The sequence below is a fragment of the Mycobacterium sp. 1274756.6 genome, assembly GCF_001668625.1.
Taxonomy (GTDB): domain Bacteria; phylum Actinomycetota; class Actinomycetes; order Mycobacteriales; family Mycobacteriaceae; genus Mycobacterium.
Genome location: NZ_LZLJ01000026.1, coordinates 1 through 45,598, shown reverse-complemented (window position 1 = coordinate 45,598; position 45,598 = coordinate 1). Strand labels below are relative to the sequence as shown.

45 protein-coding genes and 2 pseudogenes are annotated in these 45,598 nt (G+C 70.5%); 32 read left to right on the top strand and 15 right to left on the bottom strand.

From position 1 onward, the window contains the following. The first annotated feature begins 102 nt into the window (after positions 1 to 102). Positions 103 to 921 (top strand): MBL fold metallo-hydrolase, encoded by an 819-nt coding sequence (locus A5643_RS03725; protein WP_066852085.1) that lies wholly within the window; start codon positions 103 to 105, stop codon positions 919 to 921. Here the strand turns inward: A5643_RS03725 and A5643_RS03720 are convergent. After that, on the bottom strand, positions 906 to 1,298 hold the full coding sequence (locus A5643_RS03720; RefSeq protein WP_066852083.1) for a hypothetical protein: 393 nt from the start codon (positions 1,296 to 1,298) through the stop codon (positions 906 to 908). The two genes, A5643_RS03725 and A5643_RS03720, sit on opposite strands and share 16 nt — an antisense overlap. A 38-nt stretch (positions 1,299 to 1,336) precedes the next feature. Here A5643_RS03720 and A5643_RS03715 point away from each other — a divergent pair, with 38 nt between their 5' ends. After that, positions 1,337 to 2,353 (top strand): aldo/keto reductase family protein, encoded by a 1,017-nt coding sequence (locus A5643_RS03715; RefSeq protein WP_066852081.1) that lies wholly within the window; start codon positions 1,337 to 1,339, stop codon positions 2,351 to 2,353. Between the two features lie 9 nt (positions 2,354 to 2,362). Here the strand turns inward: A5643_RS03715 and A5643_RS03710 are convergent, their stop codons facing one another. Further along, positions 2,363 to 3,409, bottom strand: a complete 1,047-nt coding sequence (locus A5643_RS03710) for a DUF8017 domain-containing protein (RefSeq protein ID WP_082948707.1) — start codon at positions 3,407 to 3,409, stop codon at positions 2,363 to 2,365. Positions 3,410 to 3,459: 50 nt separating this feature from the next. Next, a complete protein-coding gene (locus tag A5643_RS03705) occupies positions 3,460 to 5,196 on the bottom strand; it encodes an N-acyl-D-amino-acid deacylase family protein (RefSeq protein WP_066852080.1) in 1,737 nt (578 codons plus the stop codon). Positions 5,197 to 5,329: 133 nt separating this feature from the next. Here A5643_RS03705 and A5643_RS03700 point away from each other — a divergent pair, with 133 nt between their 5' ends. The 4 genes from A5643_RS03700 to A5643_RS03685 all read left to right on the top strand — a co-directional run bounded on the left by A5643_RS03700 (position 5,330) and on the right by A5643_RS03685 (position 9,912). After that, on the top strand, positions 5,330 to 6,508 hold the full coding sequence (locus A5643_RS03700; protein WP_066852078.1) for an MSMEG_1130 family ribosome hibernation factor: 1,179 nt from the start codon (positions 5,330 to 5,332) through the stop codon (positions 6,506 to 6,508). Positions 6,509 to 6,560: 52 nt separating this feature from the next. Next, positions 6,561 to 7,748, top strand: a complete 1,188-nt coding sequence (locus A5643_RS03695) for an RtcB family protein (protein WP_066852076.1) — start codon at positions 6,561 to 6,563, stop codon at positions 7,746 to 7,748. Positions 7,749 to 7,777: 29 nt separating this feature from the next. Then, entirely contained in the window at positions 7,778 to 8,911 is a 1,134-nt protein-coding gene (locus tag A5643_RS03690; protein ID WP_066852074.1) for a site-2 protease family protein, read from the top strand. Between the two features lie 302 nt (positions 8,912 to 9,213). Next, positions 9,214 to 9,912 carry a GAF and ANTAR domain-containing protein gene (locus A5643_RS03685; protein ID WP_066852072.1) on the top strand — a complete coding sequence of 233 codons (699 nt, stop codon included), beginning with the start codon at positions 9,214 to 9,216 and terminating at the stop codon, positions 9,910 to 9,912. Between the two features lie 18 nt (positions 9,913 to 9,930). On the opposite strand, the gene A5643_RS03680 is transcribed toward A5643_RS03685, so the two are convergent. Both A5643_RS03680 and A5643_RS03675 read right to left on the bottom strand, forming a co-directional pair. Next, on the bottom strand, positions 9,931 to 10,290 hold the full coding sequence (locus A5643_RS03680) for a nitroreductase/quinone reductase family protein (protein ID WP_066852067.1): 360 nt from the start codon (positions 10,288 to 10,290) through the stop codon (positions 9,931 to 9,933). Positions 10,291 to 10,303: 13 nt separating this feature from the next. Further along, positions 10,304 to 10,774: a DUF1772 domain-containing protein gene (locus A5643_RS03675; RefSeq protein WP_066852065.1), complete on the bottom strand. Its 471-nt coding sequence runs from the start codon at positions 10,772 to 10,774 to the stop codon at positions 10,304 to 10,306. Positions 10,775 to 10,880: 106 nt separating this feature from the next. On the opposite strand from A5643_RS03675, the gene A5643_RS03670 reads away from it, so the two are divergent. Next, positions 10,881 to 11,477: a TetR/AcrR family transcriptional regulator gene (locus tag A5643_RS03670; protein WP_066852063.1), complete on the top strand. Its 597-nt coding sequence runs from the start codon at positions 10,881 to 10,883 to the stop codon at positions 11,475 to 11,477. A gap of 7 nt (positions 11,478 to 11,484) precedes the next feature. Beyond that, positions 11,485 to 11,880: a tautomerase family protein gene (locus tag A5643_RS03665; protein ID WP_066852087.1), complete on the top strand. Its 396-nt coding sequence runs from the start codon at positions 11,485 to 11,487 to the stop codon at positions 11,878 to 11,880. A 52-nt stretch (positions 11,881 to 11,932) separates the two neighbouring features. Here the strand turns inward: A5643_RS03665 and A5643_RS03660 are convergent, their stop codons facing one another. After that, positions 11,933 to 12,523, bottom strand: coding sequence for a hypothetical protein (locus A5643_RS03660; RefSeq protein WP_066852061.1), 591 nt, complete (start codon positions 12,521 to 12,523; stop codon positions 11,933 to 11,935). Positions 12,524 to 12,593: 70 nt separating this feature from the next. Here A5643_RS03660 and A5643_RS03655 point away from each other — a divergent pair, with 70 nt between their 5' ends. The 3 genes from A5643_RS03655 to A5643_RS03645 are packed head-to-tail and all read left to right on the top strand — an operon-like array spanning position 12,594 to position 15,507. Then, entirely contained in the window at positions 12,594 to 13,121 is a 528-nt protein-coding gene (locus A5643_RS03655) for a mycothiol transferase (RefSeq protein ID WP_066852059.1), read from the top strand. Positions 13,122 to 13,174: 53 nt separating this feature from the next. After that, positions 13,175 to 14,692 (top strand): aldehyde dehydrogenase family protein, encoded by a 1,518-nt coding sequence (locus A5643_RS03650; protein WP_066852058.1) that lies wholly within the window; start codon positions 13,175 to 13,177, stop codon positions 14,690 to 14,692. Further along, positions 14,692 to 15,507, top strand: coding sequence for a hypothetical protein (locus A5643_RS03645; RefSeq protein ID WP_066852056.1), 816 nt, complete (start codon positions 14,692 to 14,694; stop codon positions 15,505 to 15,507). Before A5643_RS03650 ends, A5643_RS03645 begins: the two co-directional genes overlap by 1 nt. On the opposite strand, the gene A5643_RS03640 is transcribed toward A5643_RS03645, so the two are convergent. Then, positions 15,504 to 17,516, bottom strand: coding sequence for a prolyl oligopeptidase family serine peptidase (locus tag A5643_RS03640; RefSeq protein WP_231995437.1), 2,013 nt, complete (start codon positions 17,514 to 17,516; stop codon positions 15,504 to 15,506). The genes A5643_RS03645 and A5643_RS03640 overlap by 4 nt on opposite strands. A gap of 134 nt (positions 17,517 to 17,650) precedes the next feature. On the opposite strand from A5643_RS03640, the gene A5643_RS03635 reads away from it, so the two are divergent. From A5643_RS03635 to A5643_RS03615, 5 genes are all read left to right on the top strand, one after another. Continuing rightward, the gene (locus A5643_RS03635) at positions 17,651 to 19,477 is read left to right on the top strand and encodes a fatty acyl-AMP ligase (RefSeq protein ID WP_066852050.1); all 1,827 of its coding nucleotides are present in this window, start codon (positions 17,651 to 17,653) and stop codon (positions 19,475 to 19,477) included. 129 nt (positions 19,478 to 19,606) lie between these two features. Next, positions 19,607 to 21,130, top strand: coding sequence for an acetaldehyde dehydrogenase ExaC (exaC, locus tag A5643_RS03630; RefSeq protein ID WP_066852048.1), 1,524 nt, complete (start codon positions 19,607 to 19,609; stop codon positions 21,128 to 21,130). Next, on the top strand, positions 21,130 to 21,570 hold the full coding sequence (locus A5643_RS03625; RefSeq protein WP_066852046.1) for a DUF779 domain-containing protein: 441 nt from the start codon (positions 21,130 to 21,132) through the stop codon (positions 21,568 to 21,570). The genes exaC and A5643_RS03625 overlap by 1 nt, the downstream gene beginning before the upstream one ends. A 29-nt stretch (positions 21,571 to 21,599) precedes the next feature. Next, positions 21,600 to 21,878: a putative holin gene (locus tag A5643_RS03620; RefSeq protein ID WP_066852044.1), complete on the top strand. Its 279-nt coding sequence runs from the start codon at positions 21,600 to 21,602 to the stop codon at positions 21,876 to 21,878. Then, positions 21,871 to 22,692, top strand: a complete 822-nt coding sequence (locus tag A5643_RS03615; protein WP_156628498.1) for a hypothetical protein — start codon at positions 21,871 to 21,873, stop codon at positions 22,690 to 22,692. The genes A5643_RS03620 and A5643_RS03615 overlap by 8 nt, the downstream gene beginning before the upstream one ends. 12 nt (positions 22,693 to 22,704) lie before the next feature. Here A5643_RS03615 and A5643_RS03610 read toward each other — a convergent pair whose 3' ends face one another. Beyond that, the gene (locus tag A5643_RS03610) at positions 22,705 to 23,568 is read right to left on the bottom strand and encodes a cyclopropane mycolic acid synthase family methyltransferase (RefSeq protein ID WP_066852042.1); all 864 of its coding nucleotides are present in this window, start codon (positions 23,566 to 23,568) and stop codon (positions 22,705 to 22,707) included. Between the two features lie 359 nt (positions 23,569 to 23,927). Between A5643_RS03610 and lpdA the strand changes: the two genes are divergently transcribed. The 3 genes from lpdA (at position 23,928) to A5643_RS03595 (ending at position 28,150) form a co-directional block, all read left to right on the top strand. Then, the gene (lpdA, locus tag A5643_RS03605) at positions 23,928 to 25,325 is read left to right on the top strand and encodes a dihydrolipoyl dehydrogenase (protein WP_066852040.1); all 1,398 of its coding nucleotides are present in this window, start codon (positions 23,928 to 23,930) and stop codon (positions 25,323 to 25,325) included. 88 nt (positions 25,326 to 25,413) lie between these two features. Next, entirely contained in the window at positions 25,414 to 26,574 is a 1,161-nt protein-coding gene (locus tag A5643_RS03600) for a cupin domain-containing protein (protein ID WP_502686202.1), read from the top strand. Positions 26,575 to 26,719: 145 nt separating this feature from the next. Continuing rightward, on the top strand, positions 26,720 to 28,150 hold the full coding sequence (locus A5643_RS03595) for a PPE domain-containing protein (RefSeq protein ID WP_066852036.1): 1,431 nt from the start codon (positions 26,720 to 26,722) through the stop codon (positions 28,148 to 28,150). Here the strand turns inward: A5643_RS03595 and A5643_RS03590 are convergent. Next, a complete protein-coding gene (locus A5643_RS03590; RefSeq protein ID WP_066852034.1) occupies positions 28,135 to 28,581 on the bottom strand; it encodes a DUF6636 domain-containing protein in 447 nt (148 codons plus the stop codon). The two genes, A5643_RS03595 and A5643_RS03590, sit on opposite strands and share 16 nt — an antisense overlap. Positions 28,582 to 28,625: 44 nt before the next feature. Here A5643_RS03590 and A5643_RS03585 point away from each other — a divergent pair, with 44 nt between their 5' ends. Beyond that, positions 28,626 to 29,981 (top strand): TIGR01777 family oxidoreductase, encoded by a 1,356-nt coding sequence (locus A5643_RS03585; RefSeq protein WP_066852032.1) that lies wholly within the window; start codon positions 28,626 to 28,628, stop codon positions 29,979 to 29,981. A 16-nt stretch (positions 29,982 to 29,997) separates the two neighbouring features. Here A5643_RS03585 and A5643_RS03580 read toward each other — a convergent pair whose 3' ends face one another. Then, positions 29,998 to 30,537 (bottom strand): carboxymuconolactone decarboxylase family protein, encoded by a 540-nt coding sequence (locus A5643_RS03580; RefSeq protein WP_066852030.1) that lies wholly within the window; start codon positions 30,535 to 30,537, stop codon positions 29,998 to 30,000. Positions 30,538 to 30,589: 52 nt separating this feature from the next. Beyond that, positions 30,590 to 32,002 carry an acetate metabolism transcriptional regulator RamB gene (gene ramB, locus A5643_RS03575; protein WP_066852029.1) on the bottom strand — a complete coding sequence of 471 codons (1,413 nt, stop codon included), beginning with the start codon at positions 32,000 to 32,002 and terminating at the stop codon, positions 30,590 to 30,592. Positions 32,003 to 32,112: 110 nt separating this feature from the next. Between ramB and A5643_RS03570 the strand changes: the two genes are divergently transcribed. From A5643_RS03570 to A5643_RS03560, 3 genes are all read left to right on the top strand, one after another. Further along, entirely contained in the window at positions 32,113 to 32,934 is an 822-nt protein-coding gene (locus A5643_RS03570; RefSeq protein WP_066852027.1) for an acyl-[acyl-carrier-protein] thioesterase, read from the top strand. A 279-nt stretch (positions 32,935 to 33,213) separates the two neighbouring features. Further along, a complete protein-coding gene (gene aceA, locus A5643_RS03565) occupies positions 33,214 to 34,500 on the top strand; it encodes an isocitrate lyase (protein WP_066852025.1) in 1,287 nt (428 codons plus the stop codon). Between the two features lie 299 nt (positions 34,501 to 34,799). After that, positions 34,800 to 35,654, top strand: a complete 855-nt coding sequence (locus tag A5643_RS03560; protein WP_286143630.1) for a 3-hydroxybutyryl-CoA dehydrogenase — start codon at positions 34,800 to 34,802, stop codon at positions 35,652 to 35,654. Here the strand turns inward: A5643_RS03560 and A5643_RS03555 are convergent, their stop codons facing one another. After that, positions 35,655 to 36,377 (bottom strand): TetR/AcrR family transcriptional regulator, encoded by a 723-nt coding sequence (locus tag A5643_RS03555; protein WP_066852021.1) that lies wholly within the window; start codon positions 36,375 to 36,377, stop codon positions 35,655 to 35,657. 92 nt (positions 36,378 to 36,469) lie between these two features. Here A5643_RS03555 and A5643_RS03550 point away from each other — a divergent pair, with 92 nt between their 5' ends. The 6 genes from A5643_RS03550 (at position 36,470) to deoC (ending at position 40,385) form a co-directional block, all read left to right on the top strand. Beyond that, entirely contained in the window at positions 36,470 to 37,798 is a 1,329-nt protein-coding gene (locus A5643_RS03550; protein ID WP_066852019.1) for a DUF445 domain-containing protein, read from the top strand. A gap of 87 nt (positions 37,799 to 37,885) precedes the next feature. Further along, positions 37,886 to 38,275 (top strand): helix-turn-helix domain-containing protein, encoded by a 390-nt coding sequence (locus tag A5643_RS03545; protein ID WP_066852017.1) that lies wholly within the window; start codon positions 37,886 to 37,888, stop codon positions 38,273 to 38,275. 54 nt (positions 38,276 to 38,329) lie between these two features. Then, positions 38,330 to 38,956: a heparin-binding hemagglutinin gene (locus A5643_RS03540; RefSeq protein ID WP_066852015.1), complete on the top strand. Its 627-nt coding sequence runs from the start codon at positions 38,330 to 38,332 to the stop codon at positions 38,954 to 38,956. 74 nt (positions 38,957 to 39,030) lie between these two features. Then, positions 39,031 to 39,315, top strand: a complete 285-nt coding sequence (locus tag A5643_RS03535; RefSeq protein WP_066852013.1) for a DUF2516 family protein — start codon at positions 39,031 to 39,033, stop codon at positions 39,313 to 39,315. A gap of 3 nt (positions 39,316 to 39,318) precedes the next feature. Continuing rightward, the gene (locus A5643_RS03530) at positions 39,319 to 39,717 is read left to right on the top strand and encodes a DUF2599 domain-containing protein (protein ID WP_066852011.1); all 399 of its coding nucleotides are present in this window, start codon (positions 39,319 to 39,321) and stop codon (positions 39,715 to 39,717) included. Continuing rightward, entirely contained in the window at positions 39,717 to 40,385 is a 669-nt protein-coding gene (deoC, locus tag A5643_RS03525) for a deoxyribose-phosphate aldolase (protein WP_066852009.1), read from the top strand. The genes A5643_RS03530 and deoC overlap by 1 nt, the downstream gene beginning before the upstream one ends. A gap of 15 nt (positions 40,386 to 40,400) precedes the next feature. Here deoC and A5643_RS03520 read toward each other — a convergent pair whose 3' ends face one another. From A5643_RS03520 to A5643_RS03510, 3 genes are all read right to left on the bottom strand, one after another. After that, on the bottom strand, positions 40,401 to 41,564 hold the full coding sequence (locus A5643_RS03520) for an LmeA family phospholipid-binding protein (RefSeq protein ID WP_082948705.1): 1,164 nt from the start codon (positions 41,562 to 41,564) through the stop codon (positions 40,401 to 40,403). Between the two features lie 88 nt (positions 41,565 to 41,652). Continuing rightward, positions 41,653 to 42,465 (bottom strand): carbon-nitrogen hydrolase family protein, encoded by an 813-nt coding sequence (locus A5643_RS03515; protein ID WP_066852000.1) that lies wholly within the window; start codon positions 42,463 to 42,465, stop codon positions 41,653 to 41,655. Positions 42,466 to 42,627: 162 nt separating this feature from the next. Beyond that, the gene (locus tag A5643_RS03510; RefSeq protein ID WP_066851998.1) at positions 42,628 to 43,134 is read right to left on the bottom strand and encodes a DUF2505 domain-containing protein; all 507 of its coding nucleotides are present in this window, start codon (positions 43,132 to 43,134) and stop codon (positions 42,628 to 42,630) included. Between A5643_RS03510 and A5643_RS03505 the strand changes: the two genes are divergently transcribed. From A5643_RS03505 to A5643_RS18385, 3 genes and pseudogenes are all read left to right on the top strand, one after another. Then, on the top strand, positions 43,133 to 44,221 hold the full coding sequence (locus A5643_RS03505; RefSeq protein WP_066851996.1) for a UDP-N-acetylmuramate dehydrogenase: 1,089 nt from the start codon (positions 43,133 to 43,135) through the stop codon (positions 44,219 to 44,221). The genes A5643_RS03510 and A5643_RS03505 overlap by 2 nt on opposite strands. A 34-nt stretch (positions 44,222 to 44,255) precedes the next feature. Next, positions 44,256 to 45,509: pseudogene (locus tag A5643_RS03500) on the top strand (L,D-transpeptidase); the annotation flags it as partial. Next, positions 45,497 to 45,586, top strand: a pseudogene (locus tag A5643_RS18385) (SDR family oxidoreductase); the annotation flags it as partial. The pseudogenes A5643_RS03500 and A5643_RS18385, both read left to right, overlap by 13 nt. Positions 45,587 to 45,598 lie beyond the last annotated feature (12 nt).

The window sequence follows — 45,598 nt, the reverse complement described above, 5'->3', positions numbered from 1 at the left end:
GGATTTGACTCTGCGCTGAGGGCGGCGCTCACCTGCGATTCGGCGAAAATCTGCGCCCTGGATGCAGAGTCAACGCGGCGACGCCGGTACGGTGACCCGGACATGAAAATCCAGCTGCTGGGCACCGGCAGCGCCGACGGTTGGCCCAACCCGTTCTGCGCCTGCGCCTCCTGCCGAAACGCTGCGGCGGCGGGCGAGATCCGCGGCCAGACCGCCGCCCTGATCGACGACACGCTGCTGATCGACTGCGGCCCGGAGGTGCCGCGCGCCGCGGTGCGGCAGGGCGCGTCGCTGACCGGGGTGCGCCAGATCCTGTTGACCCACGCCCACTTCGACCACGTCGGGCCGGGCGCGTTGCTGATGCGGCACTGGACCCGCACGACCGCGCCGCTGGAGGTCCTCGGGCCGGAGAGCGCGCTGGCGCAGTGCCGACCCTGGGTGGAGGACAGCAACCCGATCAGCTTCTGCGTCCTCAAGCCCGGCGACGACGTCGACCTCGGGAGCTATCACGTGCGGCCGCTGCAGGCCAACCATGCGGCGGAGTTCGGCGGGGAGGCCCTGCTGTACGACGTCACCGCGCCCGCGGGCGGCCGACTGCTGTGGGCCACCGACACCGGTCCGCTCCCCGGCGAGACGATGCGCGAGTTGGCCGGCGCCGCGTTCGACGCGGTGTTCCTTGAGGAGACGTTCGGCACCTTCACCGAACACGGCAGCGCCCACCACGATCTGCCCACCTTCGCCGAGACGGTCACCGGCCTGCGGGCGTGCGGCGCAATCGTCGAACACACCGAGGTGGTGGCGATCCACCTGGGCCACCACAACCCGCCGGATCTGGACCGACGGCTGGCGGCCTGCGGCGCCCGTGCCGGCAGGGACGGGGAGACGGTGGCGATCCGGCGGCAGCGCTACCCGGCTTTGTAGAGCACCTCGCAGTCGTGCAGGCAGCCTTCGGCGGCGGCCTTCGAGCCCGGCTTGGCGCGGCGGTGCAGCACCGCGCGCACCGGCACCAGCGTCGCCGTGCCGTCGCGCACGCTGGCCCGGCCGTCGACGAACAGGGAGTAGTCGGCCGGGTCGCGCGGCGGCCACACCAGTGACACCTCCGGCTGCCGGTCGAGGTTCTTGGCGGTGGAGCCGCCCACCGGACCGATCTCGATGACGCCGTCGGGACCCGCGCCGAGCACCGGGTTGACCGCCACCGCGTGGGAGTGGTGGGTCTCGTTGACGGTGATCAGGTAGGCGAAGTCGTAGTCGGCCAGCGCGGCGGCCAACCGGTCGAGGTCGGTTCGGGTCGCAGACATGCCCCGAGAATAGCCGCGGGATGCGCGAGGATGGAGGCATGGAATTTCGCTACCTGGGCAACTCCGGCCTGCAGATCTCGGAGATCACCTACGGCAACTGGCTCACCCACGGCTCCCAGGTGGAGAACGACGTCGCCACCGCGTGCGTGCACGCCGCCCTGGACGCCGGCATCACCACCTTCGACACCGCCGATGTCTACGCCAACGGCGCCGCCGAGGAAGTGCTGGGCGCCGCCCTCAAAGGGCAGCGGCGCGAGTCGCTGGAGATCTTCACCAAGGTGTACTGGCCGACCGGCCCGGAACCGCAGGGCAAGAACGACACCGGCCTGTCCCGCAAGCACGTCATGGAGAGCATCGACGGCTCGCTGCGCCGGCTGGGCACCGACTACGTCGACCTCTACCAGGCGCACCGCTACGACATCTTCACCCCGCTCGAGGAGACCATGCAGGCCTTCGCCGACATCGTGCGCGCCGGCAAAGCGCTCTACATCGGGGTCAGCGAATGGACCGCCGAACAGATCCGGGCCGGCCACGCCCTGGCCCGTCAGTTGGGCGTGTCGCTGATCGCCAGCCAACCGCAGTACTCGACGCTGTGGCGGGTGATCGAACCGGAGGTCGTCCCCGCCTGCCGCGACCTGGGCATCAGTCAGATCGTGTGGTCGCCGATGGCCCAGGGGGTGCTGTCGGGCAAGTACCGACCCGGCCAGCCGCCACCGGCCGGGTCGCGCGCCACCGATGAGAAGGGCGGCGCCAACATGATCAAACACTTCCTCACCGACGAGACCCTCACCCGCGTGCAACACCTCGCCCCGATCGCCGACGAGCTGGGCTTGTCGACGGCGCAGCTGGCGATCGCCTGGGTGCTGCAGAACGACAATGTCGCCGCGGCGCTGGTCGGAGCGTCGCGGCCCGAGCAGGTGGCCGAGAACGTCAAGGCGGCCGGGGTCACGATCCCCGCCGAGGCCCGCACCCGCATCGACGAGGTGCTCGGCGACGCCGTCACCGCCGACCCGAAACTGGTCGCCCGCTCCACCCCGGCCAAGCGGCTGCTTTAGCGGCCGGGCTCAGCCGGCGAAGCGCAGCGTGTCGACGAGCTGATCGGCCAGCGCCGGGTCCGGGTCGCCGGGGCCGCCCTGCCGCATCGACACGACGAACATCACCGAGCCGGGCTGGCCGGGCACGGTGGTGGCCAGCATCAGGTGCAGCCCGCCCGGCGAGGAGGAGCACTCACCGGGCCCGACGTCGGAGACGGTGGCGACGATCTCCACGGCCGGGGTGTCGCCGATGCTCAGCTGCCGCGGCTCGCTGAGGCTGACGGTGGGGACGACGCCGTCGGCGGAGGTGAAGATGTCGGCGACCAGGCTGGATTCGATGCGCACCGCCTCATCGATGCTCTCGGCGTTGCTGGCGCCGGGCGCCCCCGCCACCGCGAATTGTTCGGATTGGCAACCCGGGTCCGGCCACTCGGATGCGCCGCTCATCGTCCGGATCGGGCAGTAGCCGAACGGGCCGTCGTCGCAAGGCTTTTCCCAGCCGATCAGCGTCGAGCACGATTTGATGACCCACTCCGGCGGCACGTCGTAGACCAGGCCGCGTGGGGTGTTCACCGTCGCCCACCCCTCGGGGGTCTGCGGTCCGGGGCCGGCGGCATGCTCATCGCAGGTGCTCGACAGGGGCTTCGACGGTGTCGAGGACGTGGTGGTCGGCGCGGTTGTGGTGGCGGTGGTCGTGGTGGCCGGCGAGCCGGTCACGGTCGTGGCGCTGGTGGATGCGGCGGTGGACGCGCTGTCCGAATCGGAGAACTGCCACACGGCTACCGCGGTGGCCGCCACCACGGCGACGACGGCGACGATGATGAGAACCACCCAGCGGGTGTTGTGCGGTGGCGGCGGGCCGCCGCCGGGTGGCGAGGTCGGATAGCCGCTCGGCGGGTAGGGCGGATAGCCGCCGCCATAGCCGCTGTATCCGCCGTGGTCGCCGTAGCCACCGTAGCCGCCGGCGCCGGAATACCCTGGCGAGTAAGGCGATCCGTAGCCCTGCGGGTAGCCGGAGCCGGGCCCGTACTCGGGGTACGGCATCGTCGGCTCGTTGGGCGACGGCGGATAGGTCATGGGCTCTCCCCGGGGGCCGGCGGCGGTTCGCCGCTATCCTAAGCCGCCGGTCAGCGCCGTCCGCGCACCAATCTGCCGGGCCGTGCCGCGGTGGGTGTGCCGTTCTCGGCGATCACCGCACCGGAGACGATCGTGGCCACGTACCCGTCGGCGGTCTGATCCAGCCGTCGCCCCCCGGCCGGCAGGTCGTAGGTGATCACCGGTTTGTGCAGCCGCATCGCGGCATGGTCGAGCACGTTCAGGTCGGCCTTGGCGCCCACCGCGATACGGCCGCGATCGCCCAGCCCGGCGACCCGGGCGGGCACCGAGGTCAACTGCCGGATCGCCTCGGGCACGCCGATGCGGCCCTCGGCACGGTCCCGCGCCCAGTGGGTGAGCAGGTAGGTGGGGAAGCTGGAATCGCAGATCATGCCGTAGTGGGCGCCGCCGTCACCGAGTCCCAGCACCACGTCGTCACGGCGCAGCAGCGACCCGATGGTGTCCAGCGACCCGCCTTCGAAGTTCGCCAGCGCACCGAGCAGAATGGCGTGGCCGTCGTCGTCGAGCACCCGGTCGTAGGCCTCCTCGACCGGTGAGACCCCGCGCGCTTTCGCGCGCGCGGCGATGGAATCGGCCGGGTCCGGCTCGTAGTCGGCGCCGCCGGACGTCGTCTCGGTGAGCGGGAAGATCCAGTCCCAGGCCTGCGCCATGTACAGGATCGGGTTGGCCGGGACGTTGCTCGGCGTATCCGACAAAATGCGTTGGCGCACTTCAGGTTTACGCATCTCGGCCACCCGCTGCTCCAGCGGCACCCCGGCGATCTCCTGATAGCTGGGGTAGAGCACGAACGGGTTGGCGGTCAACTCCAAACCGATCATCAACCCGATCGGGCGGGGGAACACCTGCGCGGTGACCCGCGGGGCGCCCGCCGGGGCGTCGGCGTTGGCACGTTCGATCATCTCGATCGCCTCCGGCCACACCCGTTCGCCGGCGTTGGCGGCGATCAGGGTGAACGTGACCGGCAGGTCGGCGCCCGCGGCGGCGTCGAACACCTGCTGCAGCACCGGTTGATACCCGCCGCCGGGCAGGTCGGGCACGAACTGGATCAACCCGCCACCGCCGTCGGCGACCCCGCGCGCGATCTCGGCGAGTTCGGTCTCGGCGGCCTGGAAGCTGGGGATCTGCTCACCGCTGTCGGTGCGGTGGGTGGCCAACCGCGACGAGGCGAACCCCAACGCACCGGCCTGCACCGCCTCTTTGGCCAGTGCGCGCATCCGCGCCAGATCCTCGGCGGTGGCCGGTTCCCGGTCCGCGCCGCGCCGCCCCATCACATACACCCGCAGCGGCGAATGCGGCAGATACACCGCGACGTCGATGTCGAGGCGCCGTTCCGCCAGGGCGTCCAGGTACTGCGGGAAGGTCTCCCAGCTCCAGTCCAGCCCGTCGGTCATCACCACCCCGGGGATGTCCTCCACGCCGGCCATCACATCGACCAGCACCTCGTGGTCCTCGGCGCGGCACGGCGCGAACCCCACTCCGCAGTTGCCCATCACCGCGGTGGTCACCCCGTGCGCCGAGGACGGGTTGAGCCGGTCCGACCAGATGGCCTGGCCGTCGTAATGGGTGTGCAGGTCCACGAAACCCGGGGTCACCAGCAGTCCGGTGGCATCGATCTCGCGCCTGCCGGGTTCGTCGACGCGGCCGACCGCGGCGATCATCCCGTCGCGCACCGCCACATCGCCGACATACGGCGCCCCGCCGAGGCCGTCGACGATGCTGCCGTTGCGGATCACCAGGTCATAGCTCATGACATCAATCTACGGTCGCGGCGCGGTCGGCGGCTTGATCGGCGCGGTTCGGCGTAAGCCCGCGCCCGACCGGGTATGGCATGGTCGAAGGTGAGGACCAGCAGGTTTTTCAGATGATCCGAGGTGAGCAATCGTGGTCGCGATCGAGCAACTCAACGAAGATGAGTTGCGGGAGTTGTCGAGGCGTCGCGACGAGGCCGGTGTGCTGTCGGTCTATGTCAACGCCGATCCCAGCCGGGACCCGAGCCGGCAGGCGGCCGAGATCGACCTGAGCAACCGATACCGCGAACTGCAGCGCCGCGTCGCCGAGGACGGCGCCGGACCCGGGGACCGGCGCGCGACCGGCGCGGCCCTCGAGCGGCTGTGGCCACAGATCCAGTCGCTGGCCGGACCGACGGCCTCGGGGCGCAGCCGGATGGCGTTCGCCGCGCTGGGCGACGACTGGGTGCTGCATCTGGACAGTGCGTTACCGGTGAGCAACCGCGTCGTACTCGATGACGGGCCCTTCATCCACCCGCTGCTGGAACTGCTCGACGAGGGCCGGCCCGCCGGGGTCGCCCTGGTCTCCGGCGACGAGGTCCGGATCGCCGAATGGCGGGTCGGAGCGCTGCGGGTGCTGAGCCGCATGGAGCAACCCTATTTCGAGGCGCCGCATGAGCGGGCCGGGCAGATCGGGGGCGGGCCGCAGGGCCAGTTCAACAGTCCGGTGCGCGAGCAACGCCAGACCCGCGAACGCGATCTGACGCAGCGGTTCCTCGACCAGGCGACCGGGGTGGTCGCCGCGCTGGCCGGGGAGCGGGGCTGGGAACGGGTCCTGGTCAGCGGTGGTGAGCGCTGGACCGAGCCGGCCGTCGCGAGCTTCAGTCAACCGTTGCGCGGCAAGGTGTTCGGCGATCCGCGCAACCTGAGCAGCCTCGATGAGACGGCACTGGCCGCAACGGTCAGCACCTGGGCCCGCGATCAGCACAAGGACGACGAACAGCGCCTGCTGCAACGGGTGCGCGACGCGGCGGGCGCCGGCAACGCGGCGCTCGGTCTGTCCGAGGTGGCCGCGGCGCTCAACGCCGGGCGCGTCTACCACCTGGTGTACGACCCGGAGGTGCGTTACACCGGCGCGGTGGGCGCCGACGGCGCGATCTACGGCGGTGCGGAGGTCGGCCCGGATGGCCGGCCCGGCACCGCGGAGCCGCGGCTGACCGAGCGGCTCGTCGAGCGGGCCTTCGAGACCGGGGCCCGGATCAGTCCGGTGGAAGGCGCCGCCGCGGGGACGCTGAGCGACGTCGACGGCATCGCCGCGCTGCTGCGCTGGTAGCCACGGCACGCACCGGCCGGCAGCGCCGACGCCGGGTGTGGGAGTGAGAGGAATGGACAAGACAACGGACCGGCTGGTCAATTTCGCCAGCCAGGTCGACGAGCAGACGATCCGGCAAGCCGAGCAGACGGCGAGCATGCCGTTCGTGTACCCGCACGTCGCGCTCATGCCCGACGCGCATTTCGGGATGGGCTCGGCGGTCGGCACCGTCATCCCCACCCTCGACGCGGTGATGCCCGCCGCGGTCGGGGTGGACATCGGCTGCGGGATGGCGGCGGTGCAGACCGCCTTCGGCCGCGCCGATCTGGCCGGGCGTGACCTGACCGCGCTGCGCGACTCGATCGAGTCGAGCATCCCGCTGTCGCCGGGCCGGTACAACCGGCGGGCGGACCGGTTCGCCTTCACCGCCGGGCGCATCGACACCCTGGAGCGGTTGGCCCGCGACCAGGACGTCGACTTGTCGCACAGCAAGAACTGGCGGCTGCAACTGGGCACCCTCGGCGGCGGCAACCACTTCATCGAACTGTGTATCGACGACCGGGACCGCGTCTGGCTGTTCCTGCACAGCGGCAGCCGCGGCGTCGGCTACAAGATCGCCCAACGGCACATCCGCACCGCGCAGCAGTTGATGCGTCGGCGCGGCATCGACCTGCCCAACCGCGACCTGGCCTACCTGGAGGAAGGCACCGACGAATTCGACACCTACCTGCGCGAGTTGACCTGGGCGCAGGCCTTCGCGCTGGAGAACCGTGCGGAGATGACCGACCGGTTCCGGCAGGCCTTCGCCTACTGGATGGGCGTGGCCGCCGAGGACGCCGAAGACACCGAGAAGGACCGGGTGCTGTGTCACCACAACTACACCCGCCGCGAGACCCACGGCGGCAAGGAGGTCTGGTTGACCCGCAAGGGCGCGATCGACGCGCATGAGGGCGTGCGCGGGCTGATCCCCGGCTCGATGGGCGCGCGGTCCTACATCGTGCGCGGCAAGGGCAACCCCGACGCGCTGTGCTCGGCACCGCACGGCGCCGGGCGGCGCTACTCGCGCACCCAGGCCCGCAAGCTGTTCACCGCCGACGACCTGGCCGCGGCCATGACCGGCGTCGAATACCGGCACGGGGACGCCTGGGTCGACGAGATCCCGCAGGCCTACAAGGACATCGATGTGGTCATGGCCGACGCGGCCGAACTCGTCGAGGTGACCGGGGAGCTGCGCCAGGTTCTCAACGTCAAGGGCACTTAACCGGCGATACACCGACGCAGGAGGCGACGATGAAGGCGACAGTGAAGTTCGGCCGGATCGCCGGGGTGGCGGTCGGGGCGCATTGGAGCGTGCTGGCCATCGTGGCGTTGCTGGTCGCCGGGTTGTCGGTGCAGCTGCCGCAGATCGAGCCCGGCTATCCCACGGCGGCCTACCTGGCGGCGGCCGTGCTGGCGGCCACGCTGTTCGTCGTGTCACTGCTGGGCCACGAACTGGCCCACGCGGTGGTCGCGCAGCGCAACGGGGTCGACGTCGAGGGCATCACGTTGTGGCTGCTGGGCGGAATCGCCCGGCTGCGAGGCGATGCGCCGAGCCCCGGCGCGGACTTCCGCATCTCGGCGGTCGGCCCGGCGAGCAGCCTGCTGATCGCCGCCGGCTTCTACGGGCTGATGTGGCTGGGCACTCAAGCCGAGGCGACGCCGCTACTGGTGGCAGTGGCCGCCTATCTGGCCGTGATCAACGTGGTGCTGGCGGTGTTCAACACGATTCCGGCGGCCCCGCTGGACGGCGGACGGATCCTGCGTTCGGCGATCTGGGCGTGGCGCGGCGACCGGTATACCGCGACGATGGTCGCCGCCCGCGCCGGACGCATCTTCGGGTTCGTGCTGATCGCGTTGGGCATCCTGCAGGCCCTCGGCGGCGCCGGCTTCGGCGGGCTGTGGTGGGTGCTGCTCGGGTTGTTCGTCGTCACCATGGCCAACGCCGAAGAGCAGCAACTCCGCACCACCACGGCGCTGGCGGGGGTGCGGGTGCGCGACGTGATGACCGCCGACCCCGAGACGATCGGCGGGGATGTCACCGTGGCGGACTTCATCCAGCACACGGCGCTGGGCCGCAGGCACTCCAGCTTCCCGGTGCTCGACCACGCCGGCCGGCTGAGCGGGCTGGTGACGCTCAACCGGATCCGCGCGGTGGCCCCCGACCAGCGGGCGACGACCGTGCTGCAGGAGGTGGCCTGCCCGCCGGCCGAGGCGCCCGTCGCCCACCCCGACGAGGCGCTGACCGCGCTGCTGCCGCGGCTGTCGGGGTGTACCGACGGACGCGCCCTGGTGCTGGCCGACAACGCGCTGGTGGGCATCGTCTCCCCGAGTGACATCAGCCGCGCCGCCGCGCTGCACGGCTTGGGCGCGCGCTTCGACCGGTGAGCCGCCGGCCACGATTGAAGCTCAGCGGCGAAGAAACGCGATCCTCGCCTCCCTGGAGGTTCACTCGTCGCGCCCCGGCACCGCAGCTGTGAGGTTCATGTTTTCGGGGTAAACCCATGAGCCACGGGGTATCAGCGGTGCAGGCGATGCGGCCGCCCGGGCTGTCGCGTCGCTCAGCCCCCGACCGTCAAGTAACCCGGCGGTCGGGGGCGCCCCCTTTTCTGCGACGGTGCTGCAAATTTGGCGGCAAGGCCGCCCGTTGCGGTGTTCTCCGCGGCGATCTGTGATTACCGTAATTACTTATGGGTGAGTACGCCGCGCACACCGACCTGGCGTCGGTGCTCGGTGACCTGGCCCTCGAGATGCAGGGCCAGACCGACCCGGAGGCGACGCTGAAAGTGATCGTCGAAGGAGCGGTCGCGCTGGTGCCCGGTGCGCGCTGGGCCGGGGTGTCGATCAATAGGCGGGGCCGCATCGAATCGCGGATGCCCAGCAACGCGTTGGTCGCCGAACTCGACCAGGCGCAGGCGGATCTGGGCGAAGGGCCGTGCGTCAGCGCGACCCGCGAACACCACACCGTCTTGATCGACGACATGGCCGCCGAGTCGCGCTGGCCGCGATTCGCCCGGCTGGCACTCGAACGGGGCGTGCACAGTGTGGTCGCGTTCCAACTGTTCGCCGGCGAGGAGAACCTCGGCGCGATGAACCTCTACAGCACTGAGCCGGGCGTCTTCGATCGGGAATCGATCCTGGTCGGCGAGATCCTGGCGCAACACGCCTCCGCGGCCTTCGCCGGCGCGTTGTCGCAATCCCAATTGCAGTCGGCCCTGGCCAGCCGCGATCTGATCGGCCAGGCCAAAGGCATCCTGATGCACCGCGAACAACTCACCGGGATGCAGGCGTTCCAGTTGCTGCTGCGCACCTCGCAGAACGCCAACATCAAACTCGTCGAGGTCGCCCGCTGGGTGGTCGAGAAGCACGAAGCGGGTCTGGGCGGCTGATCGACCCGGGCGCCGACGCTAACCGGTCAGCGTGATGACAACCCGCACCGCGCCCGCCTCGTCGCGCGTCGCGACCGCATGGCCGGGATGGTCCCGGCCGGCGATGCGCACCGTCAGCGGACCGCCGGCGCCGAGGAAGTTGCGCCACCAGATCTTCGCGTCGGGCAGGTTGACCCCGATGGTGACCGTGTCGCCGGTGCGGCGGTAGGCCACCGGGATGGTGAACGTGCGTCCCGAGCGTCGGCCGGTGTAGGTCACCAGCGCCACCGTGCCGGTGAGCGCGCGGCCGAACCGGGAGGTGACCAGGGCGGTCACCGGCGCGTTGACCAGCGGGGCGCTGCGCATGAGTGCTCGCGCCGCCGAGTGCCTTTTCGTCATGGCCGTCCTTTCCTCAGTGGGTCAGAGTGAGGCACAGTGCCACCAGAGCCAGGCCCTGTAGCAGCGCACGCGGGTAGATGACGCGGTCCCAATCGGCTTGCAACCGATGTGGCGCCACGGCCGGGCCACGGCCGGTGGCGGCCGCGGTCAAGGCGCGGTTGATCGGTGCGCTCACCCGCAGATACAGCAGCAGCCAGATGACCATCAGCGCCACCGCGGTTCCCGCGGCCATCGCCCGCACCGGATGGCCGGTGAACAGCCCGGTGGCCGCACTGATCGCTGCGCCGACGGCGCCCAGCGCACCGAAGAACGGCATCCGGCGATCTCCGTACAGGTGCAGGTATCCGGCGGTCGCCGTCAACGCCGGTGCGTCGAGGCGCGCCAGCGCGGGCCGCAACACCACTGCGCAGAACATGTCGGTGCCGAAGAGCACTGCCACCCCCAGCAACGCGACCAGGGCCGGAGCGTGTCCGGGTGCTGTCATCGGCGGCCGCCAATCGATCGACGCTAGATTCGCTAGCAACGCTAGACCTATCGCGCGGATGTGGCAATAGCGTCGCTCAATTTTCTAGCGGCGCTATATTCAGCCCATGGCCATCTCGGACCGACGCGCCCGCTACCGGGCGGCCCGCCGAGACGCGATCGTCGCGGCCGCGCGGCGACTCGCCGCCGCCGAAGGCTGGGAGGCGGTCACCACGCGCCGCCTCGCCGCGGCGGTCGAGTACAGCCAACCGGTGCTGTATGCGCATTTCGGCTGTATGGACGAGCTGGTGGCGGCGGTCGCGCTGGAAGGATTCGGCGAACTCGCCGAGGCGCTGCGCGCCGCCGGTTCCGGCGCGTCCAGCGGCGCGGAGGCGCTGCGCCGGCTCGCCGCCGCCTACGTCGGCTTCGCCGTCGAGCACCCCGCCCTCTACGACGCGATGTTCACCCGGTCGACCACGCTGCACTTCGGTGCCGAAGACACCCCGGCGGCGCTGACCGACGCGTTCGCCGCGCTGCGGGAAGTGGTCGCGCTGATCGCAAGCACCCCTGATGTCGAGACCTACGCCGAGGTGGTGTGGGCGGGGCTGCACGGGCTGGTCACCCTGGACCGCGATCAGCGGCTGCGCCCCGGCCACGTCGATGAACGCCTCGACCTCCTGGTCGCCGCGCTGGTCCCGGGTGATCCGCGGCCGCGTCGGGCATGATCGCGGTATGCCCAACTCCGTAATCGAGGTCCGCCGCACCTACTCCCGCGACGAGGAAACGGCGCTGCTCGAGGCGGTGCAGGCCGCCCTGGTCGCGGCGTTCGACATCCCCGCGGCCAGCCGGTGTGTGCGGCTGCTGGTCCACGAACCGCACCGGTTCACCTGCCCGGCCGACCTGACCGACCCCGAGCGGTACACGCTGGTCACCATCGACTGCTTCGCCGGCCGCTCGCTGCAGGCCAAACGCGCGCTCTACCGCGGCATCGTCGAGCGGTTCGGCGCACTGGGGATCCCCGGTGACCATGTCGCGATCGTGGTGCGGGAGAACACCAAGGAGAACTTCGGGATCCGCGGCGGCCGGGCCGCCTGCGACGTCGACCTGGGCTACACCGTCACGGTGTGAACTCACCGCCCGGCGCCCAACCGCACGCCCAGATGCCGCGGTGGACGCGGCGTCACCGGATCGAGAACGGCAACCCCACGACCAGGCCCAGCGCCAGCACCCACCCCAGCGGCGAGTTGACCAGATGCGGAACGACCAGAGCCAACCCGGCGAATCCGGCAACCAAAACGCCGGCCCGGGTCAGCACGGTCGGTCGATCGGCTTCGGTCACACCGATGAGCGCCGACCCCACCAGCGCCAGGTAGGCGGTCACCCAGCCGAGAGCGCTGAGCAGCAGCACGGTATCGCCGAATTGCGCGGCGGCCGCGGTGTCACCGAGCCAGTGGGCCAACACCCCGCCGTAGCCGGTGTGGTCGTCGAAGTCGCCGATCGCCAAGCCCGCGGTGAACAGGCAGACCCAGCAGACCACCTGTAGTCCGCCCTGCGCGGCCGCCAGCCGTGGCCGCCGGTCACCCTGGCGGGCCAGCAAGATCGTCGACAGCGTTGTCGTGAACGCCAGCACCGGGATCAGCAGCATCGGCGCGATCAGCCCCATCCAGCCCACCCCGATACCGAACAGGGCCCGGCCGAACGAGATCCATCCGATCAGTACCACCGTCGCCGGAACGTTCACCGCCACCGTCGCGGCGCGAAACTCGCTCATCCGGTGAGCGTATGGGCGCCGGCGCGGCGAAGTCCTGAGCAGTTCTACGCACGGGCGTAGCGTCGAAACCATGAGCGAGATCAGCGAAACCAGCGAGACTGATGCCCTGCAGGATCTGTTGCGCGACGCGTTCACCCGGCTCATCGAGCACGCCGACGCGCTCACCGAGGATCTGCCGGACGCGGTGGCCACCTATCGCCCCACCGAGTCGGCCAACAGCATCGCCTGGCTGCTGTGGCACTCGGCGCGGGTGCAGGATTTCCAGATCGCCGACATCGCCGAGACCGCTCAGGTCTGGGGTGAGTGGGTGGACCGCTTCGGCCTCGACCTGGACCGTGACGACACCGGCTACGGCCACACCCCCGAGCAGGTCGGCAAGGTCCGCGCCCCGGCGGAGTTGCTGGCCGGCTACTACCGCGCGGTGCACGCCGCGACGCTGGACTACCTCGGCCGGGTCGACGCCGCCGAACTCGCCCGTGTCGTCGACCGCCACTGGGATCCGCCGGTGACTGCCGGGGTGCGGCTGGTCAGCATCATCGACGACTGCGCCCAGCATCTGGGCCAGGCCGCCTACCTACGGGGCATCGCGGCGACTTGACACCCGTCGAGGGCACGGTAACGGAGATCACATCCGGCGGTTAGCATGGTGGCATGACTGCGACTTCTGACGTGCAGACCCCCAACACCGGAACCTTCCACAACCCGGCCACCGGTGAGGTCGCCGGGCAGGTGACCTGGACCGATCCGGCCGCCGTCCCGGAGATCGCCGCCGGGCTGCGCGCCGCCCAACGCGAGTGGGAACAACGCGGCGCCAAGGGCCGCGCCAAGACCCTGGCCCGGTTCGCGGTGTGGCTCGGGGAGCACCGCGACGAGATCGAGGATCTGCTGATCGCCGAGACCGGCAAGTCCAAGACCGACGCGGTGCAGGAAGTGCCGCTGTTGATCATGATCCTGTCGTATGTGATCAAGACGATGGAGAAGGCGCTGGCGCCCGAGAAGCGCCCGGCGCCGTCGAAGCTGCTCGCGATCAAGAAGATCAGCGTGCACTACCGGCCGCGCCCGGTGGTGGGCATCATCGCGCCGTGGAACTACCCGGTCGCCAACGCCATGATGGATGCGATCGGCGCCCTGGCCGCCGGCTGCGCGGTGCTGCTCAAGCCCTCCGAGCGCACCCCGCTCACCGCCGAGCTGCTGCGCCGCGGGTGGCTGGAAGCCGGTGGCCCTGAGGTGTTCGCGCTGGCCCAGGGCGCTCGGGAGGTCTCCGAGGCGGTCATCGACAACGCCGACTACGTGCAGTTCACCGGGTCGAGCGCCACCGGCGTGAAGGTGATGGAACGCGCCGCGCGCCGGCTCACCCCGGTCAGCCTGGAACTGGGCGGCAAGGACCCGATGATCGTGCTCGAGGACGCCGACATCGACCTGGCCGCGCACGCCGCGGTGTGGGGAGCGATGTTCAACGCCGGGCAGACCTGCGTCTCGGTGGAGCGGGTCTATGTGCTCGAGTCGGTCTACGACCAGTTCGTCAGTGCGGTGCTGCGCGACATCGAGGCGCTGCGGGTCGGTGCCGGCGACGGCACCCACTTCGGTGCCCTCATCAACGACGAGCAGTTGGCCGTCACCGAACGGCACGTGCGCGACGCGCTGGCCGCCGGAGCCCGCGCCCTCACCGGCGGGAAGCGCACCGAGGGCCCGGGGAGCTTCTACCCGCCGACCGTGCTGGTCGACGTCGACCACTCGATGGCGTGCATGACCGAGGAGACCTTCGGGCCGACGCTGCCGATCATGAAGGTCGCCACCGTCGAGGAGGCGGTCCGGTTGGCCAACGCCAGCCCCTACGGGCTGAGCGCCTCGGTGTTCTCCCGCGATCACGACCGCGCCCGCGACATCGCCCTGCAGTTGGACTGCGGTGCGGTCAACGTCAACGACGTGATCACCAACCTGATGTGCACCACCGCGCCGATGGGCGGCTGGAAGACCTCCGGCATCGGCGCCCGGTTCGGCGGCGCGGACGGCATCCGCAAGTTCTGCCGGCAGGAGACCGTGGTCATCCCGCGCACCAACGCCGGCGCCGGCGGTAACTACTACCACAACTCGTTCAAGGCGCTGGAGCGGATGAACAAGCTCATGACGCGCGTGTCGCTGTCGCGGCCGCGCCGCGTCGCCAAGTAGTGCGGCTGGTCGCCACCGCGCTGCTGTGGCTGGTCGCCACCGCGGCGCTGGCGGTGGCCGTCCCGGCGGTGTGGGCCCAGCGTCACCTCGTCGACACCGACGGCTACGGAACGCTGGCCGCGCAGGCCGCCCAGGACCCCGACCTGCAGGCCGCGGTGGCCGCCCAGCTGACCACCCAGGCGATGCGGCTGCCCGAGTCCGACGGCGCCGACAGTCTGCAGGTGCACGACGTGGCGGTCGCCTACACCGCAGGCCCGGAGTTCCCCACCCAGTTCGCGCGGGTCAACCGGGCCGCGCACCGGTGGCTGTTCACCGGCGCCGGACAGGGCGAGGACCTGCGCCTGGACGTGGCACCGATGCTGGAGGACAGCGCTTTTCGGCCCTTCCTCGATGAGGTTCCGGCGACCGTCACCGTCCCGGTGACCGCGACACCGGATGCGGTGCAGTCCGGGCAACTGCGCGCGCTGCGGGTGTGGGGGCCCGCGGTCAGCATCGGGGCGAGCCTGCTCGCCGCGCTCGCCGCGCTCGGCGTCGTCGTGCTGGCCCGCCGGCGCGGCAGCGCCCTGGCCTGGCTCGGGGTGTCGGCGCTGCTGGTCGGTGCGTCGGGGTGGGCCGGCATCGAGGTGGGGCGCGGCCGGCTCGACGAGGCGCTCAACTCCACCGCCGGCGACATCCGCCGGATCGCCGAGATCATGGTCGACCACGCGATCGGGAGCCTGCATCACTGGCTGAACCTGACGCTGGCCGGCGGCGGGATCCTGGTCGCGGTCGGGGTGCTGACGGGAGTGCTCGGTGGCCTGCGCCGATCGGATTAGCTTGCGCCGCCGAGCATCTGCCACAGGAACGTGAAGCTCAACGCCGACCGGAACGCCACCTGCGCGTTATCGGCGGCTCCCGCGTGCCCGCCCTCGATGTTCTCGTAGTACAGCACCTGATGGCGGGCCTCTTCGAGTGCGGCGGTCATCTTGCGGGCATGCCCCGGGTGCACCCGGTCGTCGCGGGTGGAGGTGGTGATCAGCACCGGCGGATAGTCGACGGAAGACGAAATATTGTGGTACGGCGAGTATTCGGCGATGAACTCCCAATCGGCGGGATCGTCGGGGTCGCCGTATTCGGCGACCCAGGACGCCCCGGCCAGCAGCCGGTGGTAACGGCGCATGTCCAGCAGCGGGACGCTGCACACCAGCGCGCCGAACAACTTCGGGTAGGCGGTGAGCATGATGCCCATCAGCAGACCGCCGTTGCTGCCGCCCTGCGCGCCGAGTTGCGGTGCGGTGGTGAGTCCCCGCTCGACCAGGTCGGCGGCGACGGCCGCGAAATCCTCGGCCACCAGATGCCGGCCCTCGCGCATCGCCTGAGTGTGCCAACGCGGACCGTACTCGCCGCCGCCGCGGATATTGGCCAACACGTAGGTGCCGCCGCGGGCAAGCCACAGCCGGCCCAACACCCCGTCGTAGCCGGGGGTGCGGGCCACCTCGAACCCGCCGTAGCCACCCAGCAGCGTCGGTCCGGTCGCCGAGTCGGGTCGCACCACGAAGTAGGGGATCGCGGTCCCGTCCCGGGAGGTCGCGAAATGCTGGGTGACCGTGATGTTCTCGGCATCGAAGAACGACGGGGCGGCTTTGATCTGCTGCAGCGGCCCGCCGGCGGCGCCGTGCAGCAGCCGGGAGGGGCTGGTGAAGCCGCTGTAGTCGATGAAGATCTCGTCGCCGGTGTCGTCGGCGGCGACCACCACCACGCTGGTGTTGGCCGGCACCTCCGGCACCGGGTCGCGCCGCCAGCTGCCGGGAGTGAGCAGCTCCACCCGGCTGGCCACGTCGACCAGCGTCACCAGCACCAGCTTGTCGCGGGTCCAGGCGTAGTGGTGCAGCGCGGAGTGCTCGTCGGGCTCGAACACCACCGTCAGCTCGGCGGTGCCGGCCAGGAAGTCGTCGTAGTCGGCGGCCAGCAGCGACCCCGCCCGGTAGGCGGCGGTGGGGGTGGACCAGTCGGTGCGCAGTTCGATCAGCAGCCACTGCCGGTGCGCGGAGACCGACGCGTCGGTGGGCGCGTCCAGCCGGATCAGTTCGTCGTCGTCGCCGGATGCGCGCAGCTGGTAGACCTCGTCGTTGAAGAAGTCGACGGCCCGGCTGATGAAGGTGCGCTCGAAACCGGGAGTGCGGTCGACGCGGGCGGTGACCGCGACGTCGGTGACGGCGCCTTCGAACAGGGTCTGGGCCTCGGCCAGCGGCTGGCCGCGGCGCCACCGTTTGACCACCCGCGGGTAGCCGGAGCCGGTGAGGGAGCCGGCCCCGAAATCGGTGCCGACCAGGACGGTGTCGCCATCGAGCCAGGTGATGTGGGTCTTGGCCTCCGCCAACTCGAACCCGCCGGGCACGAACTCCCGGGTGAGCAGGTCGAATTCGCGCACGATCGCCGCGTCCGAGCCGCCCGCGGACAGGCTGACCAGCGCACGGGTGTGGTCGGGCTCGATGACATCGGCGCCGGCCCACACCCAGTTGACGTCGTCCGCGCGGCCCAGCGCGTCGACGTCGATGAGCACCTCCCAGTCGGGGCGCTCGCTGCGGTAGGAGTCCAGTGTGGTGCGTCGCCACAGCCCGCGCGGGTGCTGCGCGTCGCGCCAGAAGTTGTAGAGGAACTCACCGCGCCGGCGCACATACGGGATGCGGGCGTCGGTGTCGAGCACCTCCAGTGCCGCAGCCCGCAGCGCGTCGAACTCCGCGGTGGCGAACCGTTCGACGGTCGGGGCGTTGCGGGCGCGCACCCAGTCCAGGGCGGCCTCGCCGGTGATGTCCTCCAGCCAGAGATGCGGGTCGGTGCTCACGGCCCTCATTGTGGCCGCCGTGGTGCGAGCCGCTGGTGGCGGGCGTCTCGGCCCGCCGAGAGCGGTGGGGAAAATCACCACATCGTTATGTAGGTGTAACTGGACATCACAGATAGAACTCTTATTCTGACCTTATGAATCAGAGAGTTGCCACAAGTTTCGCGGTGCGCAAGCCCGAGCTTGACGACTTCCTCGACTCCGAAGGCCACATCGTCATCCCCGACGGCGCCACCCTGGTGTCCGTCCTCGAGGCCAACGTCGCCGACCTCGGCGAGACGACCGCCTACCGCTACCTCGACTACCGCCACACCACCGACGGGCAGGCCGTCGAACTGAGCTGGGAGCGCCTCGGCGCCCGCCTGCGGGCGGTGGCCGCCCGGCTGCAGCAGGTCAGCGCCGCCGGCGACCGGGTGGCGATCCTGGCGCCGCAAGGCGTGGATTACGTGGTGGGCTTCTTCGCCGCCATCGCCGCCGGCGGCATCGCGGTCCCGTTGTTCGCCCCCGAACTGCCCGGCCAGTCCGACCGGCTGCACGCCGTCCTGGCCGACGCCGAGCCGACGGTGGTGCTGACCACCAGCGAGGTCGCCGACAGCGTGCAGCCCATCGTGCGCGCCATCCCGCGCTCCCGGCGCCCCCGCGTCATCGCGATCGACGCGCTGCCCGACGCCGTCGGCGCCGGCTACACCCCGGTGACACTGGGCACCGACGACACCGCCTACCTGCAGTACACCTCCGGCTCGACCCGCACTCCCGCCGGTGTGGAGATCACCCACCGCGGGGTGTTCACCAACCTGATCCAGATGATCGTGTCGATCGGGGTGGACTGGACCAGCCGCAGCGTGAGCTGGTTGCCGCTCTTCCACGACATGGGCCTGCTGATGATCATGTTCCCGGCCGTGTGCGGCGGGCACATCACGCTGATGTCGCCGACCGCGTTCGTGCGCCGCCCGCACCGCTGGATCCGGGAGCTCGCGGAGCAGGCCCGGCACGGGCGGACCATTGCCGCCGCCCCCAACTTCGCCTTCGAACTGGCCGCCCAGCGCGGCCGGCCCAAGCCGGGCGAGGAACTCGACCTGAGCAACGTGGTCGGGCTCATCAACGGCTCCGAACCGGTCAACATCGACTCGATCCACCGGTTCACCGAGGCGTTCGCGCCCTACGGGCTGCCGGAGACCACGGTCAAACCCTCCTACGGCATGGCCGAGGCGACCCTGTTCGTCTCCACCATCGACCCCGACGCCCGGGCGACCGCCACCTACCTCGACCGGGCGGCGCTGGGCGCCGGCCAGGCCGTCGAGGTGGCGCCGGATGCGCCCACCGCGGTCGCGCAGGTGTCCTGCGGTCGGGTGGCGCGCAGCCAATGGGCGGTCATCGTCGACCCGGACAGCGACGCCGAGCTGCCCGACGGGCGGGTCGGGGAGATCTGGCTGCACGGCGACAACCTCGGCCGCGGCTACTGGCGGCGTCCGGAGGAGACCGCGCTGACCTTCGAGAACAAGCTGCAGACCCGGCTGGAAACCGGCAGCCACGCCGACGGCGCGCCGGTGGGCGCGGCCTGGCTGCGCACCGGGGACCTGGGCATGTACCTGCACAACGAGCTCTACATCGTCGGGCGCATCAAGGACCTGGTGATCGTCGACGGCCGCAACCACTATCCGCAGGACATCGAGGCCACCGTCGGCGCCGCCTCGCCGGCGGTGCGCACCGGCTACGTGGCCGCCTTCTCGGTGCCCGGCGAGCGCGGCGGCGAGGAATTGGTGATCATCGCCGAACGCGGGGCGGGGGCCGGGCGCACCGACCCCGCGCCGGTCATCGAGGCGATCCGGGCGGCGGTCTCGCGTCATCACGCGCTGGCGGTGGCCGATATCCGGCTGGTCAGCGCCGGCCGGATCCCGCGCACCACCAGCGGCAAACTCGCCCGCCGCGAGTGCCGGGTCCGCTACCTCGCCGGCGAGCTGTAATCCCGGGTGCGGTCGGCGGGCCGCGGTCGCGTCGCAGCGGTAGTGTGAGGTGCATAACACCGCGCGGCGAGGCCGGCCCGGCTCACGGCCGGCGCTCCTTGACGCGCAGCGACGACGAGGAGTGGCGAAATGACCGTCTACGCGCGCCCCGGCAGCCCGGATGCGTTGATGAGCTACCAGTCCCGCTACGACAACTACATCGGCGGGGAGTGGGTGCCGCCGGTGGCGGGACGCTACTTCGAGAACCCCACCCCGGTGACCGGCGAGGTGTTCTGCGAGGTGGCCCGCTCCGACGCCGCCGACATCGACAAGGCCCTCGACGCCGCGCACGCCGCCGCCCCGGCCTGGGGTAAAACCGCCCCGGCCGAACGCGCGGTGATCCTCAACAAGATCGCCGACCGCATCGAGGAGAACCTGCCCGCCCTCGCCGTGGCCGAGGTGTGGGACAACGGCAAACCGATCCGTGAGGCGCTGGCCGCTGACCTGCCCGGCGCGGTCGACCACTTCCGCTACTTCGCCGGCGCGATCCGCGCCCAGGAGGGCACCCTCTCCCAGATCGACGACGACACCGTCGCCTACCACTTCCACGAACCGCTCGGGGTGGTCGGCCAGATCATCCCGTGGAACTTCCCGCTGCTGATGGCGGTCTGGAAGCTGGCCCCGGCGCTGGCCGCGGGCAACGCGGTGGTGCTCAAACCCGCCGAGCAGACCCCGGCGTCGATCATGTACCTGATGGGCCTGATCGGCGACCTGATCCCGCCCGGGGTGGTCAACGTCGTCAACGGGTTCGGCGCCGAGGCGGGCAAGCCGTTGGCGTCGTCCAACCGGATCGCCAAGATCGCCTTCACCGGCGAGACCACCACCGGCCGGCTGATCATGCAGTACGCCAGCCAGAACGTCATCCCGGTCACCCTCGAACTCGGCGGCAAAAGCCCCAACATCTACTTCTCCGACGTGCTCGCCGCCCCGGACGCCTACCAGGACAAGGCGCTGGAGGGCTTCGCCGGATTCGCGCTCAACCAGGGCGAGGTCTGCACCTGCCCGTCGCGGGCGCTGGTGCAGGCCGACATCTACGACGAGTTCCTCGAACTGGCGGCGATCCGCACCAAGGCGATCCGCCAGGGCGATCCGCTGGACCCGCAGACCATGATCGGCAGTCAGGCCTCCAACGACCAGTTCGAGAAGGTGCTGTCCTACATCGAGATCGGCAAGCAGGAGGGCGCTCGGCTGGTGACCGGCGGGGAGCGCGCCGACCTCGGCGGCGACCTCGCCGGCGGCTACTACATCCAACCGACGATCTTCGCGGGCAAGAACTCGATGCGCGTCTTCCAGGAGGAGATCTTCGGCCCGGTCGTCACCGTCACCTCGTTCACCGACTACGACGACGCCATCGCGATCGCCAACGACACCCTCTACGGGCTGGCCGCGGGGGTGTGGAGCCGCGACATCAACACCGCCTACCGCGCCGGGCGCGACATCAAGGCCGGCCGGGTCTGGACGAACTGCTACCACGTCTACCCGGCGCACGCGGCGTTCGGCGGCTACAAGCAGTCCGGTATCGGCCGGGAGAACCACAAGATGATGCTCGACCACTACCAGCAGACCAAGAACCTGCTGGTCTCCTACAGCGACCAGGCGATGGGCCTGTTCTGATGCCCGCGCGGGTGGTGATCACCGACGCCGCCGCGGATCTGCTGGCCCGGCTGCAGGACCAGCACGGTCCGGTGATGTTCCACCAGTCCGGCGGCTGCTGCGACGGCTCGGCGCCCATGTGCTACCCCGACGGGGAGTTCCTGGTCGGCGACCGCGACGTCCTGCTGGGCACCCTGGCGGTGGGGAGCCAGACCGGCGAGCACGGGGTGCGGGTGTGGATCTCCGGTCCGCAGTTCGAGGCGTGGGCGCACACCCAACTCATCATCGACGCGGTGCCCGGCCGCGGCGCCGGCTTCAGCCTGGAAGCCCCCGAGGGGCAACGGTTCCTGACTCGCAGCCGCACTTTCACCGACGAGGAGAATGCCGAACTCGCCGCGCAGCCGATCATCACCGGCGCCGACCAGGACAGCGGGGGGCACGCCGCGTCGGTACCGCGCTAGCCGCACCCACTCGCAGTAAAGTCGACGGTGTGATTCCCCTGCCGCGTCCCTGGGTCCTGGCCAGCGCCATGCTGCTGGGGGTCGCCGTGGGCATCGTCGTCGGCATCGGCGTCACCATGGTGGTGCAGACCCCGGTGCGTCCCGACGTGGTGATCGCGCTGGTGGTCGGGGTGCCCAGCGCGGCCGGGGTGCTGATGGTCGCGACCTCGGGTCGGCGATGGATGACGGCGCTGGGCGCATTCGTTTTCGCGGTGGCACCCGGCTGGTTCGGTGCGTTGGTGGCGCTCGAGGTGGTGCAGGGTGGCTGACAACGTCAACTCCGGCGTCAACCCCGAAGTCAATCCCGAAGTCGACCCCGAAACCGGGCCCGGCACCAGGCCCGAAGTCGATCCCGAATCGTTGCCGCAGACCGAGCCGACCGCCGCCCCGATCTTCGACTCCGGGCCGTTCCCCGAGCCGCTGGGCGCCGAGGCCGACGCGGAACTCGCCGAAGACGCGGACTCCGGGGAGCAGGCCGCCCAAGCCGCCCCGGAGACCTGGGCCGACGCCGACTCCGACTCCGGATCGTGGTCGCAGGGTGACGTGCAGGCCTGGTCGCAGGCCGAGGCCGACTCCGATGGCGTCGCCGACATCGAGGCCGACCTCGCCGACGAATTCGAGCCCGAGGAACCGGACGGGGTCCCAGTCGGTGTCCGGGCCGGCGTCCAGACCGACGCAGCCCCGGCGACGGAGGACGACACCGGTGAGCTCGCCGTGCCGGCGCGCTCGGTGGTGGTGCCCGGCCAATACAGCTACCTCAAGTGGTGGAAGCTGGTGCTGGTGTTCGCCGCGGTGTGGCTGCCGGCCATGGCGATCGGGGTGGGCCTGTACTACTGGTGGGTCGAGTTGATCGACAAGACCCCGGCGGTCTTCGTCACCCTGGTCTACGTCATCGCCTGCACCGTCGGCGGCCTGATCCTGGCGATGATGAGCAGCAAACCGCTGGTCGCCGCGACCGCCCTGGCGGTGACCAGCGCGGTCTGCGCCTCGGTGATCGGCGCCGCGCCGCTGTACGGGCACTACTACTGCCAGGTGCACGAACAGCTCGGCGGGCGCTGCCTGCTCGGCATCCTGCCGTATTGACCCCAGCGCGGCTTATTTCACCAACGTGAATTGGTGGACGTCGATGTAGCCGACCCGGAACCCGTCGGCGCAGCCGGTCAGGTACTTCATGTAGCGCTCGTAGACCTCCGCGGACTGCAACGCGATGGCCTCGTCCTTGTGGCTCTCCAGCGCCGCCGCCCAGCAGTCCAGCGTCCGCGCGTAGTGCGGTTGCAGGGAGTGCGTCCGCGCCACGGAGAAGCCGGCCGCCGTCGCGTGCTCGTGCACCAACTCGATCGACGGCAGCCGACCGCCGGGGAAGATCTCGGTCATCATGAACTTCGCGAAGCGGGCCAACTCGAACGTCAAGGGCATGCCGCGCTCGGCCATCTGCGGCAGCGTCAACCCGGTGATCGAGTGCAACAGCATCACCCCATCGGGCGGCAACAGCTCGTAGGCGGCCTTGAAGAACGCCGGGTAGCGCTCGTGGCCGAAGTGCTCGAACGCCCCGATCGACACGATCCGGTCGACCGGCCGGTCGAACCGCTCCCACCCCTCGAGCAGCACCTGCCGGTCCCGCGGGCTGTCCATCGTGGCGAACAGGTTCTCGACGTGGGCCGCCTGGTTCTTCGACAGGGTCAGCCCGACGACATTGACGTCGTAGCGGCCGACGGCTCGCTCCATGGTGGCGCCCCACCCGCAGCCGACATCGAGCAGCGTCATGCCGGGCTGCAGACCCAGCTTGCCCAGGGACAGGTCGATCTTGGCGAGCTGGGCTTCGGCCAAGCTCATGTCATCCCGTTCGAAGTAGGCGCAGCTGTACGTGCGGCTCGGATCGAGGAACAACTGGTAGAACTCGTCGGACAGGTCATAGTGCGCCTGCACATCATCGAAGTGCGGAGCCATTTTCTCGGTCATCCGTGCATCCCTTCGCGTGGTTCCGGTGTTGAATCACCAAACGCACTGCGCTGAACGCCGAGTGACCCCCTGGCGCCCCCGACGGCCCGATGCCGACGCGGACACCGGACGACGTGCGACCGCACCAAGTGCCCCCGCGGCCGAACACCCCGTCCGACGGCAACGGTATGCCCGTTGCCCCGGCCGCCGCCAGTACCACTTCCCGTACACACCCCGCCGGGGTGCATCAGCGGTCGTGGCGCGGCTGCCGTCGCGCATTCATACCCGCCCCGCGGCGAGGTGAAACCTTCGATCGCGCGGTCCGGCGGCCCCGCTCGGTCCCGGCTTCCGCCGCGGCTCGGACCCGTTAAGGTGAGCGGGTGACTAGCCACTATGACGTCGTTGTCCTCGGCGCCGGGCCCGGCGGGTACGTCGCCGCGATCCGCGCCGCCCAGCTCGGCCTGAAAACCGCTGTCGTCGAGCAGAAGTACTGGGGTGGAGTCTGTCTGAACGTCGGCTGTATCCCCTCCAAGGCGCTGCTGCGCAACGCCGAGCTGGCGCAGGTCTTCACCAAGGACGCCGAACTGTTCGGCATCAACGGCGAGGTCACCTTCGACTACGGAGTGGCCTTCGACCGCAGCCGCAAGGTCGCCGACGGCCGGGTCTCCGGCGTGCACTACCTGATGAAGAAGAACAACATCACCGAGTACCAGGGCCGGGGCAGCTTCACGGACCCCCGCACCCTGCGCGTGGAACTCAACGACGGTGGCACCGAGGAGCTGACCTTCGACAACGCGATCATCGCGACCGGCTCCAGCACCCGGCTGGTGCCGGGCACCTCGCTGTCGGAGAACGTCGTCACCTACGAGAAGCTGATCCTCACCCGCGACCTGCCCGACTCGATCATCATCGCCGGCGCCGGCGCGATCGGCATGGAGTTCGGCTACATCCTCGCCAGCTACGGCGTCGACGTCACGATGGTGGAGTTCCTGCCGCGCGCGCTGCCCAACGAGGACGCCGACGTCTCCAAGGAGATCGAGAAGCAGTTCCGCAAGCTCGGTGTCACCATTCGCACCGGCACCAAGGTCGAGGACATCGCCGACGACGGCGACCAGGTCACCGTCACGATCAGCAAGGACGGCAAGACCGAGACCCTCACCGCCGACAAGGTGCTGCAGGCCATCGGCTTCGCGCCCAACGTCGAAGGCTACGGACTGGACGAGGCCGGTGTGGAGTTGACCGAGCGCGGCGGCATCGGGGTCAACGAATACATGCGCACCAGCGTCGACCACATCTACGCGATCGGCGACGTGACCGGCCTGCTGCAACTGGCTCACGTCGCCGAAGCCCAGGGCGTGGTGGCCGCGGAAACCATCGGCGGCGCCGAGACGATGACGCTGGGCGACTACCGGATGATGCCGCGCGCCACGTTCTGCCAACCGCAGGTCGCCAGCTTCGGCCTCACCGAGCAGCAGGCCCGCGACGAGGGCTACGACATCAAGGTCGCGAAGTTCCCGTTCACCGCCAACGCCAAGGCGCACGGCGCGGGCGACCCGAGCGGGTTCGTCAAACTCATCGCCGACACCCGCTACGGCGAACTGCTCGGCGGGCACCTCGTCGGCCACGACGTCTCCGAGCTGCTGCCCGAACTCACCCTGGCCCAGAAGTGGGACCTGACCGCCAACGAGCTGGCCCGCAACGTGCACACCCACCCGACCATGTCCGAGGCGCTGCAGGAATGCTTCCACGGGCTGGTCGGACACATGATCAACATGTGAGCCGGCTGCCCCACAACGGCACCGGGCCCCGGCCGGCGGGGGCCACGACATCGCGGGAGGCGCCACGGTCGAGTCCGTTCTAGCCCGGCTGTTGCACCCGCTGTCGGTGCAGCGCTTCTTCGACGACGTCTGGGGGCGCCGCCACCACCACGTCAGCCGGGGGCAGCCGGGCTGCTTCGACGACCTGCTGGCCGCGTCGTCCGCGGCGGACGACCTGCTGCGCTGGGTGCGGCCCGACCCGGCCACCCTGCGATTGGTGCGCGGCGACCACAGCAACGAAGCCGACCGGTACCGATCGGCCGACGGCACCCTGGACACCGCCCGGGTGCGCGACGATTTCGCCCGCGGCTACACCATCGTGGTGAACAAGCTGGAACGCTACGAGCGCGGCATCGCCGCGTTCGCGCACGCCCTGGAAGTCGAACTGAACTTCCCCGTCCAGGTCAACGCCTACGTGACCCCGCCCGGCGCAACCGGTTTCGTCCCGCACTACGACCCGCACGACGTGCTGGTGCTGCAGATCGGCGGCAGCAAACGCTGGCACCTCTACGGGGAGCAGTCGGTGCCGCCGCACGTCATGCAACGCCACGAACAACTCGTCACCGCGGCGCTACCCGCCCCGACCGACCTGCTCCTGCGCCCCGGCGACGTGCTGTACCTGCCGCGCGGGCGCCCGCACGCCGCGGAATCCGGTGCGGAGGTCTCGGTGCATCTGACCGTGGGCCTGCACGCCCCCACGGTGCTCACCCTGCTCACCCATGTGCTGCACGCGCTGAGCGTGCACGACGACCGGGTCCACGAGCAGCTGCCGCCGCGCTACCTCGACGATTCGGCGGTGCGCACTCAACTCACCGCGCGGCTGGCCGAAACCGCGCCGGCCATCGCCGAACCCGCCGCCGTCGCCGACGGCATCGCGGCATTGGCGAACATCCTGTCCCGGCGCGCGCCCTGCCCGCCGGTGCCGCCGGCCCCGAGCGCGCTCGCCGTCGACACCGCCACCGCGGTGCGCAAGCACCAACCGTTGTACGCGCGGGTGGTGGCGCTGCCCGACGGGGTGGGCCTGCAGTTCGCGCAGACCCTGGTCAGCCGGGGCGTCGACCACGAGGCCGCGCTGCGGTTCGTGGCCCGCCGCCGGGAGTCGTTCCGGGTCGGAGACCTGCCCGGGCTGGCCGAGGCGCAGCAGATCTCGCTGGCTCGGGACTTGCTGCTGACCGGGTTCCTTGAATCCGCATTTACAGAAAATATGTAGTTAAAAATCGGTAAATGCGGATAATCGCCGGGCTAGGCTGAGTCGGCGGCACGGTCAACGGCGATCACCTTCCCCGCGGGCACGCCGGAGGCACCGACATGACGTCACTGACAGCGGCGGCAACGCGCCCGGCGCAGCCGCGCCGATGACCGCGCCGCTGTGGTTCGCCTCGCCGCCGGAGGTGCATTCCGCCGCGTTGAGCAGCGGCCCGGGCGGTGGGCCGCTGCTGGCCGCGGCCGCGGCGTGGCACGCGATGGGCGCCGATTACGCCGCCACCGCAGACGAACTCAGCGCCACCCTGGCGGCCGTACAGACTGGGGCATGGCAGGGGCCGGCCGCGGAATCCTACGTGGCGGCGCACCTGCCGTACCTGGCCTGGCTGATGCAGGCCAGCGCCGCGGCGGCGGCCACCGCCGGCGGTCACGAGGCGGCCGCCGCCGCGCACGCCGCGGCGTTGGCGGCCATGCCCACGCTGGCCGAGTTGGCAGTCAACCACGCCGTGCACGCGGTGCTGGTCGCCACCAATTTCTTCGGCGTCAACCTCATCCCGATCGCGGTCAACGAAGCCGACTACGCCCGGATGTGGGTGCAGGCGGCGGCGACGATGACCACCTATCAGGCCGCCTCGACCGCCGCGGTCGCGTCGTCGCCGCGGCTGAGCCCCGCCCCGCGGATCCTCAAGGCCGCCGCCCCGGGCAAAAGCCAAGACGACGACGGCGGGCCGACCAAGCTCAGTTGGTGGCAGACCCGCATCGGCGACATCGCCAAGGCCATCGAGACCGACCTGGCGGGCTTCCCGACCAACCCGCAAGGCGCGATCACCCAACTGCTCAGCGACCCGGTGTTGGTCACCGAGGTGCCGCACTGGGCCGGGGAGGTCGCGCTCACCTTCGCCCCGCAGATCACCCAGTTGACCGACGCCATGTTCGCGCTGGTGCCGCCGGCCGGGATTCTGCCCGGCTTCGCCGGGGTGGCGGGGCTGGCCGGGCTCGCCCAGTTGGACAACACACCGGCGCCCGCACCGGGCGCCGCCGAGCCGGCCCCGGCCCCGTCGACCACTTCCACCGCGCCGGTGACCCAGCCGGTCGCCGGGCCGGCCCCACCGGCCGGTGGGGCCGTCGTGATGCAACCGGCCGCCGCGGCGCCGGCAGCGGTGCCCTCGGCTCCCGTCCCGGGTGCTCCGCCCGCGCCGGGCGCTCCGCCGGGCGGATTCGTGCCCTACCTGGTCGGGGCCGGCCCTGCTCCACAGACCGGCGCGCCGATGCGCGGCAGGACGGCCGCGCAGCTGGTTCGGCATACCTCGCCGGACGCGATCGCCGCGGAAACCGCCCCGGCCGCTGACCGGCGCGACCGGCGCCAGCGCCCGAGCGTGGTCGACCCGGGTCGGCGCTTCGAATACCTTGAGCCCGACGGTGATTCCGCGCCCTCAGGCCACGGCGCGGGCCGACTCGGGTTCGCCGGCACGCTGGCTGCTCCGTCGGCGGTCACCGCGGCCGGCATGGCCAGCACCGCGGTGGTGATGCTGCCGCAGACCTGGGAGCCGACCGCTGAGGATGCGGATCAGAAGAACGCGTAGGAGTCCCGCGCGAGCCGGAAGCCGTTGCCGGTCGTGGTATCGGTGCAGGTGATGCCGTCGGTGCTGCTCGCGCACCGGAATCCCTCGGCACTGATCTCCTCGCCGTACTCGAGCACGACGGCGTCGTCGCTGAGCACCGAATCGGAGATGCAGCGGAACGCCGCGGGTTTGCCGCGTTCCAGGGTCACGCTTTTCGCCCACGGCCCCATGCCGCAGTCGGCGGGACGCGGCGGCGCGGTGAAGGTGCGCTCGTTGAGGTCACAGCGCACGTGGGGTGCGATGTCGTGGCCGGATTCCCAGATCGCGCAGTCGATATTGCCCGACGGGCTGGTGAAATCCGTGCTGTAGGGGCCGGCCTGGGCGGGCACCGCGCCCAACACGCCGACGACCGCACCGCAGACCCCGGTGACCAATACCCGCGCGCTACGCATGCCGGAAGCCTAACGGGCGGTGCGGCACCCTTAAGGTCACGGATATGAGCCTGACCTATTCCAGCGTGTTCGACGCGCCGCGCGACGAGGTGTTCGCCTGGCACGCCCGGCCGGGGGCGATCCACCGACTCTCGCCCCCCTGGCAGTCGATGCGGGTCCGCGCCGAGGCCGCGTCGCTGGCCGACGGTCGCGCCGAACTGCGGCTTCCCGGCGGGCTGCGCTGGGTCGCCCAGCACCAACCGGGCGAATACGATCCGCCGCGACGGTTCGTCGACACCATCGACCACGGCGGGCCGGCGTCGCTGCCGGCCTGGGCGCTGGTGCGCTGGCGGCACAGCCACGAGTTCGACGACACCGGCGACGGTCGTACCCGCTTGACCGACCGGATCGACACCGTCGTACCGGGTTTCGCGCTGCAACGGATGTTCGCCTACCGGCACCGCCAACTGGCCGCCGACCTGGCGGTGCACGCGCGGGCCGCCGCGGCCGGGCTGGGCCCGCTCACGATCGCGGTGACCGGCGCGTCCGGGTTGGTCGGTTCGGCGCTCGTCCCGTTTCTGACCACCGGTGGACACACCGTGATCCGGCTGGTGCGCCGACCTGCCGCCAACCCCGGTGAGCGGCAGTGGAATCCCGCCGACCCCCACCCCGATCTGCTGTCCGGGGTGGACGCGGTGATCCACCTGGCGGGCGAGTCGGTGGCCGGGCGGTTCACCGAAGCGCACCGCCGCGAGCTGCAGGATTCGCGGCTGGTGCCCACCCGGCGGCTGGCCGAACTGGTCGCCGCGAGCACCACCCCGGTGACGATGGTGTCCGCGTCGGGCATCGGCTACTACGGGGCGCGCCGCGGCGACGAGGTGCTCACCGAGGACAGTGAGCGGGGCGACGACTTCCTGGCGCAGCTGGCGGTGGACTGGGAAGCCGCCACCGCACCGGCCGAGGCGGCCGGACAGCGCGTGGTGCGGCTGCGGATCGGGATCGTGCAGTCCCCGCGCGGCGGAACGCTCGGTCTGCAACTGCCGCTGTTCCGCGCCGGGCTGGGCGGCCGGCTCGGCGACGGCCGGCAGTGGCTGTCCTGGATCGGCATCGACGACCTCATCGACATCATCCACCGCGGACTGTGGGACACCGCTCTGCGCGGACCGGTCAACGTGGTGGCCCCGAACCCGGTGCGCAACTTTGACTACACCCGCACCCTCGGGCGGATGCTGCGCCGGCCGACCGTGCTGCCGGTGCCGGCGCTGGGCCCGCGCCTGTTGCTGGGCAAACAGGGTGCGGCCGAGATGGCGCAGGCCAGCCAACGGGTGGCACCTGCGCGGCTGCAGGCCGGCGGGCACGTGTTCCGCCACCAGGATCTCGAGCCGGCGCTGCGGCACCTACTGGGCCGGGTCAGGGGATGAACCGTCGGGGCCGCGGCTACTCCGGGTAGTCCAGCGGTACCCGCAACGCGCTCAACGTCGCTGCGAGGGCGTCGTATTGCCCGGCTAAGGTGACGAACTCGATGAGCCGGGCGCGATCGAGCTGCTCGGACAGCCGGGCCCACGTCGCGTCGGAGAGGGTGCGGGTGTGCACCAACTCGTCGGTGGCGGTGAGCAGCACCCGTTGCCGCTCGGTCAGGCCATCGGCGTCGGGTCCGGCGAAGATCGCGTCCTGCACCGCATCGTCGAGTCCGACGGTCCGGGCGATCCGGCGGTGGTGTTGCAGCTCGTATTCGGATTCGCGCAGGTGCGCCACCCGCAGGATCACCAGCTCGGTGTCGCGCTTGGGCAGTTTCCCGCGCAGCAAGACCCCGCCGAACGGCAGCCATGCTTTCAGCAGCCGCTTGTGCTGGCCCAGGGTGGCGAACAGGTGCATGTTCTCCACGCCGAGCCGCCAGGACGCCACCTTGCAGAACACCCAGTTGAACAGCCCGAGATCGCCCAACGACGGCGCGGGCAGGCGAGGCTGGTCGCTCATGGTCTCCCTCACTAGCGGTTCGGATTTCTGCGCACCCTACACCGGGCGGGGCTCAGCGGGGGTGCTTGACCAGATAGGGCGAAACCGTGCTGCGGTGCTCATCGAGGTCGAGGTCGCTGCCCAAGGCGGGAAACGCACGCTGCGGGCACTTGTCGCGTTCGCAGACCCGGCAACCCGCCCCGATCGGGGTGGCGTTCTCCCCGCCCAGATCCAGCCCGTCGGAGTACACCAGCCGGTGGGCCTGGCGCAGTTCGCAGCCCAGGCCGATCGCAAATGTCTTGCCCGGCTGGCCGTATCGGGCGGCTCGGCGCTCGACGGTGCGCGCCACCCACAGATAGTTGCGTCCGTCGGGCATCTGCGCGATCTGGACCAGGATCTTGCCCGGCTCGGAGAAGGTCTCGTAGACGTTCCACAGCGGACAGGTGCCGCCGCTGGAGGAGAAGTGGAAACCGGTGGCCGACTGTCGCTTTGACATGTTTCCGGCCCGGTCCACCCGGACGAACGAGAACGGCACGCCGCGCATCGACGGCCGCTGCAGGGTGGAGAGCCGGTGCGCCACCGTCTCGTAGGAGACCCGGTAGAAGGCCGAGAGCCGCTCGATGTCATAGCGGTAGTTCTCGGCGCTGTCGTGAAACTGCCGGTACGGCAACACCAGCGCCGCCGCGAAGTAGTTGGCCAAGCCCAGCCGGGCCAGGGTCCGGGAGTCCTTGGAGGTGTAGTTGCCCTCGTCGACCAGGGCGTTGATCATGTCGTCGAATTCCAGGTAGGCCAACTCGGCGGCCATTTTGAACACCCGCTGCCCCCACGACAGGTGGTTGCTGATGTCCAGGGTCTTGGTGCGCGGGTCATAGCGGTGCAGCACCGTCTCGCCCAGATCGATCCGCCGGTTGATGTGCACCCCGTGCCGCTCGGTGAGCCGGTGGGCCAACTCGACGGCCAGCTCGCCCTGGTGACGGCGCATCTGGTAGGCGAGATCCTCGGCGGCGGTGTCCAATTCGTGCAGGTAGTTCTGCCGCTGGTAGAAGAAGTCCCGCACCTCTTCGTGCGGCATCGTGATCGCGCCGCTGCCGTCGGAGTAGCGCTCCTCGGTGGCGGCGGCCAGCTGGGTGGTGGTGATCCGGTACCGCCGGTGCAGGTTGACCATGGCGCGCGCCACCTCGGGGTGGCCATTGACCACCTCGACGACCTCCGCCATGTCGACGGTGGCGTCCACGTCACGGTCCAGCAGCACCTCCCGCAACTCGGCGACCAGGCGGGTGTCGTCCTGCGGGGCGAAGAAGGTGGCGTCGACCCCGAACACCTCGGTGATCCGCAACAGCACCGCCACCGTCAGCGGACGCACGTCGTGCTCGATCTGGTTGAGGTAGCTCGGCGAGATCTCGAGCATCTGGGCCAGCCCGGCCTGGCTGAAGCCGCGTTCCTTGCGTAGTTGGCGGACTCGGGAACCGACGTATGTTTTCGCCATCTGACCAGGTTACAAGCTTGCCAAAACAGGCTTGGCAGGATTCGCATCCAGGTTTGTTGTTTACGGTAATAGGGCACAGAGCAGGCGTGGTGACGGACAGGACAAGCGCGATGGCAGGCACGAACCCCGCAGCACCGACCGGGCTGGGCAAGCAGATGATGCCGGTGCCCGATCCGCACCCGGACGTCTTCGACCGGCAGTGGCCGCTGCGGATCGCCGACATCGACCGCGCCGGCCGGTTGCGTTTCGACGCCGCCGCCCGCCACATCCAGGACATCGGCTCCGACCAGCTGCGGGAGATGGGTTACGAGGAGACCCACCCGCTGTGGATCGTGCGGCGCACCGTCATCGATCTGATCCGGCCGATCGAGTTCCAGGACATGCTGCGGGTACGGCGGTGGTGCTCGGGCACGTCCAACCGGTGGTGTCAGATGCGGGTGCGTATCGACGGCCGCAAGGGCGGGCTGATGGAGTCGGAGGCGTTCTGGATCCACATCAACCGCGAAACCCAGGGGCCGGCGCGCATCGCCGATGACTTCCTGGCCGGGCTGGCCCGCACCACCAGTGAAGGCCGGCTGCGCTGGAAGGCCTACCTGAGCGCGGGCAGTCGGGAGAACGCCACCGAGATCCACGACTACCCGATCCGGGTCACCGACATCGACCTGTTCGACCATGTCAACAATTCGGTCTACTGGAGCGTGGTGGAGGACTGCCTCGCCGGTCACCCCGAACTGCTCGCCGCGCCGTTGCGGGTGGCCATCGAACACGACGCGCCGGTCGCGCTCGGCGACAAGCTGGAGATCCTCACCCACGTCCATCCGGCCGGATCGACCGACCAGTTCGGTCCGCACCTGCTCGACCGCACTGTTACGACGCTCACATACGCCGTCGGCGACGAGGTCAAGGCCATCGCGGCGCTGATGCCCTGCTGACATCGCGAAAACCCGTGCTGACCTGCACCGGACGGTTACCCGCCAGTAGCTAAGTCGGGGTAGAACGCGTTCTCGTTCTTCGCAAACTTAGCCAAGTTTGACAAGGTCGTAGCGGAAATTAGCAGAAAAATCGTTTGACCTGCGAATACTTGCGTGCCAAAGTCGGGTTAGCAAACGAGTGAAGCCATTGCCGGATTAGCAGCCTGGTGGCGCTGAGCAAACCGGATGCGACCGCGCAACCCCCGTTGATCCCGTGGCTTCGGACAGCAAGGAGCACCGATGTCGACTGTTGGCACCCCCAAGAGCCCCGAGCAGATCCAGCACGACTGGGACCACAACCCGCGCTGGAAGGGCGTCACCCGCACCTACAGCCCCGAGGACGTGGTGGCGCTGCAGGGCCACGTCGTCGAGGAGAACACCCTGGCCCGCCGCGGCGCCGAGGTGCTGTGGGACCAGCTGCACTCGATGGACTACGTCAACGCCCTGGGCGCGCTGACCGGCAACATGGCCGTCCAGCAGGTCCGGGCCGGGCTGAAGGCCATCTACCTGTCCGGGTGGCAGGTCGCCGGGGATGCGAACCTGTCCGGGCACACCTACCCCGACCAGAGCCTGTACCCGGCCAACTCGGTGCCGACCGTGGTGCGCCGGATCAACAACGCGCTGCTGCGCGCCGACCAGATCGCCAAGGTCGAGGGTGACACCTCGGTGGACAACTGGCTGGTGCCGATCGTCGCCGACGGTGAGGCCGGCTTCGGTGGGGCGCTCAACGTCTTCGAGCTGCAGAAGGCGATGATCACCGCCGGGGTGGCCGGCTCGCACTGGGAGGACCAGCTGGCCTCGGAGAAGAAGTGCGGCCACCTGGGCGGCAAGGTGCTCATCCCCACCCAGCAGCACATCCGCACGCTGACCTCGGCGCGGCTGGCCGCGGACGTCGCCGACGTGCCGACCGTGGTCATCGCCCGGACCGACGCGGAGGCGGCCACCCTGATCACCTCCGACGTCGACGAGCGCGACCAGCCGTTCATCACCGGCGAGCGCACCGCCGAGGGCTTCTACCAGGTGAAGAACGGCATCGAGCCGTGCATCGCGCGGGCCAAGGCCTACGCCCCCTACGCGGACCTGATCTGGATGGAGACCGGCACCCCGGACCTGGAGCTGGCCAAGCGGTTCGCCGAGGCGGTGAAGGCCGAGTACCCCGACCAGATGCTGGCCTACAACTGCTCGCCGTCGTTCAACTGGAAGAAGCACCTCGACGACGCGACCATCGCCAAGTTCCAGAACGAGCTCGGCGCGATGGGCTTCAAGTTCCAGTTCATCACCCTGGCCGGCTTCCACGCGCTGAACTACTCGATGTTCGACCTGGCCTACGGCTACGCCCGCAACCAGATGAGCGCCTACGTCGAGCTGCAGGAGCGCGAGTTCGCCGCCGAGGAGCGCGGCTACACCGCCACCCGTCACCAGCGCGAGGTCGGTGCCGGCTACTTCGACCGGATCGCCACCACCGTGGACCCGAACTCCTCGACCACCGCGCTGGCCGGCTCCACCGAGGAGGGGCAGTTCCACTGAGCCGACCGGCGTGAGCCGGGAGGCGAGGTGGAACCGAGCCTGGGGCACTGAGCCGACCGGCGTGAGCCGGGAGGCGAGGTGGAACCGAGCCTGGGGCCACTGAGCCGACCGGCGTGAGCCGGGCGCCCGCGCCGAACGTGTCAGCACTGCGAAATTTCGGCAGATTTCTCGCAGCACGCGCACGCTCGGCGGCCGGACGGCGGGCTCGGTCGCAGGCAACTGGGAAAAGTTGACAGCACGGGCCCTGCCCAGCGATGTTGGGCAGGGCCTGTTGCTGCCGCGAACCATTAAGGAGAACCGTGTCGATCGAACGAGTGGGCGTCATCGGCGCCGGGCAGATGGGGGCGGGCATCGCCGAGGTGTCGGCGCGTGCCGGCGTGGCGGTGACGGTGTTCGAGACCTCCGAGGCGCTGGTCACCGCGGGCCGCAACCGCATCACCAAGTCCCTGGAGCGCGGGGTGAGTGCGGGCAAGATCACCGAACGCGAACGCGACCAGGTGCTCTCCCAGCTCAGCTTCACCTGCGACCTGACCGACATGGCCGACCGGCAGCTGGTGATCGAGGCGGTCATCGAGGACGAGACGGTCAAGGCGGGGCTGTTCGCCGACCTCGACCGGATCATCACCGACCCGACCGCGGTGCTGGCGTCGAACACCTCCTCGATCCCGATCATGCGGATCGCCGCGGCCACCGAGAACCCGCAGCGGGTGCTGGGCCTGCACTTCTTCAATCCGGTGCCGGTGCTGCCGCTGGTCGAGTTGGTCAGCACCCTGGTCACCGACGAGAGCGCCATCGAGCGCACCGAGCAGTTCGCCGGGGAGGTGCTCGGCAAGCAGGTGGTGCGTTGCTCGGACCGCTCGGGCTTCGTGGTCAACGCGCTGCTGGTGCCCTACCTGCTCTCGGCGATCCGGATGGTGGAGGACGGCTTCGCCACCGTGGCCGACGTCGACAAGGCGGTGGTGGCCGGGCTGTCGCACCCGATGGGCCCGCTGCGGCTGTCCGACCTGGTCGGGCTGGACACGCTGAAGCTCATCGCCGACAAGCTCTTCGACGAGTTCAAGCAACCCCACCTCGCGCCGCCGCCGCTGCTGCTGCGCATGGTCGAGGCCGGCCAGCTCGGCAAGAAGTCCGGGCGCGGTTTCTACGACTACTGACTATTGGGCGGCGTCCAGCGACGGCACGATCGGGGACGGGTGCGGCATGGAGCTGAACTTCTCCAGTGACCCACCCACTTCGACGATGCCCACCAGCGCGTTCCACGACAGCATGTGCAGGTAGTCGATCAGCTCATCGGAGCTCATCCGGCGGTGCGACATCCACGAGTGGGTCGCCAGCTGCACCCCGCCGACGATCATGTAGGACCAGGTCTCCACGCCGTGGGTGTCCATCCCGGCCTCTTGCATCCGCCGGCGCAGCATGACCGTCAGCATCCCGGCGATGATCCGCTCGCTGTCGGCGATCACCTTGCTCTTGCTCGCCGAACTGTTGGCCATCACGAACGGGTAGATCTCCGGTTCGGCCGCGACGGTGTCCACGTACACCCGGATGATCTCGCGGGTCAGGGCGAAGCCGTCGAGCTGCGCCGACAGCGCGGCCGCCATGTTGGGGATCAGCGTGGTCTGCGCGAACCGCATCATCACCGCGGTGGTGAGGTCGTTCTTGTCCACGAAGTACCGGTAGAGCACCGTTTTGGAGACGCCGATGTCGGCGGCGATCTCGTCCATGCTCACGTCCCGCCCGCGGCGGCGGATAGCCTCCAACGTGCCGTCGACCAGTTCGGTGCGGCGTTCCACCTTGTGCTGATGCCAGCGGCGCTTCCGGCCGTCGGCTTTCACGTTCCTCGTCGGGATGTCGGAGTCCACCTTCGCGGTTCCCATTCGCTCGATGCCCTCGATACTACGGATGGCCCCGGTAGGTCAGCGTCTCCGGGCATCCGGCGCGGCGGCCGCAGAACGTGGATGATGGTGCGGTGGCGCTCCGAACCGACCCGGCCCCGCCCCAGCCCGGACTGGGGACCTCGTTCGCGGAATCGTTTGCCGGGGCCGACCCGGTCGCCGACGCCGAGCGGCTCCGTTCCCTGCGGGTGATGAAGGTGGTGGCGCTGAGCTTCCTGCTCGGCGCCACCGTGGTGTTCCTGCTGTGCCGGTGGGCGCAGTCCGACGGCACCGCGCCGACCTGGGTGGGCTACGTCGGCGCGGCCGCCGAGGCCGGCATGGTGGGGGCGCTCGCCGACTGGTTTGCCGTCACGGCGCTGTTCAAGCGTCCGCTGGGCCTACCGATCCCGCACACCGCGATCATCAAGCGGAAGAAGGACCAGCTCGGCCAGGGGCTGGGCACCTTCGTGCGGGAGAACTTCCTGGCGCCCGACGTGGTGGCGGCCAAGCTGCGCGACGCGGAGGTGGCCAGCCGGGCCGGCAAGTGGCTGGCCGACGCCGGTCACGCCGAACGGGTCGCGGCGGAGACCGCCACCGTGCTGCGGGTCCTGGTCGAGCTGCTGCGCGACGAGGACGTGCAGACGGTGATCGACCGGATGATCGTGCGCCGCATCGCCGAACCGCAGTGGGGTCCGCCGGTGGGCCGGATGTTGGGCAGCCTGCTCGCCGAGAACCGGCAGGAGGCGCTGATCCAGCTGCTCTGCGACCGCGCGTTCCAGTGGTCGCTCAACGCCGGGGACACCATCGAGAAGGTGGTCACCCGCGACTCGCCGGGCTGGACGCCGCGGTTCGTCGACCAGATGGTCGGCGACCGGATCCACCGCGAGCTGATGGACTTCACCGACAAGGTGCGCCGCGACCCCAACCACGAGCTGCGCCGGTCGGCCACCCGGTTCCTGTTCGACTTCGCCGAGGACCTGCAACACGACCCGGACACCATCGCGCGGGCCGACAACGTCAAGGACCAGCTGATGGCGCGCGAGGAGGTGACCACCGCCGCCGAGACCGCGTGGAAGACCCTCAAACGGCTGGTGCTCGAGGGGGTCGACGACCCGTCGAGCACGCTGCGCAGCCGGGTGGCCGAGACGGTGGTCCGCATCGGGGAGTCGCTGCGCGACGACGCCGAACTGCGCGACAAGGTCGACAACTGGCTGGTGCGGGCCGCCCAGCACCTGGTCGCCCAATACGGGGTGGAGATCACCGCGATCATCACCGAGACCATCGAACGCTGGGACGCCGCGGAGGCCAGCCGGCGCATTGAGTTGCACGTCGGCCGCGACCTGCAGTTCATCCGGATCAACGGCACCGTGGTCGGCTCGCTGGCCGGCCTGGTGATCTACACAATCGCCCATCTAGCGTTCTGACCTGCGCTAACGAGTGCTTGCAAAAGCTAGCACTGGTTGGTACCCTGGGGCTTGTCAGCAATGACGGTCCATCGCAGAGGAGGGCGGATGTCGCAAGACGAGAAGCTCGCCACTGTGGTCTCGGCCGCATCGGACATCGGCAGCTTCATCAGGTCGCAGCGGGAAGCCGCGCAGGTGTCGATGCGGCAACTGGCCGACAAGGCCGGTGTCAGCAACCCCTACCTCAGCCAGATCGAACGGGGGTTGCGCAAACCGTCCGCCGATGTGCTCAGCCAGATCGCCAAGGCGTTGCGACTGTCGGCCGAAGTGCTTTACGTTCGGGCCGGGATCCTCGAGCCCAGTGAGGGCAGCGAGGTGCGGGACGCCATCATCACCGATCCGGCGATCACCGAACGGCAAAAACAAGTTCTGCTGGACATCTACGCGTCGTTCGTCCAGCAGAACGCTCCGGAGAGTGAGGAGTCGCCATCGGACTGACTCCGCACGATCAGGAATGAACCCAGAAACCAACCACCGAAAGGAATCACCACCATGGCCGAAAACCCCAACATCGATGAACTGAAGGCCCCGCTGCTCGCCGCGCTGGGCGCCGCCGACCTGGCCCTGGCCACCGTCAGCGACCTGGTCGCCAACATGCGCGAGCGCGCCGACGAGGCCCGCAGCAACACCTCCACCCGCGTCGAGGAGAGCCGGGCGCGGCTGAACAAGCTGCAGGAGGAGCTGCCCGAGCAGTTCGAGGAGCTGCGCGAGAAGTTCACCGCCGAGGAGCTGCGCAAGGCCGCCGAGGGCTACGTCGAGGCCGCGACCAGCCGCTACAACGACCTGGTCGCCCGCGGTGAGGCCGCCCTGGAGCGGCTGCGGCACCAGCCGGCGTTCGAGGACGCCGCGGACCGCGCCGAGGGCTACGTCGACCAGGCCGTCGAGCTGACCCAGGAGGCCCTGGGCAACGTCGCCAGCCAGACCCGCGCGGTCGGTGAGCGCGCCGCCAAGCTGGTCGGTGTCGAGTTGCCCAAGAAGGTCGACGAGGCGACCGCCAAGGCCGCCGCGTCCGCCGAGAAGGCCGAGAAGAAGGTGACCAAGAAGGCCCCGGCCAAGAAGGCCCCGGCCAAGAAGGCTGCGGCCAAGAAGGCCCCCGCCAAGAAGGTCACCCAGAAGTAACCCGCACCACCCGACGCCCCCGCCGCCCCGCCGCGACGGGGGCGTCGGCGTCGGGGCACCTTTAGACTGACGGGGTGATATTCCCGTATGCCGCCAATCTGGTGTTGCTGGCCGTGCAGGCCGCGGTGGCCCTGGCCACGCTGTACGCACTGGTGCATGCGGCGCTGCAACGGCCCGACGCCTACGCCGCCACCGAGAAGCTGACCAAGCCGGTGTGGCTGGTGATCCTCGCGGTCGGGCTGCTGCTGGCCGTGCTGCCCAACTTCATCCTCGGCCCGGTGATCGCGGCGTGCGCCGCCGGGGTCTACCTCGTCGACGTGCGGCCGCGGCTGCTCGACGTCCAGGGCAAGTCCCGCTAACCCATGCGAACGATGCTCGCCGCGCTGATGGCGGCGCCGCTGCTGCTGACCGGCGTCCCCGCCCACGCCGAGGCGGGTCCGGCCCTGATCGACCACGTCGAGTGGGCCGACTGGCAGGGCCGGCCGAGCCTGCGGGTCTACCCGCTGCCGGCCGCGCGGGCGGCGGCCGTCCGGCTCGGCGCGGTCGCCGAGGGGGAGCGGGCGTGGAGCGAGGTGCTGACCCGGGCCCCCGAGGCGGCCACGCCCGGCATGCGCGAACAGTTCCTGTGCCACTGGCAATACGCCGAGTTGGCGCAGCCGGGCAAGACCAGTTGGAATCTGGAGCCGTGGCGGCCGGTGGTCGACGAGGTCACCATGCTCGACGCCGGCTGCAACCCGGGCGCCGCCGAGGAGCCGTTCTGATGCCCCGCAGTCGCGCGCAGGTCGCCGCCCTCGTCGACCACACCCTGCTCAAACCCGAGGCCACACCCGGGGAGGTGGCCGACCTGGTGGCCGAGGCGACCGAGTTGGGCGCGTTCGCGGTCTGCGTCTCACCGTCGATGGTGCCCGCGGCGATCAATACCGCCGGGCTGCCGATCGCCACCGTCGCCGGCTTCCCGTCGGGCAAGCACCACAGTGAGATCAAGGCCGCCGAGGCGGCCCGCGCGGTGACGGCCGGCGCCGACGAGGTCGACATGGTCCTCGACGTCGGGGCGGTGCTCTGCGGGGATCTCGCGGCGGTCGCCGCCGACATCGGCATGGTGCGCACGGCGATCCCCGACGCGGTGCTCAAGGTGATCGTGGAGTCCGCGGTGCTGCTCAACATCGGCGGGGAGGAGGCGCTGATCGGGGCGTGCCGGGCCGCCGAGAACGCCGGCGCGGACTTCGTGAAGACCTCCACCGGATTCCACCCGGCCGGCGGGGCGTCGGTGCGGGCCGTGGAGGTGATGGCCGCGACCGTCGGCGGGCGCCTCGGCGTGAAGGCCAGCGGCGGGATCCGGACCGCGGCGGACGCGGCGGCCCTGCTCGACGCGGGCGCCACCCGGTTGGGGCTCTCCGGCACCCGCGCCGTCCTCGACGGCTTCAGCTGAAACCGCGCCGCCGGCTCAGATGTCGGCGAAGCAGGGGTTGTTGCTGTTGGTCGGGATCGCGGCGTTGCGGGTGGACAGCCGGGCGATCACCCCGTCCTCGGTCACCTCGACGCTGTCGGCCTTGATACCCAGCGGGTAGTCCTTGGTCAGGTCCTTGGTGAACCCGTCGAGCATCGACTGGATGCTCTCCCGGGGCAGAGTGAGACCCAACCCGTCGAACTTGACGACCTCCAGGCCGAAACCGCCATCGCTGACCTTCGGCTTGGCGACGATCGTGCTGAAGGTGCCCTTCAGCTCCACGGTGCCGTCGTTGGGGTTGGTTTTGACGCTCTTGACTGCCAGCCCGCCGAGGATCGGGATCTCCGATTCCACGGTCTCCTTGATCCCGGTCGTGGACCAGGTGATGGCGGCGTCGAGCTCGCCGATCGTGCCCTTGGAGTCCGCGGTCGGGGTCAGGTCCACGTCGTGGATCCGGATGTCGACGGTCATGTCCTTGGCGTGACGCACCCGGGCGCCGTCGCTGTGGATGACGATGTTGGTGTAGCGCCCGGTGAAGTGCTGCCACAGCACCGGCGGCGTGACCCCGAACGACACCTGGACACCGTCTTGGATCTCACACTGGGCGGCGTTGCTGACCTTGCTGTTGGCGACGTGGCGGGCGTACAGCTCCGCGCCGATCACGCCCGCGGCGACCAACGCGATCACGGTGACGACGATCAGCAGGATTGAGACGGGATCGGTCAGCAGGCCGCGCAGCTTCGCGCCCGCACCGTTGCGCTTCGCCGGCGGCGGTTCGGCCGGCGGCTGGTCCGCACCGGGGTCGGCGGCCGGTTCGGGTTGCGGACCGGCCGCGCGCGGCGGGGTGATCTGACGGGTCGGGGTCTCCCCGCCGCGGCCCGTGACGTTCATCTGGCGGGTCGCCGACTGCGACGGCGGCTCGACGGGCCGGGCCGGTGGGACCGGCTGGGGTGGGTGCTGCTGCGGCGGTGGCTGCGCGGGGCCGGCGGGCCGGGGCGGCTGCGGCGGCACATTCTGGGGTGGCACGTTCTGGGGTGGCACGTTCTGGGGCGGCGCGTGGTGCGGGGGCGTCCCGTGCGGCGGCGGGGCGCGCGGCGGCACGTTCTGCGACGGGCGGCTCCACGGTGAATCACCGGGCGGGGGTCCAGGCGGTGTGGTCACCCGGGCGATTCTGCCTCATCGCGGTGAACATTGCCTGAGCGAATTTCGTCTCCGGGGCCGACGCCGTCGGCTCGCGCAGGCGGTCCGCTCACGACGCGAACACGTCCGGATCGAAGTTCTGCGCCCGATTGCGCAGCACACCGAGGGTCCGGCGGGCCTCGTCGACCGCCGCGATGTCGACCTCGGTGACCAGCAAGCGGGGCTCGCCACCGGCTTCGGCCAGCACCTCCCCGAACGGTGAGACGATCAGGCTGCCTCCCGTCCCGGTCGGCGCGGTGGTGGGCGGCAGCGTGTCGCCGGGATCGGCCTGCCCGGCTGCGGCGAGGAAGCAGCCGCAGTCCAGCGCCCGCGCGCGGGCCAGCACCCGCCACTGCTCGAGCTTGCCCACACCGGCGCCCCAGGAGGCGCTGAGCGTGATCAGTTGGGCGCCCCGGTCGGCGAGGGCCGCGTACAGCGCCGGGAACCGCACGTCATAGCAGGTGCTCAACCCCACGCTCACCCCGTCGACCTCGATCACCACCGGCCGCACACCGCGGGCGACCGTGCGGGACTCGGCGAACCCGAACGCGTCGAACAGGTGGATCTTGTCGTAGTGGGCGTCGACGCCGGGCCCGACCGCCAGCAGCGTGTTGGCCACCCGATCGTCGTCGGCGGGGGTGAACATCCCGGCGATCACGGTCACCCCGGCGCGGGCCGCGATGTCGCGCACCCCGTCGGCCCACCGGCCGGTGACCGGCTCGGCGACCGGGCGCAGCGGCACCCCGAACCGGCACATCGTCGCCTCCGGGAAGACCACCAGCGTCGCGCCGGCTGCGGCGGCCCGCCCGGTGTAGTCGGCCACCGCCTGCAGGTTGGCCGCCGGGTCGGTGCCGCTGAGCATCTGGGCCACCGCGATCCGCATACCGCCAGCCTATCGACGGGCGCCGCCCGCGGCGCGCCGGAAGCGCTCGGGCGCGAGTGAAGCCCCACGGAGGAATCCGGCGACTTTTTCCGCCCTAGCGGTGCACTCGCGGCGGATTACCGCCCTCGCCGGGACGTGGAGGAGGGGCCGGTGGCCGGCCGGTCAGCGCCGCTCGGCGAGCCAGGCGGCGGTGAAACGCTGCTCGGCAGTGAGCAGATCGCCGAGGGCGTTGGCGATGAACGACTCGAGCTTGCCGCCCACCAGTGGCACGTTGACCCGCACCGTCGCCGACACGCTCAGCCGCGACCCGGTCGGCAGCGGCGTCAGCCGCGCTTTGCTGCACAGCGACGCCGGCGCGCCCCTGACCTCCGCGTCGACCTCGCCGCGCGACACACCCGCCTGCACCGGATGCCAGGTCTCGCGTCGCACCACGTCGAGGTCGCCGCGATGAAACTGCGCCGCCAGGGCGGGCAGCCGCCACCGCGCCAGGCTCTGGGTGGCGCTCACGTCGACGGTGCCGTCGTCGGCGACGGTCAGCGCGTCCAGGGTGGCGACGTCGGCGCCGGACTCGGCCAACCGGGCCAGCCAGTACTGCCGGTCACCGAACGCGGCGAACACCTCATCGACGGCAACCGGGTAGTCGGCCGACAAGTCGAATGATCGCGGCATAGCTGGTCAGGCTACCGTTCCTGGCGTGGGAAACCGGTTTGCCGACGCGCGGGTCCGCGCAGACGTGTCGCTGGCGGCGCTGACCACCCTGCGGGTCGGCCCGGTGGCGCGCCGGTTCGTCACCGCGGCCACCCCCGAGCAGATCGTCGCCGCGCTCACCGAACTCGACGCGGAGGACGGCCCGGCGCCGCTGGTGCTCGCCGGCGGCTCGAACCTGCTCATCGCCGACGAGCTGACCGACCTGACCGTGGTGCACCTGACCGCCGCCGACATCCGCATCGACGGCAACGTGCTGCGGGTGCAGGCCGGCGCCGTCTGGGACGACGTCGTGGCGGCGAGCATCGCCGCCGGACTCGGTGGCCTGGAATGCCTGTCGGGGATCCCCGGCTCGGCCGGCGCCACCCCCGTCCAAAACGTCGGGGCCTACGGCGCCGAGGTCGCCGACACCATCACCGCGGTGCGCCTGCTCGACCGGTCCACCGGCGCCCTGGAATGGGTCGAGCCGGCGGCCCTGGAGTTCGGCTACCGCACCAGCGTGCTCAAGTACTCCGACGCGCACACCGTCGTCGAGGTGGAGTTCACCCTCGACGCCGCCGGGCGCAGCGCCCCGCTGCGCTACGGCGAACTGGCCACCGCCCTCGGCGCGACGGCGGGGGAGCGCGCCGACCCCGCCACCGTGCGGCGCGCGGTGCTGGGCCTGCGCGCCGGGAAAGGCATGGTGCTCGACCCGGCCGACCACGACACCTGGAGCGCCGGCTCGTTCTTCACCAACCCGGTGGTCGCCCCCGAGGTCTACGCGACGCTGGCCGCCGGCCACGACGGCCCGGTGCCGCACTACCCCGACCCCGGCGGGGTGAAACTCGCCGCGGGCTGGCTGGTGGAGCAGGCCGGGTTCGGCAAGGGCTACCCGCACCGCGACGACGCGCCGTGCCGGCTGTCCACCAAGCACGCGTTGGCGCTGACCAACCGCGGCCACGCCTCGACCGCCGACGTGCTGGCACTGGCCCGCACCGTGCGCGACGGCGTGCGCGACCGGTTCGGTATCGCCTTGGTGCCCGAGCCGGTCCTGGTCGGCTGCACACTGTGACAGCTGTGGTCTTACCGCCGGGGGTGGCGCCCCGGTGCCGGTATCGTTGGCTGGCGTGAATGCGGCCGACGACCTCCCGGCGATCACCCGCCGCCGGGCGCTGGGCGCCCTGGCCGTCGGGGTGGCCGCGGCGCTGGCCGCCTGCTCGCGGGGCGGCGACCCGGCTGCCCCGAGCGCGCAGCAGCCCGCCCCCACCCTGGTCTTCGCCCCGGAGGCCGACGCCGCCGACATCCTGCCGACCGCTCCGGTGAGCGTCGAGGTCCGCGACGGCTGGTTCCAGAAGGTGACGCTGACCAACGCCGACGGCAAGCCGGTCGCCGGGGTGCTCAACCGGGAGCGCACCGTGTACACGGTCACCGAGCCGCTGGGCTACGCGATGACCTACACCTGGGCCGGCTCGGTGGTCGGCCGCGACGGCAACGCCGTGCCGGTGCGCGGCGCATTCGACACCGTGCACCCCACCCGGGTGGTCGACGGCGGGTTCCAACTCGCCGACGGGCAGACCGTCGGGGTCGCGGCCCCGGTGATCATCCAGTTCGACGCCCCCATCGCCGACAAGGCCGCCGTCGAACGCGCCCTGACCGTCACCACCGAGCCGCCGGTCGAGGGCGCCTGGGCGTGGCTGCCCGACGAGGCGCAGGGCTCGCGGGTGCACTGGCGCACCCGCGAGTACTACCCGGCGGGCACCACCGTCAACGTCGACGCCAAGCTCTACGGGCTGGCCTTCGGGGAGGGCGCCTACGGCGCCCAGGACATGAGCCTGAACTTCCAGATCGGCCGCCGCCAGGTGGTGCGGGCGCACGCCCCCTCCCACCGCATCCAGGTGATCACCGACGCCGGGGTGATCATGGACTTCCCCTGCAGCTACGGGGAGGCCGACCAGCCGCGCAACGTCACCCGCAGCGGCATCCACGTCGTCACCGAGAAGTACGCGGACTTCTGGATGTCCAACCCGGCGGCCGGCTACGAGAACATCCACGAACGCTGGGCGGTGCGTATCTCCAACAACGGCGAGTTCATCCACGCCAACCCGGCCAGCTCCGGCGCCCAGGGCAACACCAACGTCACCAACGGCTGCATCAACCTGTCCGACGGCGACGCCCAGCAGTACTTCAACAGCGCCATCTACGGCGACCCGGTGGAGGTCACCGGCACCTCCATCGAGTTGTCCTACGCGGACGGCGACCTGTGGGACTGGGCGGTGGACTGGGACACCTGGCTGTCGATGTCGGCGCTGCCCGCACCGGAGGGCGAGACCCCCGCCCCGACGTCGCTGCCGGAGACGGCCTGATCGTCACCGTCACCTCGATCGCGGCGTTCGAGATCTACGACGGCCGCGCCGGCTACACCGCCGCCAAACACGCCCACACAGAATAG

What these genes read in the sequence shown, in the direction of transcription:
- A5643_RS03510 (WP_066851998.1), bottom strand. Translation starts at nt 43,134, where the DNA reads ATGCCGCGATCATTCGACTTGTCGGCCGACTACCCGGTTGCCGTCGAT.
- A5643_RS03665 (WP_066852087.1), top strand. Translation starts at nt 11,485, where the DNA reads ATGCCCAACTCCGTAATCGAGGTCCGCCGCACCTACTCCCGCGACGAG.
- A5643_RS03515 (WP_066852000.1), bottom strand. Translation starts at nt 42,465, where the DNA reads ATGCGGATCGCGGTGGCCCAGATGCTCAGCGGCACCGACCCGGCGGCC.
- deoC (WP_066852009.1), top strand. Translation starts at nt 39,717, where the DNA reads ATGCCCCGCAGTCGCGCGCAGGTCGCCGCCCTCGTCGACCACACCCTG.
- A5643_RS03545 (WP_066852017.1), top strand. Translation starts at nt 37,886, where the DNA reads ATGTCGCAAGACGAGAAGCTCGCCACTGTGGTCTCGGCCGCATCGGAC.
- A5643_RS03580 (WP_066852030.1), bottom strand. Translation starts at nt 30,537, where the DNA reads ATGAGCGACCAGCCTCGCCTGCCCGCGCCGTCGTTGGGCGATCTCGGG.
- A5643_RS03610 (WP_066852042.1), bottom strand. Translation starts at nt 23,568, where the DNA reads ATGACCGAGAAAATGGCTCCGCACTTCGATGATGTGCAGGCGCACTAT.
- A5643_RS03570 (WP_066852027.1), top strand. Translation starts at nt 32,113, where the DNA reads ATGGCAGGCACGAACCCCGCAGCACCGACCGGGCTGGGCAAGCAGATG.
- A5643_RS03705 (WP_066852080.1), bottom strand. Translation starts at nt 5,196, where the DNA reads ATGAGCTATGACCTGGTGATCCGCAACGGCAGCATCGTCGACGGCCTC.
- A5643_RS03715 (WP_066852081.1), top strand. Translation starts at nt 1,337, where the DNA reads ATGGAATTTCGCTACCTGGGCAACTCCGGCCTGCAGATCTCGGAGATC.
- A5643_RS03675 (WP_066852065.1), bottom strand. Translation starts at nt 10,774, where the DNA reads ATGACAGCACCCGGACACGCTCCGGCCCTGGTCGCGTTGCTGGGGGTG.
- A5643_RS03720 (WP_066852083.1), bottom strand. Translation starts at nt 1,298, where the DNA reads ATGTCTGCGACCCGAACCGACCTCGACCGGTTGGCCGCCGCGCTGGCC.
- A5643_RS03710 (WP_082948707.1), bottom strand. Translation starts at nt 3,409, where the DNA reads ATGACCTATCCGCCGTCGCCCAACGAGCCGACGATGCCGTACCCCGAG.
- A5643_RS03650 (WP_066852058.1), top strand. Translation starts at nt 13,175, where the DNA reads ATGACTGCGACTTCTGACGTGCAGACCCCCAACACCGGAACCTTCCAC.
- A5643_RS03685 (WP_066852072.1), top strand. Translation starts at nt 9,214, where the DNA reads ATGGGTGAGTACGCCGCGCACACCGACCTGGCGTCGGTGCTCGGTGAC.
- ramB (WP_066852029.1), bottom strand. Translation starts at nt 32,002, where the DNA reads ATGGCGAAAACATACGTCGGTTCCCGAGTCCGCCAACTACGCAAGGAA.
- A5643_RS03695 (WP_066852076.1), top strand. Translation starts at nt 6,561, where the DNA reads ATGGACAAGACAACGGACCGGCTGGTCAATTTCGCCAGCCAGGTCGAC.
- A5643_RS03660 (WP_066852061.1), bottom strand. Translation starts at nt 12,523, where the DNA reads ATGAGCGAGTTTCGCGCCGCGACGGTGGCGGTGAACGTTCCGGCGACG.
- A5643_RS03595 (WP_066852036.1), top strand. Translation starts at nt 26,720, where the DNA reads ATGACCGCGCCGCTGTGGTTCGCCTCGCCGCCGGAGGTGCATTCCGCC.
- A5643_RS03585 (WP_066852032.1), top strand. Translation starts at nt 28,626, where the DNA reads ATGAGCCTGACCTATTCCAGCGTGTTCGACGCGCCGCGCGACGAGGTG.
- A5643_RS03625 (WP_066852046.1), top strand. Translation starts at nt 21,130, where the DNA reads ATGCCCGCGCGGGTGGTGATCACCGACGCCGCCGCGGATCTGCTGGCC.
- A5643_RS03555 (WP_066852021.1), bottom strand. Translation starts at nt 36,377, where the DNA reads ATGGGAACCGCGAAGGTGGACTCCGACATCCCGACGAGGAACGTGAAA.
- A5643_RS03530 (WP_066852011.1), top strand. Translation starts at nt 39,319, where the DNA reads ATGCGAACGATGCTCGCCGCGCTGATGGCGGCGCCGCTGCTGCTGACC.
- A5643_RS03540 (WP_066852015.1), top strand. Translation starts at nt 38,330, where the DNA reads ATGGCCGAAAACCCCAACATCGATGAACTGAAGGCCCCGCTGCTCGCC.
- A5643_RS03680 (WP_066852067.1), bottom strand. Translation starts at nt 10,290, where the DNA reads ATGACGAAAAGGCACTCGGCGGCGCGAGCACTCATGCGCAGCGCCCCG.
- A5643_RS03690 (WP_066852074.1), top strand. Translation starts at nt 7,778, where the DNA reads ATGAAGGCGACAGTGAAGTTCGGCCGGATCGCCGGGGTGGCGGTCGGG.
- A5643_RS03635 (WP_066852050.1), top strand. Translation starts at nt 17,651, where the DNA reads ATGAATCAGAGAGTTGCCACAAGTTTCGCGGTGCGCAAGCCCGAGCTT.
- A5643_RS03590 (WP_066852034.1), bottom strand. Translation starts at nt 28,581, where the DNA reads ATGCGTAGCGCGCGGGTATTGGTCACCGGGGTCTGCGGTGCGGTCGTC.
- A5643_RS03655 (WP_066852059.1), top strand. Translation starts at nt 12,594, where the DNA reads ATGAGCGAGATCAGCGAAACCAGCGAGACTGATGCCCTGCAGGATCTG.
- exaC (WP_066852048.1), top strand. Translation starts at nt 19,607, where the DNA reads ATGACCGTCTACGCGCGCCCCGGCAGCCCGGATGCGTTGATGAGCTAC.
- A5643_RS03670 (WP_066852063.1), top strand. Translation starts at nt 10,881, where the DNA reads ATGGCCATCTCGGACCGACGCGCCCGCTACCGGGCGGCCCGCCGAGAC.
- aceA (WP_066852025.1), top strand. Translation starts at nt 33,214, where the DNA reads ATGTCGACTGTTGGCACCCCCAAGAGCCCCGAGCAGATCCAGCACGAC.
- A5643_RS03725 (WP_066852085.1), top strand. Translation starts at nt 103, where the DNA reads ATGAAAATCCAGCTGCTGGGCACCGGCAGCGCCGACGGTTGGCCCAAC.